We start from the raw sequence: 56931 nt of genomic DNA, 5'->3' as shown, positions 1-56931 counted from the left end.
TCAGACCCAGCTGTGCGGCCTTGATGGCAGCCACATAGCCACCAGGGCCAGCACCGATCACTACTACGTCAAATTTCTGCGACATTCAAAAAATCCTCTTTAGCAATAAAGCTACGAGCCGCAAGCCACAAGCTGCAAGCCCTTCAGCTCGCCTGGAGCTTGTGGCTTGAAGCCTGAAACTTGCAGCTGTTTTCTTAGATATCCAGCAACAGACGAGCCGGATCTTCCAGCAGGTTCTTGATGGTCACCAGGAAGGTTACAGCTTCTTTGCCATCGATCAGACGGTGATCGTAGGACAGTGCCAGGTACATCATCGGGCGGATCACGACCTGACCGTTGATGGCCATAGGACGCTGGATGATGTTGTGCATGCCCAGAATCGCTGCCTGCGGCGGGTTGACGATGGGTGTCGACATCATCGAACCGAAGGTACCACCGTTGGTGATGGTGAAGGTACCACCGGTCATCTCGTCCATCGACAGTTTGCCGTCACGGGCTTTCTTGCCAAATGTTGCGATGCCGCCTTCGATTTCAGCCAGGCTCATCAGCTCGGCGTTACGCAGAACCGGAACCACCAGGCCGCGGTCGCTGGAAACGGCAACGCCGATGTCCGCGTAGCCGTGGTAAACGATGTCGCCGCCGTCGATCGACGCGTTGACCGCCGGGAAGCGCTTCAGCGCTTCGGTGGCCGCCTTGACGAAGAACGACATGAAGCCAAGGCGTACGCCGTTGTGGGACTTCTCGAACAGGTCCTTATACTTCGAACGCAAGGCCATGACTTCGGTCATGTCGACTTCGTTGAACGTGGTCAGCATGGCCATGTTCGACTGCGCTTCAACCAGACGCTTGGCCACGGTGGCACGAACGCGGGTCATCGGTACGCGCTTCTCGATGCGGTCGCCAGCAGCGAACACTGGAGCGGCAGCCGAAGGAGCAGCAGCCTTGGCAGGCGCGGCAGCCGGAGCGGCTTTCTTGGCAGCAACCGCTGCAACCACGTCTTCCTTGGTCACACGACCGCCTTTGCCGGTGCCGGCAACGGAGGCGATGTTGATGCCGTTTTCTTCAGCCAGCTTGCGCGCAGCCGGAGCTGCGATCGGGTCATCTTCGCCTTCGGCAGCAGCCGGTGCGGCAGCGGCAGTAGCCGCCGGAGCAGCAGCGGCGGCTGGAGCGGCAGCAGCGCTGCCCTCTTCGATCGAGCCCAGGACCTGGTTCGACAGAACGGTAGCGCCCTCTTCGGCAACGATTGCGCCCAGCACGCCGTCCGCTTCGGCCAATACTTCCAGCACGACCTTGTCGGTTTCGATGTCGACGATCAGGTCGTCACGCTTGACGGCCTCACCTGGTTTCTTGTGCCAGGTGGCAACGGTGCCATCGGCAACCGATTCCGGGAATGACGGGGCTTTGATTTCGATAGCCATTATCTGTGGGTCCTTAAAATTCGGTTTCAGTCAGCGCGAAGGCGTTAAACAGTGAAAGCATCTTGCAGCAGTTTTTCCTGCTGCTCGGCGTGCATCGATGCGTAACCACAAGCTGGCGCAGCCGAAGCCTCACGGCCCGCGTACTCAAGTACGAGAGTCTTGTCGAGGTTGGCGATGCTGCGACGCAAGTGATGCTGGCTGCAGTACCAGGCACCCTGGTTCATCGGCTCTTCCTGACACCACACGGCATGCTTGACGTTGGTGTACGGAGCCAGGACTTCTTTCAAGTCATCCTCAGGGAACGGATACAGCTGCTCGATACGCACGATGGCGATATCTTCGCGGCCTTCGGCACGGCGTTTTTCCAGCAGGTCGTAGTAGACCTTGCCGCTGCACAGAACCACGCGCTCGACCTTTTTCGGGTCCAGGGCGTCGATTTCCGGGATCACGGTCTGGAACGAACCTTCGGCCAGATCTTCCAGCGTCGAGATGGCCAGTTTGTGGCGCAGCAGCGACTTCGGCGTCAGCACGACCAGCGGCTTGCGCAGCGGACGAATCACCTGACGACGCAACAAGTGGTAGATCTGTGCCGGGGTGGTCGGCATGCACACCTGAATGTTGTGCTCGGCGCACAGCTGCAGGTAACGCTCAAGACGTGCCGAGCTGTGCTCAGGGCCCTGGCCTTCGTAACCGTGTGGCAGCAGCATGGTCAGACCGCAGAGACGGCCCCACTTGTGCTCGCCGCTGGTGATGAACTGGTCGATCACGACCTGTGCACCGTTGGCGAAGTCGCCGAACTGGGCTTCCCAGATCACCAGCGCGTTTGGCGTGGTGGTCGAGTAACCGTATTCGAACGCCAGGACCGCTTCTTCCGAGAGGAACGAGTCGTACAGGTCGAAACGAGGCTGACCGTCGTACAGGTTCTGCAGCGGAATGTAGGTGCCCGCGTCTTTCTGGTTGTGCAGCACAGCGTGACGGTGCGAGAACGTACCGCGGCCGATGTCCTGACCGGTCATGCGGATCGGGTGACCTTCGAACGCCAGGGTCGCGTACGCCATGGTTTCAGCGTAACCCCAGTTGATCGGCAGGCCGCCGGCTTGCATCTTCTGACGGTCTTCGTAGATCTTCGCGACCTGACGCTGGACCACGAAGCCTTCCGGAATTTCCAGCAGCTTGGCGGACAGCTCTTGCAGGGTCTTGAGATCGAAGCGCGTGTCGTGACGCGCGGTCCAGGCGTGGCCCAGATACGGACGCCAGTCCACGAACAGCTCTTTGTTCGGCTCTTTGACCAGCGATTTCACGACGTGCAGACCGTTGTCCAGCGCGTTGCGGTATTCGTCGACCTTGGCCTGAACACGCTCAGCGTCGAGCACACCGGCCTGGGTCAGGCGATCAGCGTACAGCTCACGGGTGGTGCGCTGTTTGGTGATCTGCTGATACATCAGAGGCTGGGTGCCGCTTGGCTCGTCGGCCTCGTTGTGGCCGCGACGACGGTAGCAGACCAGGTCGATCACCACGTCACGCTTGAACTGCATGCGGTAGTCGATGGCCAACTGGGTCACGAACAACACGGCTTCCGGATCATCGCCATTCACATGGAGGATCGGCGCCTGGATCATCTTGGCAACGTCGGTGGCGTACTCGGTGGAACGCGAGTCCAGCGGGTTGCTGATGGTGAAACCGACCTGGTTGTTGATCACGATGTGCACGGTACCGCCGGTCTTGAAACCGCGGGTCTGCGACATCTGGAAGGTTTCCATGACCACGCCTTGACCGGCGAACGCCGCGTCACCGTGGATGGAGATCGGCAGCACCTTCTCACCGGTCAGGTCGTTGCGACGGTCCTGACGGGCGCGCACCGAACCTTCGACCACCGGGGAAACGATTTCCAGGTGGGACGGGTTGAACGCCATGGCCAGGTGAACTTCACCGCCGGTGGTCATCACGTTGGACGAGAAGCCCTGGTGATATTTCACGTCGCCGGAGCCCAGCTCGACCTTCTTCTTGCCTTCGAACTCGTCGAACAGCTCGCGCGGGTTCTTGCCGAAGGTGTTGACCAGTACGTTCAGACGACCACGGTGGGCCATGCCGATGACGACTTCCTTGGTGCCGTACGAGCCGGAACGCTGGATCAGTTCGTCGAGCATCGGAATCAGGCTTTCGCCGCCTTCCAGACCGAAACGCTTGGTGCCCGGGTATTTGGTGCCCAGGTATTTTTCCAGGCCTTCACCGGCGGTCACGCGCTCAAGCAGATGGCTCTTGATGTCGGCGGAGTACGTCGGGCGACCACGCACGCTTTCCAGACGCTGCTGGAACCACTGGCGCTGCTCGGAATCGGTGATGTGCGTAAATTCAGCGCCGATGGTGCGGCAATATGTCTGCTGCAACGCTTCGTGAATTTCGCGTAGGCTCGCTTCCTCTTTGCCGATGAACAGGTCGCCGGCACGGAAGGTCGTATCAAGATCGGCATTGGTCAAGCCGTAATGATTGATCGACAGGTCTGCAGGTGCAGGACGCTGCCACAGCCCCAGCGGGTCAAGCTGGGCTGCCTGGTGGCCACGCATACGGTAGGCCTGGATCAATCGCAGCACTTCAACTTGCTTCTTCTCGTGCTCACTGCTCACGCTGCCGGCGGAAACCGGTTGGGCGCGGCGCTGGTTCTTTGCCAGCAGCACGAAATGATCGCGAATTGTCGAGTGCGAAACATCAGTGGCAGAGTTGCCGTCGGCGGGCAACTTCTGAAAGTAGGTGCGCCACTCTTCTGGCACAGCGTTAGGGTCGTGCAGGTAGAGCTCATAAAGCTCTTCCACATAGGCAGCGTTTCCACCTGAAAGGTAGGCGCTGTTCCACATGCGCTGCATCACGCTTTCTTGCATGCTTGGTCACCCTCGGTTAGGGGAACACCATCGGCGTCGACACCGAGCAAACTTGCAGAAGTCCGAATGCAGCGACTAAAACAAGCCACTTAGGATCACACTGATAGTCCGGGTACCAGCCCGGATGCCCCTGCTTGTCTCATTTCTTCAAAATAAGAGCTGCAGCTTATGGCTACGGCTCTGGTTATAGCCATGACGCGGGTTGAAGCCCGCGCCACAGCCTCTACGGTGCAACGATTACAGCAGCTGAATCACACGCCGCTCGAAAGCAGCATGTTACGGATGTGACCGATGGCCTTAGTCGGGTTCAGGCCTTTCGGACATACGTTGACGCAGTTCATGATGCCCCGGCAGCGGAAAACGCTGAACGGGTCATCGAGTGAAGCCAGACGCTCGCTGGTCTTGGTGTCACGGCTGTCAGCCAGGAAACGGTAGGCTTGCAGCAGCGCAGCAGGACCGAGGAACTTGTCAGGGTTCCACCAGAACGATGGGCAGGAAGTCGAGCAGCAGGCGCACAGGATGCACTCGTACAGACCGTCGAGCTTTTCACGTTCTTCCGGCGATTGCAGACGCTCGATGGCCGGAGCCGGCGTGTCGTTCTGCAGGTAAGGCTTCACCTTCTCGTATTGCTTGTAGAAGATGCTCATATCGACAACCAGGTCACGGATAACCGGCAACCCTGGCAGTGGACGAACGATCAGCTTGTTACCTTTTACAACGGCAGACAGCGGCGTGATGCATGCCAGACCGTTTTTGCCGTTGATGTTCATGCCGTCGGAGCCGCAGACGCCTTCACGGCAGGAGCGACGATAGGAGAAACCCTCGTCCTGCTCTTTGATCAGGGCCAGCACGTCCAGCACCATCAGGTCTTTACCACCGGTATCGACCTGGAAATCCTGCATGAACGGCGCAGCGTCCTGATCAGGGTTGTAGCGATAAACACTGACTTGCAACATGGCGGTCACCCTTAATAAGTCCGGACTTTAGGTTCGAAAGTCGGAACAGTCTTCGGCGAGAAGTTCACGGCACGCTTGGTGACGCGCTTGTCACCCGGGAAGTACAGGGTGTGGCACAGCCAGTTTTCGTCATCACGGTCTTCGAAATCTTCACGGGCGTGAGCGCCGCGGGACTCTTTACGGACTTCGGCCGCAATGGCGGTAGCTTCAGCCACCTCCAGCAGGTTTTGCAGTTCCAGCGCTTCGATACGTGCAGTGTTGAACGCCTGCGACTTATCGTTGATCTTCACGTTGGCGATACGCTTGCGCAGATCGGCCAGCTGAGCGATGCCCTTCTGCATGTATTCGCCGGTACGGAATACACCGAAGTAGTTCTGCATGCAGCTTTGCAGCTCGCGACGCAGGGTGGCAACGTCTTCACCGTCGGTACGGTTGTTCAGCGCGTTCAGACGCGACAGTGCAGCTTCGATGTCGGACTCGGTGGCGTCGTCGTATTCGATACCGTCGGTCAGCGCCTTTTCCAGGTGCAGGCCGGCAGCGCGACCGAAGACCACCAGGTCGAGCAGCGAGTTGCCGCCCAGACGGTTGGCACCGTGCACCGATACGCAAGCCACTTCACCTACGGCGAACAGACCTGGAATGATCTGATCCACGCCTTCGGCGTTCTGGGTGATCGCCTGGCCATGAATGTTGGTGGCAACGCCGCCCATCATATAGTGGCAGGTCGGAACAACCGGAACCGGCGCAACCACCGGGTCAACGTGAGCGAAAGTCTTCGACAATTCGCAGATGCCTGGCAGACGGCTGTGCAGCACTTCCTCGCCCAGGTGGTCGAGTTTGAGCATCACGTGGTCGCCATTCGGACCGCAACCGTTGCCGGCGATGATTTCTTTAACCATCGAACGAGCAACCACGTCACGACCGGCCAGGTCTTTCGCGTTCGGAGCATAACGCTCCATGAAACGCTCGCCGTGCTTGTTGATCAGGTAACCACCTTCACCACGGCAACCTTCTGTAACCAGTACACCGGCGCCGGCGATACCGGTCGGGTGGAACTGCCACATTTCAATGTCTTGTACCGGTACGCCAGCACGCAGGGCCATGCCGACGCCGTCACCGGTGTTGATCAGAGCGTTGGTGGTGGACGCGTAGATACGGCCTGCACCGCCAGTTGCCAGAACGGTGGCCTTGGCACGGATGTACGATGTTTCACCGGTTTCGATGCAGATCGCGATCACACCGACAAACTCGCCTTCCTGGTTTTTCACCAGATCGACAGCGTAGTACTCGTTGAGGAACGTGGTACCGGCTTTCAGGTTGCCCTGATAAAGGGTGTGCAGCAGCGCGTGACCGGTACGGTCGGACGCAGCGCAGGTACGTGCAGCCTGACCGCCCTTGCCGTAGTCCTTGGACTGGCCACCGAACGGACGCTGGTAGATGCGGCCTTGTTCGGTACGCGAGAACGGCAGACCCATGTGGTCCAGCTCGAACACGGCGGCCGGGCCTTCCTGACACATGTATTCGATAGCGTCCTGGTCACCGATATAGTCGGAACCCTTGACGGTATCGTACATGTGCCAGCGCCAGTCATCGTTCGGGTCGGCGGAAGCGATTGCGCAAGTGATGCCACCCTGTGCGGACACAGTGTGCGAACGGGTAGGGAAAACCTTGGTGATCACCGCAGTCTTGTGGCCGCCCTGCGCCAGCTGCAGCGCCGCGCGCATGCCGGCACCGCCACCACCAATAATGATGGCGTCGAAAGAAATCGTTGGAATGTTAGCCATGAATCAGATACCCCAGAGAATCTGCACACCCCAGACGAAGTAAGCGAACATCGCAACGCCGCATACTGCCTGGAAAAGGAAACGTACTGCAGTCGCGGACTTGCCCAGCGCCATTGGCGTCAGGTAGTCGGTCGCGATGGTCCACATGCCGACCCAGGCGTGAGCGCCCAGGGCAACAAGGGCCAGCAGACTGAAGATACGCATCCCGTTGTGAGCGAACAGAGCATGCCACTGGTCGTAGCCGATGCCCGGATTCGCTGCGAGGTATCCGATCAGGAAGATGAAATAAGCCGCGAGAACAACCGCAGACACACGTTGCGCCATCCAGTCATAGAGGCCCGAACGCGAAAGGTTCGTAACGCTGGTTACCATATCCAAACTCCTGCCAGAACGATCAACACCACGGAAACGGCGATGATAATTTTCGAGCCCAGGCGGCCGCCTTCCAGCGTCTCACCGATGCCCATATCCATGATCAAGTGGCGCACACCGGCTACCAGGTGATACAGAAGAGCGGACAGGAGGCCCCATGCTACGAACTTGGCCAGAGGACTGGTCAAGCCTGCCTTCACGTCGGCAAAACCTTCCTCGGAACCCAGCGATTTGCCCAATGCGTAAAGCATGAAGCCAATGCCAAGGAAGAGGATGATGCCGGAAACACGGTGAAGAAACGACGTAACGCCGGTGATGGGGAGTTTGATGGTCCTTAGGTCTAGGTTTACAGGTCGTTGGCTTTTCACGGCTTTTTTTTCACACTGAAGAGCCCCTAACAATCAGGGCAAAGTTGTTGGGGAGTGCACTGGTCAGGTAACCACCACCCAGGGATGCGACCCCCAATGAAAGCAAGCCCAAAAGCCCTTGGCGGTCGGTGGCCGAGTATAGACAGTTAGGCTACTAATGACAACGCGTTCACCTACCCCCAATAGCGGATTGCACAAGTTGCATAAAAGGCGTAAATGGCAGGCAATTTCGAGGAAAAAGTCGGCTTAAAGCCTTCTGGAGCAAGACTTTAGGCAAATTGACATTCGAATTTATCTCACTATAGTGGTGCGGGCCCTGCGTGGGGGGTCTGTCTGATGGTTCAAGCATAAATAGGAGGCCACATGGCTGACAAAAAAGCGCAGTTGATCATCGAGGGCGCAGCCCCCGTCGAGCTGCCCATTTTAACCGGCACCGTTGGTCCCGATGTAATCGATGTTCGGGGCCTGACGGCCACGGGCCGCTTCACTTTCGACCCGGGTTTCATGTCGACCGCCTCGTGCGAATCGAAGATCACCTATATCGACGGCGACAACGGCATTCTGTTGCACCGCGGCTACCCGATCGAACAGCTGGCTGAAAAGTCGGACTACCTGGAAACCTGCTATCTGCTGCTCAACGGCGAATTGCCGACCGCAGAACAGAAGGCCCAGTTCGTCAGCACCGTGAAAAACCACACCATGGTTCACGAGCAGCTGAAAACCTTCTTCAACGGTTTCCGTCGCGACGCCCACCCGATGGCCGTCATGTGCGGTGTAGTCGGCGCCCTCTCGGCCTTCTACCACGACTCCCTGGACATCAATAACCCGCAGCATCGCGAAATTTCCGCGATCCGCCTGGTTGCGAAGATGCCGACCCTGGCAGCGATGGTTTACAAGTACTCCATGGGCCAACCCATGATGTACCCGCGCAACGACCTGACGTACGCGGAAAACTTCCTGCACATGATGTTCAACACCCCGTGCGAGATCAAACCGATCAGCCCGGTGCTCGCCAAGGCCATGGACCGGATCTTCATCCTCCACGCCGACCACGAGCAGAACGCTTCGACCTCCACCGTGCGTCTGGCCGGCTCTTCGGGTGCCAACCCGTTTGCCTGTATCGCCGCCGGTATCGCCGCACTGTGGGGCCCTGCCCACGGCGGTGCGAACGAAGCCGTGTTGACCATGCTGGATGAGATTGGCGATGTGTCGAACATTGACAAGTTCATCGCCAAGGCCAAGGACAAGAACGATCCGTTCAAGTTGATGGGCTTCGGTCACCGCGTCTACAAGAACCGCGACCCGCGCGCGACTGTGATGAAGCAGACTTGCGACGAAGTGCTGAAGGAACTGGGCATCAACAACGATCCGCAGCTCGAACTGGCCATGCGCCTGGAAGAGATCGCGCTGACCGACCCGTACTTCATCGAACGCTCGCTGTACCCGAACGTCGACTTCTACTCGGGGATCATCCTCAAGGCGATCGGCATTCCGACGAGCATGTTCACCGTGATTTTCGCCCTGGCACGTACTGTGGGCTGGATTTCGCACTGGAAGGAAATGTTGTCGAGCCCGTACAAGATTGGCCGTCCGCGCCAGCTCTATACTGGCTACGAGTCGCGTGACATTACTTCGCTGGAAGATCGCAAATAAGGTTTTTTCTTTTTTGTGATGGTTTAGTGGGTGTGTCAGGAACGGCCTCTTATAATAGAGGCCGTTTTTGTTTGTTGGATTGGGGGTATATCCGTTGCTGCGGTAACGGCTTCTTATGGTTTCGCTCTTACAGCGAGTCACCTTTTCCAAACGCCGAAAAGGTAACCCAAAAGGCTTTGCCCCGGCGTACGGCCCGCTCGCTGGGGCTCGGGGTTCCTTCGTTACGGGACCGATCCGGGCGCAGCGTCTCCGGTTGGCTTCGCTGCACCTCCTCCCGCTGTGTACGACTGCGTCGTACGGTCGCTGCGCTCCCACGCCCGGGTCGGTCCCGTAACGAAGCCTGCCGATGGGGCTAAAGGTCAAAAGCCAGAGCAGAAGCAGAAGCAGAAGCCAGATCAAAAGATCGCAGCCTTCGGCAGCTCCTACAGTTGGATCGCGGATACTTGATAGAAATTGGTCAGCCACCAGGCCGTCATCGCGAGCAGGCTCACTCCTACATTTGGAATGCATACACCAGTGAGAAACAGGTCGGCTGTCAGGCCGCCTTCGCGAGCAGGCTCGCTCCCACAGAAAAGCAAAGCAGCGCAACTGCCCGCGGCAAAGCCGCCCCACTCAACAATGAGCGTTAGCTCGAGTGCTTTTGATCCACGGGCGACTTCGGAAGGCTGAGTGGAGGGATTGATTCGGGCGTGGGAGCGCAGCGACCGTCTGGCGCAGCCAGACACAGCGGAAGGAGGTGCAGCGAAGCAAACCGGAGCCGCTGCGCCCGGATTGATCCCGCAGCGAAGGAACCCGAGCCTGCGAGGGCCGAACGCAGGAGCAAGCCTTTTTGGTTACTTTTTCGGCGTCTGGAAAAAGTGACCCGCCGTAAGGGCGGAACCGTAATCAGCAACGCCCGCAGCAACGGATATACCCACCAAACCAACCAATAACCTCCCACAAAAAAAACGCCCCGATCTCTCAACCAGGGCGTTTTCTTGAAACTTGTAGCTTGTAGCTTGTAGCTTGCAGCTTGTAGCTTGTAGCTGACCCCTTAGTGCGAAACCGCCCCACTCGCCCCCAACCCGGTCTGCGAACGCACAAACTGCGGGAAGAACAGCGCCCGCTCATTGTCCGCAGCCGCCGACTTGTCAGTGATCGAGAAGAACCAGATCCCCACAAATGCAATGATCATGGAAAACAGCGCTGGATATTCGTAAGGGAAAATCGCCTTCTCGTGGTGCAGAATCTGCACCCAAATGGTCGGGCCAAGCACCATCAACCCCACCGCACTGACCAGCCCCAACCAGCCGCCGATCATCGCGCCACGGGTGGTCAGCTTCTTCCAGTACATCGAAAGCAACAGCACCGGGAAGTTACAGCTCGCCGCAATCGAGAACGCCAGGCCCACCATGAACGCGATGTTCTGGCTTTCGAACAGAATGCCCAGACCAATCGCCAACACCGCGAGGGCAATGGTGGTGATCTTCGAAACGCGGATCTCGTCCTTCTCGTTGGCCTTGCCCTTCTTGATCACACTGGCATACAGGTCATGCGACACCGCCGAAGCGCCGGCCAGAGTCAGACCCGCAACCACCGCGAGAATGGTCGCGAATGCCACTGCCGAGATGAAACCAAGGAAGATACTGCCACCGACCGCGTTGGCCAGGTGCACCGCCGCCATGTTGTTGCCGCCGAGCAAGGCGCCCGCTGCATCTTTGAACGCCGGATTGGTGCTGACCAGCAGGATCGCGCCGAAGCCGATGATGAAGGTCAGAATGTAGAAGTAGCCGATGAAGCCAGTCGCGTACAGCACGCTTTTACGCGCTTCTTTGGCGTCACTCACGGTGAAGAAGCGCATCAGAATGTGCGGCAGGCCCGCCGTACCGAACATCAACGCCAGACCCAGCGAGAACGCGGAAATCGGATCTTTCACCAGACCGCCCGGGCTCATGATCGCTTCGCCCTTGGCGTGAACCTTGATCGCTTCGGAGAACAGCGTGTTGAAGTCGAAGCCGACGTGCTTCATCACCATCAGCGCCATGAACGAGGCGCCGGACAGCAACAGCACAGCCTTGATGATTTGCACCCAAGTGGTCGCCAGCATGCCGCCGAACAGCACGTACAGGCACATCAGCACGCCGACCAGAATCACCGCAACGTGGTAATCGAGGCCGAACAGCAGCTGGATCAGCTTGCCGGCGCCGACCATCTGCGCGATCAGGTAGAACGCCACCACCACCAGCGAACCGCAGGCGGACAGGGTGCGAATCTGGGTTTGCCCGAGGCGGTAGGACGCCACGTCGGCAAAGGTGTATTTACCCAGGTTACGCAGACGCTCGGCAATCAGGAACAGAATGATCGGCCAGCCCACCAGGAAGCCGATCGAGTAGATCAGGCCATCGTAGCCAGAAGTGAACACCAGCGCGGAAATCCCCAGGAAGGACGCCGCCGACATGTAGTCACCGGCAATCGCCAGACCGTTCTGGAAACCGGTGATCTTGCCGCCTGCCGCATAGTAATCGGCGGCCGAGTTGTTCTTCTTCGAAGCCCAGTAGGTGATGTACAAGGTCGCGCCAACGAAGGCCACGAACATCAGGATCGCCGCAACGTTCAGCGGCTGCTTGGCCACCGCACCGGTCAGGGCATCAGCCGCCCAGGCGCCGGGTGCAAACGCTGCAATGCTCAAAAGAGCCAGTAGACGCCGGATCATTGCTGAGCCTCCTTGAGAATCGCATTGTTCAGGTCGTCGAACTCGCCATTGGCGCGGCGGACATAAATGCCGGTCAGGATGAAGGCCGAAACAATCAGGCCGACACCGATCGGGATGCCCCAGGTAATCGAAGATTCAGGACTGAGTTTCGCCCCCAGTACATGCGGGCCGTATGCGATCAGAAGAATGAATCCAGAGTAGAGCCCGAGCATGATCGCCGAGAGTATCCAGGCGAACTTTTCCCTTTTTCGCACCAGCTCCTTGAATCGGGGACTGTTTTGAATCGAGAGGTAAATGCTGTCGTTCATTGTTTTTATCCTCGCAGCACAGATTATTGTTGGAACGTAGCTAATGTATGCGGCTGCGAGAGAGGTTCCAGACGACCTTAGTAGTAGAAGGCCATGACCCTTCTGCCATTTTCCGGTACACACAAAACAACTGTAGGAGTGAGCCTGCTCGCGATGGCGTCGTATCAGTCGACATTTCTATCAACCGACGGGACGCTATCGATAGCGTCCCGTCGGTTGATAGAAATGTCGACTGATACGACGCCATCGCGAGCAGGCTCACTCCTACAGGGGTGTGACGGTATTGAAATTATTTAGTCCAGTCAGCTACGCGATCAGGGTGCTTTGCCACCCAGTCCTTGGCCGCTGCATCAGGCTTGGCACCGTCCTGAATCGCCAGCATGACCTCGCCGATTTCGTCTTTCGAGGCCCACTGGAAGTTTTTCAGGAACTTCGCCACTTCCGGCGCCTTGGCTTCCAGGCCTTTGCTGCCGATGCTGTTCACGGTTTCAGCAGCGCCATACACGCCTTTCGGGTCGTCAAGGAAGCGCAGTTTCCACTTGGCGAACATCCAGTGCGGCACCCAACCGGTGACGGCGATGGATTCGTTTTTCTTCTCGGCACGGGTCAGCTCGGCAATCATGCCGGCACCGGAACTGGCCTTGAGGCTGTACTTGTCGAGGCCGTAATCCTTAATCGCCTGATCAGTCTTGAGCATCACGCCTGAACCGGCGTCGATACCGACGATGCGGTTTTTGAAGGTGTCGTCAGTTTTAAGGTCTTCGATCGACTTGGCTTTGACGTACTCCGGCACGATCAGGCCGATTTTCGCATCCTTGAAGTTCGGGCCGTAATCGACGACCTGATCCTTGTTCTTGGTCCAGTAATCGCCATGGGTGATCGGGAGCCAGGCCGAGAGCATGGCGTCGAGTTTGCCGGTGGCAACGCCCTGCCACATGATCCCGGTGGCGACGGCTTGCAGCTTCACGTCATAACCGAGTTTCTGCTTGATCACTTCGGCCGCCACGTGGGTGGTCGCGACGCTGTCGGACCAGCCGTCAACGTAACCGATGTTCAGGGTCTGTTTTTCAGCGTTGGCGAAAGTGGAACTCATCGCAAGCGCCAGAACGGCACCTGCGCCTAACAGTCGTCGCATCTTCATCGTTACTTCCCCGAAATGCTGCGCCCGACGGATGCCGGACATCGTCAACGTATTGTTATGGTGCACAGCGCCCTCACCACCGCCGAGTGCAAACCCGTTCGAGCCACGGCGCGATTTATCCAAGGGTACTGACGCTTCGATCATCAACCTGACGCCGCTGGCGACCTGCTCTGTCAGCGACCTCAAGGCAACGAGAAACGACATCAGAACGCCATTAACCGCCCTTGAATATTTGACGCCAGACAATCCGCCCGAACTTTGCATGGGCAAGGCCTGCGAGCCACCTGCCCGTCCGTAAATGCAGGTAACATGCGCCGCTTTGCAGCCACTCGGCCCGACCATGTCCGCGACGTCCCGCTTCCCCCTTTTTGCTTATCTGTTCGCCTGCCTGCTCGGGCTGTTCGCCATCGGCGGTTTCTGGTACGGCCTCGGCCAACCGGTGGTGCTGCCGGACGCCGCGACACCGACGCACAAGCTGCAATGCGCCTCGTACACGCCCTTCGATAAAGACCAATCGCCGTTCGACGTCCCGTTCAAATTGCGTCCGGAGCGCATGGACGCTGACCTCGCGCTGCTGGCGACACGCTTTGAATGCATCCGCACCTACTCGATGACCGGGCTGGAGGCGATACCGGACCTGGCGCGTAAACATGGCCTGAAAGTAATGATCGGCGCCTGGGTCAACAGCAACCCGGTGGAGACTGAAAAAGAAGTCGATTTGCTGATCGCTTCGGCCAATGCCAATGCGGATGTGGTCAGCGCCGTGATCGTTGGCAACGAGGCCTTGCTGCGCAAGGAAGTCAGCGCCGCGCAACTGGTCCGACTGATCGACAAAGTCAAAAGCCAGGTCAAGCAGCCAGTGACTTACGCCGATGTCTGGGAATTCTGGCTCAAACACCCGGAAGTCGCGCCGGCCGTGGATTTCCTGACTATCCACCTGCTCCCCTATTGGGAAGATGCCCCGTCGAATATCGACGTCGCGCTGCAACACGTGGCGGACGTACGCCAGGTGTTCGGCCACAAGTTCGCGCCCAAAGACGTGATGATCGGCGAAACCGGCTGGCCGAGCGAAGGCCGCCAGCGCGAGACTGCGGTGCCGAGCCGGGTCAACGAAGCGAAATTCATTCGCGGCTTTGTTGCCATGGCCGAAAGAGAAGGCTGGCGTTACAACCTGATCGAAGCCTTCGATCAGCCCTGGAAGCGTGGCAGCGAAGGCGCGGTCGGCGGCTATTGGGGTCTGTTCGATGCCGATCGGCAGGACAAGGGCGTACTCGCCGGGCCGGTGAGCAATGTGCCGTACTGGCAACAGTGGCTGGCGGTCGGTGGTTTGATATTCCTTGGCACGCTGTTCCTTGGCGGTTGTGTCCGCACAACGCGCGCGGCGTTGCTGCTGCCGCTGCTGGGCGCCCTCGCCGCCTGCTCGCTGGGCGCCTGGGGGGATCTGGCGCGGCTGACCACGCGATTTGCCAGTGAATGGCTGTGGGTCGGCTTGCTGACCGCGTTGAATTTGTTGGTGCTCGCGCACGCCGCGCTGACGTTGAGTGCACGCAGCGGTTGGCGCTCACGCGCATTCGATTTCCTTGAGCGTCGCGCCGGCTGGCTGGTCGCGACGGCAGGCTTTGCGGCGGCGGTGATGATGCTGGAAATGGTCTTCGACCCGCGTTATCGCAGTTTCGCCAGCATGGCGTTCGTGCTGCCGGCGCTGGTTTATCTGTGCCGGCCGGTGAACGTGCCGCGGCGGGAGATCGCCTTGCTGACCTTTATGATCGGTGCAGGGATTGCACCGCAGTTGTATCAGGAAGGCTTGTTGAATCAGCAGGCGTGGGGTTGGGCGCTGGTCAGCGGGTTGATGGTGGCGGCGTTGTGGCGTTGCCTGCGGGTGCGCAGAACTTAAAGCTTCATGGGCTTCACTGGCCCTATCGCGAGCAGGCTCACTCCTACATTTTGGAATGCGTTCCCCTTGTAGGAGTGAGCCTGCTCGCGAAGACTGACTGTCAGGCGCCGCGAGAGGATCTGACCAAGCGCAACCCGGCAATCACCACCGCAAACACCGCCAACGTCGTGTTGTACAACGCCAGCGCCGGCAACCCGAACACCAGCGCCAGCACCGCCAGCCACCACCCTGCCCGTCCGGGCACAACGAAACCCGACACCGCTGTCCCCAGCGCCGCCCAGCCCAGCAGCTTGAAATGGATCATCAGCCCCAGGTTCGAACGCACCACGCATTCCCAACGGCTGGCCTCATCCACGCAGATGCCCACCCACTGTCCGTCTTCCATAAAGCCATATCGCGCGCCATAGCTGGCGGCCAGCCACAACGGCAACAGAACGAGCAGCACAATCACGGGCAAACGGCGGGACATGAAGCACTCCAATCTACGGAAATCGGCGGCCAGCTTAATCTGCCGTGGTCCATACGCAAGCGCTAACAACACTTAACTGTTCATCCAGGCCGTGCAAAGTGTATCGTCCAGCTACTATTACTCCGAATTCCGCCTGTTTGGTGCCGAGGCATGGCACTTTGGTGCAAACCCGGTGGTCATAGCCTGCGAACTTCATCCGGCACCTTCCTCTAAGGGATCTAGTCATGCTCCGTTCCTTGCGCTTCGCCGCGCTGTTCAGCGGCCTTATTTCGAGTGCGTCCGCACTGGCGGTGGATATCGACGCCGCCAGTTATGGCTACCCGCTGACCAACCCGTTCGAGGCGACCATCGCCACGACCCCGCCGGACCTGCGTCCGGAATTGCCGCTGGACGACGACATCAACCAGTCCGATCGCAGCCTTACGCTGCGCCCGGAGCGCGAGTTCCAGTTGCCGGACAATTTCTGGGCGGTAAAAAAGCTCACTTATCGCATCGCCACCCAGGACAAGCCGGCACCGCTGATCTTCCTGATTGCCGGTACCGGCGCGCGCTATGACAGCACCCTCAACGAATACCTGAAAAAACTCTATTACAAGGCCGGCTACCACGTCGTGCAGCTGTCGTCGCCCACCAGCTTCGACTTCATCAGCGCCGCCTCGCGTTTCGCCACCCCGGGCGTCACCAAGGAAGACGCCGAGGACATGTACCGGGTGATGCAAGCGGTGCGGGCGCAGAACCCGAAACTGCCGGTCACCGAGTATTACCTGACCGGCTACAGCCTCGGCGCGCTGGATGCCGCGTTCGTCGCGCACCTGGACGAGACGCGCCGCAGCTTCAACTTCAAGAAAGTCCTGCTGCTCAACCCGCCAGTCAACCTTTACACCTCGGTGACCAACCTCGACAAACTGGTGCAAACCGAGGTTAAAGGCATCAACAGCAGTACCACGTTCTATGAACTGGTACTGGGCAAGTTGACCCGCTACTTCCAGCAGAAGGGCTACATCGACCTCAACGATGCCTTGCTCTACGACTTCCAGCAGTCCAAGCAGCACCTGACCAATGAACAGATGGCCATGCTGATCGGTACGTCGTTCCGCTTCTCGGCAGCCGACATTGCCTACACCTCGGACCTGGTCAACCGTCGCGGGCTGATCACCCCGCCAAAGTACCCGATTACCGAAAGCACCAGCCTCACGCCTTTCCTCAAGCGTGCATTGCAGTGCGATTTCGACTGCTACCTGACCGAACAGGTGATTCCGATGTGGCGTGCGCGCACCGATGGCGGCAGCCTGCTGCAACTGATCGATCAGGTCAGCCTGTATGCGCTCAAGGATTACCTGCACGACAGCCCGAAAATCGCCGTGATGCACAACGCCGACGACGTCATCCTCGGCCCGGGCGACCTCGGTTTCCTGCGCAAGACCTTCGGTGACCGTCTGACCGTATATCCACTGGGCGGCCACTGCGGCAACCTTAACTACCGCGTCAACAGCGACGCCATGCTGGAGTTCTTCCGTGGCTAAATATCTCCTGCTGATTGCAGCGTTCCTCTGTGCAGGCGTGGCCCAGGCCGACAACAGCAAAGCCAATGCACCGGTGGTGGTCGACAGCGACGGTTTCAAGGAGCCGCTGACCAAACTCAAGTTCAACCCGGGCCTGGACCAGCGCGAGTTCGAGCGCTCGACGCTCAACGCGCTGAACGTCTACGACCCGCTGGAGTCGTGGAACCGTCGGGTCTATCACTTTAACTACCGCTTCGACCAGTGGGTGTTCCTGCCGGTGGTTGACGGGTATCGCTACATCACGCCGAGCTTCGTGCGCACCGGGGTGAGCAACTTCTTCAACAACATTGGCGACGTGCCGAACCTGGTCAACAGCCTGTTGCAGTTCAAGGGCCAGCGCTCGATGGAAACCACTGCGCGTCTGCTGCTCAACACCACCATCGGCATCGCTGGCCTGTGGGACCCGGCGACCGCCATGGGCCTGCCGCGCCAGAGCGAAGACTTCGGCCAGACCCTGGGCTTCTATGGCGTGCCGGGCGGCGCCTACTTCGTGCTGCCGATCTTCGGCCCCTCGAACATCCGCGACACTGCAGGCCTTGCCGTGGATTACACCGCCGACTCTGCGATCAACTTCCTCAATGTGGCGGAAGTCAGCTCCAACCATCCTGAAGTCTGGGCATTGCGTGCGATCGACAAGCGCTATCAGACCAGCTTCCGCTATGGCCAGATGAACTCGCCGTTCGAGTACGAGAAAGTGCGTTACGTGTACACCGAGGCGCGTAAATTGCAGATTGCCGAGTAATTTCGGCGGGTACAAAAAAGGGCCATTCGATGCAAGTCGAATGGCCCTTTTTCATGGCAACACCCACCAACTGTAGGAGTGAGCCTGCTCGCGATAGCGGCGTGTCAGACGATTAATTTGTGTCTGATACACTGCTATCGCGAGCAGGCTCACTCCTACAAGGGTTCGTGTTCAGCCTTTTATTGCGCGCCAGATCTTGCCGACGACGGCAACCACCGCCAACACCACCGCCCCGGCAATAATCCCCGCCACGCCATTGAGCAGCATCGGCACCGCGAAGCCGGCACTGCCCGCCGCCGCGCCAACGCCTTCAATCCAGTGATGCACCACCGGCACGCCGTGGGTGAGGATGCCGCCGCCGACCAGAAACATCGCCGCCGTACCGACCACCGACAGGGTTTTCATCATGTATGGCGCCGCGCTGAGGATGCCGCTGCCGATTTTTTTCGCCATTTGCCCAGGCTTCTGGGTCAGCCACAGGCCCAGGTCGTCGAGTTTGACGATGCCGGCGACCAGGCCGTAAACGCCCACAGTCATGACGAGGGCGATGCCGGACATCACCACCACTTGCTGGGTCAGTGAGGCATCCGCCACTGTGCCAAGGGTGATGGCAATAATTTCTGCCGAGAGGATGAAGTCTGTGCGAACTGCGCCCTTGATCTTGTCTTTCTCAAAAGCGACCAGATCGGTGGCCGGGTCGGCGACGGCTTCGGTCAGCTGCGCATGCCCGGCTTCGTCTTCCGCTTTGCTGTGCAGAAATTTGTGCGCGAGCTTTTCGAAACCCTCGAAGCACAAGTACGCACCACCGACCATCAGCAGTGGCGTCACCAGCCATGGCACGAACGCACTGATCGCCAGCGCCGACGGCACCAGGATCAGTTTGTTGACGAACGAGCCCTTGGCCACCGCCCAGACCACGGGAATTTCCCGCTCGGCACGCACGCCGGAGACCTGCTGGGCATTGAGCGCCAGATCGTCACCGAGCACGCCGGCGGTCTTCTTCGCAGCCATTTTAGTCATCAATGCAACGTCATCCAGAACGGTGGCGATGTCATCGATCAGCACCAGCAAACTGCTTCCTGCCATGAATCCTGTTTCCTTCTGTGTATGAATGTTGCCAAGCATAACGCGACCGCCGGCCACAGGCTGCATTGTTGAGCGTCGCTCAAGGCCGGTGCTACCATGCGCCACCGCCAGAACAGGCAAGGAATCACCGGGTTTATGAGCACAATCCGCGAGCGTAACAAAGAACTGATCCTGCGCGCCGCCAGCGAAGAGTTTGCCGACAAGGGCTTCGCGGCGACCAAAACCAGCGACATCGCCGCCAAGGCGGGATTGCCCAAGCCCAACGTCTATTACTACTTCAAGTCCAAGGAAAACCTCTACCGCGAGGTGCTGGAAAGCATCATCGAGCCGATTTTGCAGGCCTCGACGCCGTTCAACCCGGACGGCGTGCCGAGCGAGGTGCTGAGCGGCTACATCCGCTCGAAAATCCGCATCTCCCGCGACCTGCCCTTCGCCTCCAAGGTGTTTGCCAGCGAAATCATGCACGGTGCCCCACACCTGAGCGCCGATCTGGTCGAACAACTCAACGCCCAGGCCAAGCACAACATCGATTGCATCCAGAGCTGGATCGACCGCGGCCAGATCGCCCCGATCGACCCCAACCACCTGATGTTCAGCATCTGGGCCGCGACCCAGACCTACGCCGACTTCGACTGGCAGATTTCTGCGGTGACCGGCAAAGACAAGCTGGACGAGGCGGATTACGAGGCCGCGGCGCAGACGATTATCCGTTTGGTGTTGAAAGGGTGTGAGCCGGACTGAAAGACCGTAGCGATGCTATCGCGAGCAGGCTCACTCCTACAGGGGAATGCATTCCAACTTGTAGGAGTGAGCCTGCTCGCGATCGAGGCGACGCGGTCCCGGCTCAAACCCAGATCGCCCCCCAAAGCGGATATTCGCTAATCCTGTCAACCAGCCCCGCGCGCAATGGATTGGCTACTACATACCGCGCCATTTTCACTAAATCATCGTCCTTTCGCAGCGCCCGATCATGAAAACCTCTCTGCCAGAGCACGCTGATTTCACCAGTCGCTTGCCTCACAGACCTGGTGCTCAGCGACTTGGTTTTTTGCATCAGCGCACTCAATGAACCGCTTCGTAATTCAATCAGCCAATGGAAATGGTCTGGCATGACAACCCAGGCCAGTGAATTTACCAATCCCGATTCTTGCGCATTCTGGAACTGGTCAGCGACCAGCCTACCCAAGGCAAAATCCGTAAAGATCGGCCTTCGTTGATGGGTGTTACTGGTCAGCAGATAGATTCGGCTGACTTCGGCATAGCGTCCGACTCGCAATTTATGTGCAGCAGGTAGATCCGGCATTCCTTTGCCTCCTGTGACCAAGTCATAAAAGGCTAGTACGGGGAATGCGGATGGAGCGGGCTAACTGTTGGCAGGATGTGTCTGGGAGATAGCTATCGCGAGCAGGCTCACTCCTACACGGGATTTGTGGGATTCAGACATTTTGTGTCCAGCACAAATCCCCTGTAGGAGTGAGCCTGCTCGCGATAGCGTTTATTCAATCAACGCAGATTCACGCCCCCGCATCCGCCCTCAAATCCAGCGCCTCAACCGCCCTGATCGCCACCTGCTCATCCACATCCGACAGATCCCCGCTGATCCCGATCGCGCCCAGCACTTCCCCTGTCTGATTGCGAATCAACACCCCACCCGGAGCTGGTACGACGCTGCCCTCGCCCATGCTGTTGAGGGCGGCAAAAAAAGCTGGGCGTTGTTGCGCGTCCTGCGCCAGTAGCCGTGAGCCTTTGCCCAAGGCGATGGCGCCCCAGGCTTTGCCGATGGCGATATTGGGGCGCAGCAGGCTGGCGCCGTCTTCGCGTTGCAGGGCGATCAGGTGGCCGCCGGTGTCGAGTACCGCGATGGTCAGCGGCGCGGCGTTGATGCCGCGCCCTGCGCTGATGGCTTCGCTGACCAGGTTGACTGCGACTTTCAAGGTTAAAGCGCTCATGGTGCCGTCCTCATTTTGTTATAGGGAAAGTCGTGGGACTGCGCGTTTGTGCCGCAGTCCGATGACATAAATAGAACACAATGATCTATTTTTTTGTATACAATAATTCTCGAAAAGCGCCGCATGCGACGAAAAGCCACAGCAAAGTGGGCTTCCGACGAATGAAACAGACGCTTGAGAAAATGGATTGACCTGCGCCGTCCGCCGTGAATACACTCTGCGCAAAGCCACTTGTATACAATTACAAAACGTAAAGAGGCACAAAACCATGAGCAAAATGAGAGCAATCGAAGCCGCCGTTCTGGTGATGCGCCGTGAAGGGGTTGATACCGCTTTTGGCATCCCGGGCGCAGCGATCAACCCGCTGTACTCCGCCTTGCAGAAGGTCGGTGGCATCGATCACGTCCTTGCTCGCCACGTTGAAGGCGCCTCGCACATGGCCGAGGGCTACACCCGCACCAAGGCCGGCAACATCGGCGTGTGCATCGGTACATCCGGCCCGGCCGGTACCGACATGGTCACCGGGCTCTACAGCGCCTCGGCCGACTCGATTCCAATCCTCTGCATTACAGGGCAAGCACCCCGCGCCCGTATGCACAAGGAAGACTTCCAGGCGGTCGACATCACCAGCATCGTCAAGCCAGTCACCAAGTGGGCAACCACCGTTCTCGAACCGGGCCAGGTGCCTTACGCGTTCCAGAAAGCTTTTTATGAAATGCGCTCCGGCCGCCCAGGCCCGGTGCTGATCGATCTGCCGTTCGACGTGCAGATGGCCGAAATCGAATTCGACATCGACGCCTATCAGCCGCTGCCACTGGCCAAACCGACTGCGACCCGCGTGCAGGTCGAGAAAGCCCTGGCGTTACTGGATCAGGCCGAGCGTCCACTGCTGGTTGCCGGTGGCGGCATCATCAACGCCGATGCCAGCGATCTGCTGGTCGAGTTCGCCGAGCTGACCGGCATCCCGGTCATCCCGACCCTGATGGGCTGGGGCACCATTCCTGACGATCACCCGTTGATGGTCGGCATGGTCGGTTTGCAGACGTCGCACCGTTACGGCAACGCGACGATGCTCAAATCCGACGTGGTGCTGGGCATCGGTAACCGTTGGGCCAACCGTCACACCGGTTCGGTGGATGTCTACACCGAAGGTCGCAAGTTCATTCACGTCGACATCGAAGGCACGCAAATCGGCCGTGTGTTCACCCCGGACCTGGGCATTGTTTCCGACGCAGCCGCCGCGCTGACGGTGTTCATCGAAGTCGCCCGTGAATGGCAAGCCGCCGGCAAGCTGAAAAACCGCAGCGCGTGGCTGCAGGATTGCCAGCAGCGCAAGGCCAGCCTGCATCGCAAAACCCACTTCGACAACGTGCCGGTCAAGCCGCAGCGCGTTTACGAAGAAATGAACCAGGTGTTCGGTAAAGACACCTGCTACGTCAGCACCATTGGTCTGTCGCAGATTGCCGGCGCGCAGTTCCTGCATGTCTACAAGCCGCGTCACTGGATCAACTGTGGCCAGGCTGGCCCGTTGGGCTGGACCATTCCGGCGGCGCTGGGCGTGGTCAAGGCCGATCCGAACCGCAAAGTCGTGGCCCTGTCGGGGGACTATGACTTCCAGTTCATGATCGAAGAACTGGCGGTCGGCGCTCAGTTCAAACTGCCGTACATCCACGTCGTGGTGAACAACTCGTACCTGGGCCTGATCCGTCAGGCACAGCGCGGGTTCGAAATGGACTACTGCGTGCAGCTGTCCTTCGATAACCTGAACGCGCCGGAACTCAACGGTTACGGTGTCGACCACGTCGCGGTTGCCGAAGGCCTCGGCTGCAAGGCGCTGCGGGTGTTCGAACCGTCGGAGATCGCCCCTGCCCTGCGCAAGGCTGAACAGATGATCGAAGAGTTCAAGGTGCCGGTGATCGTCGAGATCATTCTGGAGCGTGTGACCAACATCTCCATGGGTACCGAGATCAACGCGGTCAACGAGTTTGAAGACCTGGCACTGGTCGGCAACGACGCGCCGACGGCGATTTCGTTGCTTGACTGATTGCTGACTGCTCTCCCTGTGGGAGCGAGCCATGTGGCGAGGGAGCTTGCTCCCGCCGGGGCGCGAAGCGGCCCAGATCGTGGGTCTGCTACGCAGCCCAGCGGGAGCAAGCTCCCTCGCCACACCGGCTCGCTCCCTCAGGAGTTCCTCACAAGATTACGGGAGACCACCATGCCGCGTTTCGCAGCCAACCTGTCCATGCTGTTCACCGAACAGGATTTCCTTGCCCGTTTCGACGCCGCCGCCAAGGCCGGTTTCAGTGGCGTGGAATACCTGTTTCCGTACGATTTCAGCTCCGCCGAGATCAAGTCCAAACTCGACGCCAACGGTCTGACCCAAGTGCTGTTCAACCTGCCGGCCGGTGACTGGGCCAAGGGCGAGCGTGGTATCGCCTGCCTGCCGGACCGGGTCGAAGAGTTCCGCGCCGGGGTCGATCTGGCGATTGCCTACGCGCAAGTGCTGGGCAACACTCAGGTCAACTGCCTGGCCGGTATCCGCCCGCAAGGCGTCGACGATGCCACGATTGAAAAGACCTTCGTCGCCAACCTCAAATACGCCGCCGACAAGCTGCAAGCAGTGGGCATCAAGCTGGTGATGGAAGCGATCAACACCCGCGACATCCCCGGCTTCTACCTGAACAACACCGCGCAGGCCCTGTCGATTCGCGAGCAGGTCGGCAGCGCCAATCTGTTCCTGCAATACGACATCTATCACATGCAAATCATGGAAGGCGATCTGGCCCGCACCCTGCAATCGCACCTGGGCGAGATCAACCATGTGCAGCTCGCGGACAACCCGGGGCGCAACGAACCGGGCACCGGTGAGATCAACTACCGCTTCCTGTTCGAACACCTCGACCGCATCGGTTATCAGGGTTGGGTGGGTTGCGAGTACAAGCCGCTGACCACCACTGAAGCAGGCCTGGGCTGGCTGAAGTCGCACAACGCAATCTAAGAACACCGCAAATCCCCTGTAGGAGTGAGCCTGCTCGCGATGAGGCCGGCACATTCAATATCGATGCTGCCTGACAGAACGCTATCGCGAGCAGGCTCACTCCTACAGAAAAGCAGCTCCCCTATTTGCTTGAGCACGACAAAAACAAGAGGATTTTCTCATGGCTAAAATCGGATTTATCGGCACCGGCATCATGGGCCACCCAATGGCGGCGAACCTGCAGAAAGCCGGTCACAGCCTGTTCCTGTCGCAGCACCACGACGCTGCCCCGGCCGATCTGGTCGCCGCTGGCGCCGTCGCCTTGGCCAACCCGCGCGAAGTGGCGCAGGAAGCCGAATTCATCATCGTCATGGTCCCGGACACCCCGCAGGTTGACGATGTGCTGTTCCGCGCCGACGGTGTTGCGGCTGGCATCGGCAAGGGCAAAGTGGTCATCGACATGAGCTCGATCTCGCCGACCGCCACCAAGGCCTTCGCGGCGAAGATCAACGAGAAAGGTGCGCAGTATCTCGACGCGCCGGTGTCCGGCGGTGAAGTCGGCGCCAAGGCCGCGACCCTGAGCATCATGGTCGGTGGCGATGCCGATGCCTTCGAACGTGCCCTGCCGCTATTCCAGGCCATGGGCAAGAACATCACCCTGGTCGGTGGCAACGGTGACGGTCAGACCGCCAAGGTCGCCAACCAGATCATCGTCGCACTGAACATTCAGGCGGTCGCTGAAGCCCTGCTGTTCGCCTCGAAAAACGGCGCCGATCCAGCCAAGGTGCGCGAAGCGCTGATGGGCGGTTTCGCCTCTTCGAAGATTCTTGAAGTGCACGGCGAGCGCATGATCAAGGGCACCTTCGATCCAGGCTTCCGCATCAGCCTGCACCAGAAGGACCTGAACCTGGCCCTGCAAGGCGCCAAAGAGTTGAACATCAACCTGCCGAACACCGCCAACGCCCAGCAAGTGTTCAGCACCTGCGCGGCCATCGGTGGCAGCAACTGGGACCACTCGGCGCTGATCAAGGGCTTGGAACACATGGCCAACTTCTCGATTCGCGACAACAAATAAGCCTTCATCAATCCTGTAAGAGTGAGCCTGCTCGCGATGAATTCACCGCGGTGAACCAGAGTCACCGCGCCGCCTGGATCGCGAGCAGGCTCACTCCTACAGGGACCTGAGTTGCCCTTTCGAATAACAAGAATTCCGGGAGCCCGCCATGTCGGCCGATCCGCAACAACTGCTGCGCGAGCTGTTTGCCACAGCCATCGACGCGGCCCATCCGAACCAAGTCCTCGAAGCCCATTTGCCCGCCGACCGCAGCGGCCGGGTGATCGTCATCGGTGCCGGCAAAGCCGCGGCCGCCATGGCCCAGGTCGTCGAGCGTTGCTGGGAAGGTGAAGTCACCGGCCTGGTGGTGACCCGTTACGGTCACGGCGCCCCGTGCGAAAAAATCGAAGTGGTCGAAGCCGCCCATCCGGTGCCGGACGCCGCCGGTCTGGCCGTGGCCAAACGCGTGCTGGAACTGGTCAGCAACCTCAGCGAAGACGACCGCGTGATCTTCCTGCTCTCCGGCGGCGGCTCTGCCCTGCTCGCCTTGCCGGCCGAAGGCATTACCCTCGCCGACAAGCAATCGATCAACAAAGCCTTGCTGAAATCCGGCGCGACCATCGGCGAGATGAACTGCGTGCGCAAGCACCTCTCGGCGATCAAGGGCGGGCGCCTCGGCAAAGCCTGCTGGCCTGCCACGGTTTACACCTACGCGATTTCCGATGTACCGGGCGACCTCGCCACCGTCATCGCCTCCGGCCCGACCGTGGCCGACCCAAGCACGTCGGCCGAAGCGCTGGCGATCATCAAGCGCTACGGCATCGACATTCCGGCCTCGGTGCGCAACTGGCTGCAACGCCCGGAATCGGAAACCGTCAAACCCGGCGACCCGAGTCTGGCGCGCAGCCATTTCCAGTTGATCGCCCGTCCACAGCAATCGCTGGATGCCGCGGCGGTGAAATGCCGTCAGGCCGGTTTCAGCACCTTGATTCTCGGCGACCTCGAAGGCGAATCCCGCGAAGTGGCGAAAGTCCACGCTGGCATCGCCCGACAGATCATCAACCACGGCCAGCCACTCGCCGCGCCGTGCGTGATTCTTTCCGGCGGTGAAACCACAGTGACCGTGCGCGGCAACGGCCGTGGCGGACGCAACGCTGAATTCCTTCTCAGCCTGACCGACAACCTCAAGGGCCAGGCCGGCGTCTATGCGCTGGCCGGCGACACCGATGGCATCGATGGCTCGGAAGACAATGCCGGCGCGATCATGACCCCGGACAGCTACGCCCGCGCCGCCGCCCTCGGTTTGAGCGCCAGCGACGAGCTGGATTACAACAACGGTTACGGCTACTTCCAGGCGCTCGATGCGCTGATCGTCACCGAGCCGACCCGCACCAACGTCAACGACTTCCGCGCCATCCTGATCCTTGAGAACTGCAAATCATGACGCCTGATAAAAAGGTCAAAATCCTCGCCACCCTCGGGCCTGCGGTTGATGGCATCGACGACATCCGCGAGCTGGTCGAGGCCGGGGTGAATATCTTCCGCCTGAACTTCAGCCACGGCGATCACGCCGACCATGCCAAGCGCTATCAGTGGATCCGCGAAGTCGAGCGCCAGCTCAATTATCCGCTGGGCATCCTCATGGACTTGCAAGGGCCGAAACTGCGTGTCGGCAAGTTCGCCGACGGCAAGGTGCAACTGCATCGCGGTCAGGCGTTCCGTCTCGATCTCGATGCGACGCCGGGCGATGAACGCCGAGTGAACCTGCCGCATGCGGAAATCATCGCAGCGCTGGAAGCCGGTATGGATCTGCTGCTCGACGACGGCAAACTGCGCCTGCGCGTGGTGACCAAATACGCCGATGCGATCGACACCACGGTGCTCAACGGCGGCGAACTGTCAGACCGCAAAGGCGTGAACGTGCCGCAAGCGCTGCTCGACCTCAGCCCGCTGACCACCAAGGATCGCCGCGATCTGAGCTTCGGTCTGGAGCTGGGTGTCGACTGGGTCGCGCTGTCGTTCGTGCAGCGCCCGCAGGACATCATCGAAGCTCGCGCGCTGATCGGCGACAAGGCCTTTCTGATGGCGAAAATCGAAAAACCGTCGGCGGTCGAACAACTGCGTGAAATCGCTGAACTGAGCGACGCGATCATGGTGGCGCGCGGCGACCTTGGCGTCGAAGTGCCGGCCGAAAGCGTGCCGCAGATTCAGAAAAACATCATCACCACCTGCCGCGAACTCGGTAAACCGGTGGTGGTGGCGACGCAGATGCTCGAATCGATGCGCTTCTCCCCGGCACCGACCCGCGCCGAGGTCACCGACGTCGCCAACGCCGTGGCCGAAGGCGCCGATGCGGTGATGCTGTCGGCGGAAACCGCGTCCGGCGAGTATCCGCTGGAAGCCGTGCAAATGATGAGCAAGATCATCCGCCAGGTGGAAAACGGCCCGGATTATCAGACCCAGCTCGACGTCAGCCGACCGAAAGCCGAAGCCACCGTTTCCGATGCAATCAGCTGCGCAATCCGCCGTATCAGCAACGTGCTGCCAGTGGCGGTGCTGGTCAATTACAGCGAGTCGGGCGCCTCGACGCTGCGCGCCTCGCGCGAGCGACCGAAAGCGCCGATTCTCAACCTGACGCCGAACCTGCAAACCGCGCGGCGCTTGAGCGTGGCGTGGGGGATTCATTCGGTGGTCAACGATCGCCTGCGTCAGGTTGATGAGGTCTGCTCGACGGCGCTGGAGATCGCCCAGGCGCAGGGCATGGCCGAGCGTGGCGACACCCTGCTGATCACCGCCGGCGTGCCGTTCGGACAGCCGGGGTCGACCAATTCGCTGCGCATCGAGACCTTGATCTAAAGATAGTTACACAACCCTGTGGCGAGGGGATTTATCCCCGATTGACTGTGCAGCAGTCATAGCTTTTCGGACATGACGGTTTTCACAGAAAAACCGCATTTACCGACTTTGGGGCCGCTTCGCAGCCCATCGGGGCGGTGCGACGTTTCGCTAAATCCCCTCGCCACAGTTATTTGCAAGACCTATTGACGTTCCAACTGCCCAGATTTTCTCAACATGCCTGCCAATCACTTCAACACCCACTGCCCCGACTGGGCCGAGGCTTTGCTCAACGGCTTCAGTCAAATCTTCTTCCAGCGCCATCCGCTGTGCGGCCTGCTGTGTCTGTTGGCGATTCTGCTGACCGTGCCGGTGCTGTTCGCCGGGGCGTTGCTCGGTGGCGTCGCCGGGTTGCTGACCGCGCAACGGCGCAACTACGCCAAGGCCGATCGCCAGGCCGGATTGTTCAGCTATAACGGCGTGCTGCTGGGCCTGTTGCTGAGCCTGTACTTCCCGTGGTCGCCGCTGCTACCGCCGCTGATTCTGGCGGCCGGCGGCTTGAGCGCGATGCTCACGCAGCAATGGCTCCAACACGTGTACCGCAGCCGCGCCATACCGGCCTACACCTCGCCGTTCGTAGCGATCAGTTGGCTGCTGCTGGTGTTCGCCGAACCGTCCGCGCCGGCGGCCACCATCGAATTGCACACCGTCAATGTGCTGGCCGCTGAACTGCGGGGCTTCGGCCAGGTGATGTTCCTCGACCATCCGTTGGCCGGGGCGTTGATCGCCAGCGGTTTGCTGATGGCCGACCGCCGGGCTTTCTGCTGGGCGCTGTTCGCGTCGGCAATCGGCCTCGGTTCGAGTCTGCTGCACCACGAAACCTCTGCCGCACTGGCCGGACTCGGCAGCTACAACGCCATACTCGCCGCCCTCGCCTTCAGCGCTCAGCGCCAACATCCGTGGCTGCCGCTGCTCGGAATCGTCCTGGCACTGTTGGTGACGCCGTTGTTCGCCGCGCTCGGACTGGCGACGCTGACCGCGCCGTTCATCCTCTCCTGCTGGCTGACCCGCGTCGGCCTGCAGATGCTTGGCAAAGCGTCGCTGGCGCATGAGCCTTGCGCTCACGGGGACAATCACCCTAGGCTGCGCTGATCTTCGATTCAGGCGTTATCCATGGACAGCAGCAACAATTGGCGCGAACGGCTTTTCGTCATGATTTTCCAGAGCGACACCCCGGCCGGGCGTCGCTTCGACGGCATTCTGCTGTTGATCATCCTCGCCAGTCTGGTGATCGTGATGCTCGACAGTATCGACAGCGTCCACCGCAATTACGCCGACCTACTGGCCTACATCGAGTGGGGTTTCACGGCGATCTTCCTCGGCGAGTACATCCTGCGCCTGTATTGTTCACCCAAACCGCTGCGCTATGCCTTCAGCTTTTACGGACTGGTGGACCTGCTGGCGATCGTGCCCGGCATCCTCGCGTTGTATTACAGCGATGCGCAGTACCTGCTGATCATCCGCATCATCCGCATGCTGCGGATCTTCCGCGTACTCAAGCTCAGTCCGTACCTCAAGCAAGCCAACTATCTGATGTCGGCGCTGCGCGGCAGCAAGCAGAAAATCGTCGTGTTTCTGGTCAGCGTCTGCACGCTGGTGACGGTGTTCGGCACGCTGATGTACGTGATCGAAGGCCCGGAACATGGCTTCACCAGCATTCCCAAAGGCATCTATTGGGCGATCGTGACCTTGACCACGGTGGGCTTCGGCGACATCGTGCCGAAGACGCCCCTGGGTCAGGTGGTCTCGTCGCTGGTGATGATTACCGGTTACTCGATCATCGCCGTGCCCACTGGGATTTTTACCGCAGAACTGGCCAATGCGATGCGTGGCGAGCAGCTGCAACATGACTGCCCGGGGTGTCAGAAAAAGAACCATGAGCAAAGTGCGGCGTTCTGTTCGCGCTGCGGCAGTCAGCTGTTCAAAAAAGTGGAATAAGCACAGAGCTTTTTAATCTTTAAGCGACTATGCCGGCACCGTTATAGTCAGTGGCAATTAAACATCACCCCCGTTTGACGATAATCAACAAGGAATGCGCAGTGAAAAAACTCTTTGGCGCCTCACTTCTCGCCGCTGGCCTGGCCTTGGCCAACATCGCTCAGGCAGCCCCGACCCTGCTTAACGTTTCCTACGACGTGATGCGCGATTTCTACAAGGACTACAACACTGCGTTCCAGAAACACTGGCAAGCCGAGCGCAACGAAAACATCACCGTACAGATGTCCTTCGGCGGGTCGAGCAAGCAGGCGCGCTCGGTAATCGACGGCTTGCCGGCCGACGTCATCACTATGAACATGGCCACCGACATCAACGCCCTCGCCGACAACGGTAAACTGGTGCCGGACAATTGGGTCACGCGCCTGCCGAACAACAGCGCGCCGTTCACCTCGGCCACGGTGTTCATTGTCCGTAAGGGCAACCCGAAAGCCCTGAAGGATTGGCCCGATCTGCTCAAGGACGGCGTGCAGGTGATCGTGCCCAACCCGAAAACCTCCGGTAATGGCCGTTACACCTACCTGTCGGCCTGGGGTTACGTGCTGAAAAACGGTGGCGACGAGAACAAGGCCAAGGACTTCGTCGGCAAACTGTTCAAGCAAGCGCCTGTGCTGGACACCGGTGGCCGCGCCGCCACCACCACGTTCATGACCAACCAGATCGGCGACGTGCTGGTGACCTTCGAGAACGAAGCGGAAATGATCGCCCGCGAATTTGGTCGCGATCAGTTTGAAGTGGTTTATCCGAGCGTTTCCGCCGAGGCCGAGCCACCGGTGTCCGTGGTCGATAAAGTTGTCGACAAGAAAGGCTCGCGCGCCGCGGCTGACGAATACCTGAAGTACCTGTGGTCGCCACAAGGTCAGGAAATTGCTGCAGCCAATTACCTGCGCCCGCGTGATCCCGCGGTGCTGGCGAAATACACCGACCGTTTCCCGAAAGTCGATTTCCTCTCGGTGGAGAAGACCTTTGGTGACTGGCGCACGGTGCAAAAAACCCACTTTAACGATGGCGGCGTGTTTGACCAGATTTATACCGGACAGTAAGGCTTGATCGATCAAAACAAGGCGACCCACTGAGGTCGCCTTTTTCATGCGTCTGCATCACCCTCACTCATTCAAAATTAAGTAACCAATCATTACCACGAGTAATAAGAGTTATTATCCGAAAGCGCCTTCTGCCGACCCGCGCTGTCCATTAGCCTCACCGCTTTCCCTGTGCCCGACCTGAGTAATCCTATGACCGCCACCCCTCACGCAATGACCCGAGGCATGGTCCTGCTGTTCGCTTTCTGCTGCGGCGCCATCGTTGCCAACATCTACTACGCGCAACCGATCATCGGCCTGATTGCGCCAGACATCGGCCTGTCCGACACGATGGCCAGTTTCATCGTCTCGTTGACCCAGATCGGTTATGCGCTGGGCCTGTTTTTTCTGGTGCCGCTGGGCGATCTGCTGGAAAACCGACGCCTGATGATCATCACTACGGTGGTTGCGATTGCCAGTCTGCTGGGCGCCGCGTTTACCGAGCAGCCCAATGTGTTCCTGCTGATCTCATTGCTGGTCGGCTTCAGTTCGGTGTCGGTGCAAATCCTGATTCCGCTGGCGGCGCATCTGGCGCCGGAAGAATCTCGCGGTCGCGTGGTCGGCGGGATCATGGGCGGTTTGCTGCTGGGCATTCTGTTGGCGCGACCGGTGTCGAGCGTGGTCGCCGATCACCTTGGCTGGCGGGCCATGTTCGTGATCGCCGCCGCGTTGATGGCGGCGATCAGCGTGGTCTTGGCGTTGACCGTGCCCAAGCGCCAGCCCGATCACAGCGCAACCTACGGGCAATTGATCGGCTCGCTGTGGACGCTGCTGCGCCAGCAACCGGTGCTGCGTCAGCGGGCGTTTTATCAGGGCTGCATGTTTGCCACGTTCAGCCTGTTCTGGACCGCCGTGCCGCTGGAACTGGCACGCAACCATGGCCTGTCGCAAAGCGAAATTGCGATCTTCGCCCTGGTCGGCGCCATCGGTGCCATCGCCGCGCCCATCAGCGGCCGTCTCGCCGACGCCGGCCACACGCGCATTGCTTCGCTGATGGCCATGCTGTTCGCCAGCCTGAGCTTCCTGCCCGCCTTCATTCACCCGGCCTACAGCGTCATTGGCCTGGCCGTGACCGGCGTGGTCCTGGATTTTTGCGTGCAGATGAACATGGTCCTCGGCCAACGCGCGGTGTACTCGCTGGACGCGAAAAGCCGTGGTCGCCTCAACGCGCTGTACATGACCAGCATCTTCATCGGCGGCGCGTTCGGCTCGTCGGTGGCCAGCGCTGTGTACGAACATGGCGGCTGGTTGTGGATCGTGATTGTGGGCAGCGTGTTTCCGCTGTTGGCGTTGTTGCGGTTTTTGAGTGCATCGCGACGGGCTTCATTCGCGACGGCATGAGGCGTCAAAAGCTTCGCGAGCAAGCTCGCTCCCACAGGTCGCTTCCTGAGGTGATGTCATTGTGGGAGCGAGCCTGCTCGCGAAGGCGTCAGTTCAGGCCATATTTTCGCTGACTGGCACACCTCTTTCGCGAGCAGGCTCGCTCCCACATTGGCCATGCGCTCAATAACGAATCAGTTTCTCCATCGCCGCATCCGCCAGAAACGAAGAGCGGCTTTTGACGTTATGCTCACGAACATAGCGGTCGATGCGCTGAATCACATAGCCGGGCAGCGTAACGTTGACCTTCTCGGTCTTGCCCAGGTACGGCGAGATATCCAGCTCCAGCATGCCCCAGCCCATCCCGGCAAAATCCGGATGGTTGCGATGCGCCGCTGCCGAGGTCGGCATCGGAATCGCCCGCCCGGCCGCCGCGATTTCTTGCAGCATGAGGTGCGCGACTTCCACGGCAGCGTTGTACGCTTCTTCAAAACTGTCCCCGGCCGTGACTGCGCCGGGAATATCGGGGATCTGAATACCGATGGCAGTGTTCTCGTCACCCCATTCGATACAGATGGGATATTGCATTACGGATCTCCTTCATGACGGGTTGGAGGGCTGAACAACCCTGCACGCCGCCGGATGCTTTTGACTGTCCCCAGCGGTTCCTTCTTCGGGATGCGGGACAGCAATCGTGTTCGGGTTGTAGCGATGAGTGAAGATGTGATGACTGCCCGCAACCCGATCCAGCGTCCAGCCCGCCTCCTCCAGCTCCTTCATCAATAGCCAACCGCCTCCTTGGCTTGGTCTACTAAAAGCAACCCTAGAGTTATCTTTACTCAAGCACAGAATGGTATGGCGCGATGGCTCGTTGTTTTGCGAGATATTCCTGAGACAATTTTCGTTTATTGCGATTTTCGTTTAATTCGAATAACGTTTCGCGCATCGCCCATAGAATGCTGGAACAGTCTTATGTCCACCGCTATTCCCTCCGCTATCAATCTGCCAGTTGAACGAGAAGTCAAAGCTGCGATTGAAGGCCAGCGCACCTTGACCGCTTTCCTCGCAACGGGTTTTGAAACTCAGCGCATCCAGATCTTTGATGAACAGAACGAAGCCCACAGCGTCGAGCTGCCTACGTCCGCATTGCGCTTACTGAGCGATATCCTCGCCGCGCTGGCGGAGGGCAACGCCGTAAAGGTGGTGCCGATCCACGCCGAGCTGACCACTCAAGAAGCGGCCGACCTGCTCAACGTCTCACGTCCGCACATGATCAAACTGCTGGAGAGCGGTGAGATTTCCTACCACAAAACAGGCAAGCACCGACGTGTGCGTTTTGCTGATCTGATGGAATATAAAACCCGGCGAGACACCGCCAGCGAGCAGGCAATGACGCTTCTCGCGGAGCAGGCACAGGCGCTAAGGACAGGATACGAGTGAGGCATTCCTCTTTCACTGCTGTATACGATGCATGCGTCTTATATCCGGCCCCCTTGAGAGACTTCCTGATGTGGCTCGCGTTATCAGGGCTATATCGGGCTCGCTGGACACCGGAGATACATCACGAATGGAAGCGCAATTTGTTGAAGAACCGGTCAGACCTGACCGTCGAACAACTCGACCGCACATCGCAATTGATGGACCTCGCCATTCCAGACGCTTGTATTGATGGCTACGAAGACTTGGTGTTCGGACTGACACTGCCTGATGAGAACGACCGCCATGTTCTGGCAGCTGCTATCCGATGTGGCGCCGATGTAATCGTGACCTTCAACCTGAAAGATTTTCCAGCCCGATACCTCGCGCCATACGGCATCGAAGCTCAACATCCGGATGAGTTTGTGGAAAACCTTTTCCATCTTGATTCCGCTGCCGTCGTCGCTGCTGCTCAAAGCCAGCGCCGACAACTGAAAACGCCCACGGTGGAAGTGGACAAATATCTTGGCCTTCTACAACGGCAAGGCTTGGTCGAATCGGTAAAGGCGTTAAGCATTTATCGTGCGATTCTCTGAAAATCAGACGCACAAAAGAACGGCGATCCCAGGATCGCCGTTTCTCTTACTGCCCGAACTTCTTCCCCAACCCCGGCGGTACGCCGTGGATGTTGGTGTCTTCCCACGGGCCGTTGGGGCTGACCGCGCGGCTCCAGCCGTTGTTCCAGCGGTAGTAGGTGCGCTGGCGGTAGAAGGTGTTGGTCTGGTCGTCGAGGACGTAGACGCCGAGCTTCTGGTCCCAGTGGCTGTTGCCGCCTGGAGGCGGAGCGAAGCTGGCCGAGGTGCGCGGGACTGGCTTGGCGGGTTTGGCCGGGATGCTTTTGCCCGGTGTCGGCGAGGTCGAGGGGGTCGGGCCTGGCTGGGACGGCGGGATCGGCGGCAGGCTGGTTGTCGGTTCCGGTCGTTGTACCGCACATGCACTCAAGCCCAGGGCCAGTGTGAGGACTGTGATACGGGCGATGGTGTGCATGGCGGTGCTTTCCTGTGGTTCCGGTTATTGGTCCGGGCTGTCGATCGTGAGTGTTTGTAGCGCGGTGGTACTGCTGGCCAGAGGGCCGCTGCGACCAACCCATTCACCGGCGGTCGGTTGACCGGCCCGGGAGATGCGCGCAACGAGTTGGACTTCCGGAAAGTTGGACAGTTTCAACTGCGGCATCATTGCGTCGGCATCACCCAGTTCAACGGTCACCGGCAGATCGGCGACGGTCAGGCGCTTGGCCGCCAACGGTGCCGGTGGACCGGAGGTGGCGCGGGCGAAGATGAACACGCTGTCGCCCGGTTTCACCTTGCCCTTGAGTTCACTGGCGAGATCGACGCTTACTTTCAGCAACGCGGTTTTCGGCGCTGGCGCCTGGGCCACCTTGCCGCCGCTGGCTTGCAGGCGTTCGGCGGCGCGCTGGATGCCACCTTGCAGCGCCGCACGGGAATTGTCATCCGCTGGCAGTTGCGCGAGCAGGCGATTCCAATAGTCGATGGCCTCCTGATAGCGCTGGCCCTCGAATGCGGCGATACCGAGCAGGCCAAGGCTGGTGACTTCTTTCGGATCGGCCTTCAAGGCTTCGTCGGTCAGCGCCTGAATCTTCTCCGACCATTTTTTGCCGTCAGCAAAATACTGCGCCTGCGCCCATTGGCCGAGCAGTTCGGGCTGGCGGCCAGAGAGGTTGGCGGCGCGCTCGAACAACTTCGCCGCCTCTGCCGGGCGCTCCTGAGCCATGTAGGTGCGACCGAGGAAATACAGGCCTTCAGCCGAATCCGGCTGCGCGGCAACGGCACGCTCCAGACGCTGGGTCATCTCTTCCATCGACTGCGGCGCCTGGGCGAATTCGCGGGTCAGTTCGACCTTGTCGGCGGCACCGAAATGCAGGTAAAGACCAAAGCCCAACACCGGCACCAGCACGGCGGCCAGCAGCGGCAATGGCTTGCCCAGGCGCGAGACACGCGGCGCGGCAACGCCTTCGGTATCGGCGAGCAACTCTCGCGCCGCTTCCGCGCGGCCGCTGTCCAGTTGCGCGGCATCCAGCACGCCCTCGGCCTGCTGCGCTTGCAACTCGGCGACACGTTCTTGATACAGCGCGACGTTCAGCGCGGTGCGATCCTCTTCACGCTGAGCGCGACGTTCACGCAGCACCGGGATCAGCAAAAAACTCAGGGCGACCAGAAGCAACAGCCCTGCGGCAAGCCAGAAATCAATCATTCTTGGTTTTTATCCAACAGTTGGTCGAGGCGCTGACGTTCTTCGGCGGACAGCGATGACGGTGTTTCGGCACGTTGCCCGCGACGTCGACGGACAATTAGCGCGATCACCACGAAACCACCGAGCAGCAAACCGGCCGGGCCGAACCACAGCAGCGCGGTCTTGGCGTTGAGCGCCGGATTGTAGCGGACGAAATCACCGTAGCGATCAACCATGAAGTCGATAATCTGCTGGTTGTCCTTGCCCTCGCCGAGCATGCGGAAAATCTCTTTGCGCAGGTCAGCTGCAATCGGTGCGTTGGAGTCGGCGATGTCCTGGTTCTGGCACTTGGGGCAGCGCAGTTCCTTGGTCAGTTCGCGAAAACGCTCGCGGTCGCCTTCTTTGGCAAACTCGTAGGTATCGATGGCCGCGTGGGCGACACCGGTCAGGCTCAAGCCCAACACCAATGCTGCGAGAAAGCGCTTCATGGCTGAGCCTCATCAACCAGCGCCTGATACTTGGCCGCGAGTTTCTCGCGCCAGACCTGCTCATCGATCACCCCGACGAACTTGTCGCGGATGATGCCTTTGGCATCGATGAAGAAGGTTTCCGGCGCGCCGTAGACACCGAGATTGAGGCCCAGCGAGCCTTCGTCGTCGCGGATATCCAGCGCATAGGGATTGTGGAACTCGGCCAGCCACTTCAAGGCGTCGGCGTTGGTGTCCTTGTAATTGATGCCGTAGATCACCACGCCGCGCTCGGCGAGTTTGTTCAGCACCGGATGCTCGACCCGGCAGGAAATGCACCAGGTGCCCCAGACATTGACCAGCGCCGGTTTGCCGAGAATGTCAGCCTTGGTCAGCGTCTTGTCACCTTGCACGCTCGGCAGGGAAAACTCCGGGAACGGCTTGTTGATCATCGCCGACGGCAGCTCTGCCGGATCCAGGTACAAGCCACGATAAAGAAACACCGCCACCAACAGGAAAATCGCCAGCGGCAGCAACATCAACCAACGTCTCATGCCGCCGCTCCCGTCATGCCCAATGCTTCACGCACTTTGCTTTTAACCTTGACCCGATAACGCCGATCCAGCGCCGCGAGCAAGCCACCGAACCCGGTGAGCAAGCCACCAAACCAGATCCAGCGCACAAATGGTTTGACGTGTACGCGCACCGCCCAGGCGCCGTTGCCCAGCGGTTCGCCAAGGGCAACGTAGAGGTCGCGGGTGAAACCAGCGTCGATCCCGGCTTCGGTCATCACTGAGTTCTGCACGGTGTACAACCGTTTTTCCGGGTGCAGCACGCTGATTTCCTTGCCGTCGCGAATCACCCGAACGGTGCCTTTGTCCGAGGTGAAGTTTGGCCCTTCGAAATGCTTGGCGCCTTCGAAGACGAACTGATAACCGCCCAGATCCATCGATTCCCCCGGCGCCAGACGCAGATCGCGCTCGGCACTGTTCTGGCTCGACAACACCACCCCGAGCGCGCACACGGCGATGCCCAGGTGGGCAATCTGCATGCCCCAATAGCTGCGGGTCAGCGTCGGCAGGCCTTTGATCAAGCCTTTGTGCCGCGTTTTGTCGAACAGGTCGCGCATACCGGCAAGCAACACCCACGCGGCGAGCAGGAAAGTCGCGATCACCGCCCAATTGAAATCGCCGTACGCCACGCCTGCGACCACCGCCAGCGCGACGCTGCCGAGCAACACCGGGGTGAGCATGCTTGCCAGCCATTTCACCGGGGTGTCTTTCCAGCGCACGATCACACCGACCGCCATCACCAGCATCAACAGGGCCATCAACGGAATGAACAGCGCGTTGAAATACGGCGGGCCGACCGACAGCTTGGCGCCACTGATGGCATCGAGAATCAGCGGGTACAAGGTGCCGAGCAGGATCATCGACGCAGCCACGACCAGTACCAGGTTGTTGCCCAGCAATAGAGTCTCACGCGACCACAGGTTGAAGCCGACCTGACTCTTCACCACCGGCGCGCGCAGGGCAAACAGGGTCAGCGAGCCACCGACGACGAACAGCAGGAAAATCAGAATGAACACGCCGCGCTCAGGGTCCGAGGCAAACGCGTGCACCGACGTCAGCACCCCCGAGCGCACGAGGAAGGTGCCGAGCAGGCTCAGGGAGAATGCGGCGATCGCCAACAAAACCGTCCAGCTCTTGAACACGCCACGTTTTTCGGTGACGGCCAGCGAGTGAATCAGCGCGGTGCCGACCAGCCATGGCATGAACGAGGCGTTTTCCACCGGGTCCCAGAACCACCAGCCGCCCCAGCCGAGTTCGTAATACGCCCACCACGAACCGAGGGTGATGCCGATGCCGAGGAAGGCCCAGGCGACGATGGTCCAGGGCCGCGACCAGCGCGCCCACGCCGCATCGAGGCGACCACCGAGCAGCGCGGCGATGGCAAAAGCGAAGGCCACGGAGAAGCCGACGTAACCCATGTAGAGCATTGGCGGATGCACGATCAGGCCGATGTCTTGCAGCAGAGGGTTGAGGTCGCGGCCGTCGGCCGGAATCTGCGGCAGGATGCGCGAGAACGGGTTCGAGGTGAGAATCAGGAACAGCAGGAAACCGGTGCTGATCATGCCCATCACCGCCAATACGCGGGCGAGCATGACTTGCGGCAACTGTCGTGAGAACACCGACACGGCGAAAGTCCAGCCGCCGAGGATCAGCGCCCACAGCAGCAGCGAGCCTTCATGAGCGCCCCATACCGCGCTGAATTTGTAGTACCACGGCAGCGCGCTGTTGGAGTTCATCGCCACATACGCCACGGAGAAATCATCGACCATGAACGCGTAAGTCAGGCAGCCAAAGGCAAACAGCAGAAAGGCGAACTGGCCCCACGCCGCCGGTTGCGCCAGGCTCATCCACAAACGGTCGCCGCGCCAGGCGCCGAGCATCGGCACCACCGCTTGCACCAGCGCGAAACACAGGGCCAGGATCATTGCCAGGTGGCCCAGTTCAGGAATAAAGATCCCGGACGTCATTTGATCAACCCTCCTTCACAGGCGTCGGCGCGGATTGACCGCTGTCTTTCAGCGCTTTGGTCACTTCCGGCGGCATGTACTTCTCGTCGTGCTTGGCGAGCACTTCATCGGCCACCACCACGCCGTCGGCGTTAAGCTTGCCGAGGGCGACGATGCCCTGCCCTTCGCGGAACAGGTCCGGGAGGATGCCGCGGTAGGTGATGGTTACGGATTTGCTGAAATCGGTGACGACGAATCTGACGTCCAGCGAGTCCGGCGAGCGTTGCAGCGAACCGGCCTCGACCATGCCGCCGGCACGAATGCGCGTGCCCTGCGGCGCTTCGCCGTTGGCGATCTGGGTCGGCGTGTAAAACAGATTGATGTTTTCCTGCAACGCGCTCAGGGCCAGGCCGACGGCAGCGCCCACCCCGACCAGAATGGCCAGAATGATGATCAGACGTTTCTTGCGCAGCGCATTCACTTGCCATTCTCCCGGCGCAGACGACGCGCCTCTTGTTGCAAATAACGCTTGCGCGCCGCAATCGGCGCCACCACGTTGAGGGCCAGCACCGCCAGGCAGATGCCGTAGGCCGACCAGACATACAGGCCATGATGGCCCATGGCGATGAAGTCGCCGAATGAAGCAAAACTCATCGCGCGACCTCCAGGCTGTTCTGCACGGTGTCTTTCACCCAACTGGCGCGGGCCTCGCGCTTGAGCACCTCAAGACGCATGCGCAGCAACAGCACGGTGCCGAAGAAGCAGTAGAAGCCCAGCACCGTCAGCAACAACGGCAGCCACATTTCCACTGGCATTGCCGGTTTTTCGGTGAGGGTGAACGTCGCGCCCTGGTGCAGGGTGTTCCACCACTCCACCGAGTATTTGATGATCGGAATATTGATCACGCCAACGATGGCCAATACCGCGCAGGCCTTGGCGGCGCTGTCGCGATTGCTGATGGCATTGCCCAGGGCGATCACGCCGAAGTACAGAAACAGCAGAATCAGCATCGAGGTCAGGCGCGCGTCCCAGACCCACCACGAACCCCAGGTCGGCTTGCCCCAGATCGCCCCGGTGACCAGCGCCACGGCGGTCATCCACGCACCGATCGGCGCGGCGCATTGCAGGGCGACGTCGGCCAGCTTCATCTTCCACACCAGCCCGACCACGCCGCACACCGCGAGCATCACGTAGATCGACTGGGCGAGCAGCGCGGCAGGCACGTGGATATAAATGATGCGAAAGCTGTTGCCCTGCTGATAGTCCGGTGGCGCAAACGCCAGGCCCCAGACCACGCCGACGCCGATCAGCAGCAGCGCTGCAATGCTCAACCACGGCAAGAACTTGCCGCTGATGCCGTAGAACCACTTGGGCGAGCCGAGCTTGTGAAACCAGGTCCAGTTCATACTGTTTCCATCACGGTTGCCGCTCATCATCGCGAGCTGGCAGAGGGTCATGCCTTTCTTCAAAAAGAAGTGGTCAATTTTTGACCAGGCCTCATTATTATTCGCCGACGCTGATCTTCAGGCCAGCGGCTATTGCAAAGGGTGTCAGGGTGATCGCCAGCGCTGTAAGGCTGGCCATCCACAACAGGTATCCGGTCGCCGGCATGCCCTGCAACGCTGCTTGCAACGCGCCGCTGCCAAGGATCAACACCGGGATGTACAACGGCAGAATCAGCAGCGCCAGCAGCAGACCACCGCGTTTCAGGCCGACCGTCAGCGCCGCGCCGACTGCGCCGAGCAGGCTCAATACCGGCGTGCCCAGCAGCAACGACAGCAGCAGCACCGGCAGACACGCCGCTGGCAAACCAAGCATCAGCGCCAGCAACGGTGACAGCAGCACCAGTGCCAGACCGGAGAAAAGCCAGTGTGCCAGCACCTTGGCCAACACCAGAAGTGGCAGCGGGTGCGACGAAAGGACCCACTGTTCCAGCGAGCCGTCTTCGAAATCACTGCGAAACAGTCCGTCCAGTGAAAGCAGGACCGACAGCAACGCCGCCACCCAGACTAACCCCGGGGACAGGTTTTGCAAGACTTGAGTTTCCGGGCCGACGGCCAGCGGGAACAGTGCGATGACGATGGCGAAGAAAATCAGCGGATTGGCCAGCTCCGCCGGGCGGCGGAACAGCAGTCGCGATTCGCGGGCAAGCAGCAGGCCGAACACGCTCATACGGCCCAATTCCCCAGATCGATGTCACGATAACCGACCGGCATCCGGCTCAGCGTGTGGTGCGTGGTCAGCACCACCAGACCGCCGCGCTCACAGTGCCCGGCCAGGTGTTCTTCAAGTTGCGCCACGCCCTGCTTGTCCAGCGCCGTGAACGGCTCATCGAGGATCCACAGCGGCGGACTGTCCAGATACAAACGCGCCAGCGCCACGCGCCGTTGCTGGCCGGCTGAAAGCGTGTGGCAGGGAACGTCTTCGAAGCCGCGCAATCCTGCCGCTGCCAGCGCTTGCCAGATTGCCTCGCGTTCGGCGGGATGATGCAGGGCGCAGAGCCACGACAGATTTTCTTCCGGGGTCAGTAAATCCTTGATCCCGGCGGCATGACCGATCCACAACAGATTGCGCGCCAGTTCGCTGCGCTGCCCGGTCAGTGGCTGACCATTGAGTAACACCTGGCCATCAGTGGGTTGCATCAAACCGGCGAGCAGACGTAAAAGACTGGTCTTGCCGCTGCCGTTGGGGCCGCTGATCTGCACCATGTCGCCGCCGGCCAGACGCAATTCGAAGTGTTCGAAGAGCAGTCTGAGGTCACGTTCACACGCGAGGGCGACGGTTTGCAGGACAGGACTGGTCAAGGGATCACGGGCCTTATACGGTTCAAGTCGGCTCTGGCACGGCCGTTAAAGAGATGCAGCATAGATGCTTTGATTGCCCGTTTTGGCGAGCTGGATCAAACAATTGCTATGTTTTTTGAACGAAGCGCACGACGCGCGGCATTATACATGCCGTGCCTTACTCTCAAGAGCGCAATTTCCTCAGGTTGTGTCCGCGTATGACAGGCGAAATGAACATCCTCCCGCTGCCGCCCAGCCCCGCGGCGACCGTTCGCCCCCAGGTTGGCGAGTTGCTCAAGCTGCTGACGCCGGTCGAGGGTTTGATCGGTGCCGGACAAAGCGCCAAGGCCGAGGTGTTGTCGCTCAAGCAGGCGGATCAGACCTTCCAGCTGTTGCTCAAAGTGACGCTCGACAATGGCCGCCAGACCACCGTACAAGCGACCAGCAATTTGCCACTGGCCCAAGGCACCAACCTGGCGATCACCCAGCCGTCGGCGAGCAATCTGGCGATCACCGTACAGCAAGCGATTGCCAGCAGCGTCGCCACGCTGACCCGCATCGATACCGCGCAGTTGCCGGTCGGCACGCTGCTGCAAGGCAAGGTGCTGACCTCGCAAGTGCTGCCGCAGACGCCGGGACAAGCGACGGTATTCCGCTCGATGGTCAGCCTGCTCAACACCGCGTTGAGCGGCAGCACCTTGACTGTCGACAGCCCGCAGCCGCTGCGTATCGGTACTTTGCTGTCGGCGCTGGTGGAAGATTCGCAGACCCTCAAATTCCTGCCCATGAGCAGCCGCCAGGAACAATTGGCGGTGAGTCAGCAACTGGTCGGCCAGCAAAGTCGTCAGGCGTCGCTGACCGGTTTGCTCAACGCCCTGCAAAACCTGCCGCCAGCGGACGACCCTGCCGCTGCGGATCTGCGTGCCGTGGTCGACAAACTGCTCGCCAGTCTTCCGGATGTTCAGCAAATGAGTACCGCCAAAGGCGTGGCGCTGGCCTTGGCCAACAGCGGCGCCTTTCTTGAGGCCAAACTGTTGACCGGATACAACCCGACCCTTGCCCCGGACATGAAAGCCGATCTGCTCAAACTGATCGCGCAACTGACCCCGGGTCTGCCGAGCAGCACCAGTTTCAATGCGATCATCGCTGCCAATACTTTGGCGCAGGCGCTGCCGAGCTTCGTCCGTAATGCCCTCGGCACCCTCGGCCAGGTCAGCGCGAAACCAGTGCCGAGCAGCTTCCCCCTGCCTGAGCGTCTATTGGCAAATCTGGAGGGCGAAGGCGATCTGGAACAACTGCTGCGCCTCGCCGCTGCGGCAGTGTCGCGCCTGCAAAGCCATCAGCTATCGAGCCTGGAACAGACCGGCGTCACCGACGATGGCCGCCTGCTCAGCACCTGGCAGCTGGAAATCCCCATGCGCAACCTGCAGGACATCGTGCCGTTGCAGGTCAAATTCCAGCGTGAAGAAGCACCGGAGCGCGAGCCGCAACCGAACGAACGCCGCGACGAGCGCGAAGCGAAACAGCAACTGTGGCGCGTCGATCTGGCGTTCGACATGGAACCGCTCGGGCCTTTGCAGATTCAGGCGCAGTTGATTGCCGGCAGTCTGTCGGGTCAGCTGTGGGCCGAACGGCCGTACACCGCCGATCTGATCGAAACCAACCTGTTCGCCCTGCGTCAGCGCCTGCTGGATCGCGGGCTGAACGTCGGCGACATCGACTGCCACCTCGGCACCCCGCCGCAAGGCAACCACACCCGCCTCGAACACCGCTGGGTCGACGAAACCGCATGAACGATTCCACTGCCCCACGCCAGGCCATCGCCCTCAAATACGACGGCAACCACGCCCCCACCCTCACCGCCAAGGGCGACGAGGAACTGGCCGAAGAAATCCTGCGCATCGCCCGCGACTGTGACGTGCCGATCTATGAAAACGCCGAGCTGGTGCGCCTTTTGGCGCGGATGGAATTGGGCGACAGCATCCCCGAAGAGCTCTATCGCACGATTGCCGAGATCATCGCGTTTGCGTGGAATCTGAAAGGGAAATTCCCCGAGGGGCACGACCCGGACGCGCCGATGGTCGAGAAGGACATCACCGCCCGTGGGGATGATTATTGAGGTTTCAAAGACGCCTTCGCGAGCAAGCCCGCTCCCACATTCGATTGCGATCCTGTTGAAGGAATGCGATCGAATGTGGGAGCGGGCTTGCTCGCGAATGGCGCTGTCAGCTTTACAGCAACAATCAGTTTCTGTGCAGTTTGCGCATCAACTCCGCCTCAGCCTGGGTCAAGCCGCACGACTGAGTCAGTTCATCAACGCTTGCACCCATGCCCACCAGTTTCGCCGCTTGGGCGAATGACAGGCTCGACGGGTCGCGCTGTTCCAGCGCAACGATTTTGTCCGGCAACGGGCTGACCACCGCACGCAGCTCGTGCAGCGCCTCGCCCATGCGCACATTACCGTTCTGGTAATCGTCGACACGCTTGGCCAGGTCCTTGATGCGCTGATCACGCAGCGCATCGCCTTGGGCCTGCTGCGCAGCGATTACCCGCTGCGCCTTGATGTACGAGACGAACATCGCCAGCGTGCCTGCCCAGAACAGGAACAGAACAATGACTGCAACCTCGAGGATCAAATCAGATGCTCTCCAGTTCCGACCATTCTTCTTCGCTCATCATCTTGTCCAGTTCGACCAGAATCAGCAGCTCGTTGTTCTTGTTGCACACGCCCTGGATGAACTTGGCCGATTCTTCGTTACCGACGTTCGGCGCGGTTTCGATTTCTGACTGACGCAGGTAAACCACTTCGGCCACGCTGTCGACCATGATACCGACGACTTGCTTGTCGGCTTCGATGATGACGATACGGGTGTTGTCGCTGATCTCGCCGCTGTTCAGGCCGAAGCGCTGACGGGTGTCGATCACGGTGACCACGTTACCGCGCAGGTTGATGATGCCCAGCACGTAGCTCGGCGCACCCGGCACCGGCGCGATCTCGGTGTAGCGCAGCACTTCCTGCACGCGCATCACGTTGATGCCGTAGGTTTCGTTATCCAGTTTGAAGGTCACCCATTGCAGGATCGGATCTTCAGAACCTTTTGCATTCGACGCCTGACTACTCATACCCTGACCCCTCGAAAAAACCGCTCTGAGCGGTGTGTGTTCTGTGTGGTGGCACTGAAAAATGCCATCGCCTGATTGTTATGTCGGCTGCTATGTCGGTTTATGTAGCGGCTTGTTGCCGCCCAGGTGCTTTGCCCCGCCGCTGGCGATCAACTCGGCCAGTGCGGCGACATCAAGCAATGCACACATGTGCTCAATCACGGTGCCGGCGAGCCATGGCCGCTGCCCCCGATGACTTCTCCATTTGATTTCATTCGGATCCAGACGCAACGAGCGGCTGACCTGATGCACCGCCAGCCCCCACTCGTAACCTTGTACCGAAATCACGTATTGCAGGCCCTGACGGAAGTCATCGCGGTAACGATCGGGCATGACCCAGCGCGCCGTGTCCAGGACCTTCAGATTGCCGGCCTGGCTCGGCAGAATCCCGAGGAACCACTCCGGCTGACCGAACAACGGCGTCAGCTCGTGGCCGGCCAGCGAATAGATCGAACCCAGGCACACCAGCGGCACGGCCAGGGTCAGCCCGGCGACGTCGAACAGCAGGCATTCGAAGGCTTCGGCAGCCCAGGCCGGACGGCCATCGGTTTCCACCGGTGGCGGCGGGTTGTTCGGTGGCAAGTGCACTTCGACCAGCGGCGGGACCAGAACCTGGGGTTCCGCTACTTGCGGCTCTGGTTCTGGCTCTGGTTCCGGCACGTTCAACAATTGCGTTTGCAGCAGCGGTGCCAGAGTCGACAGCGGCGCGCGCGGCTCATCGATCAGTGCAACCGGGGCTTTGGTCACGGGTGCCGGGACGGGCGCGGCAGCCGGACTGACAGTTTTCTGCGCGTCACGGGCCTGCTCTTCCAGCACGGCGGCCTGGAACTCGTCCATGGCCTCGGTGCTTTCGGCGATTGCGGGCTGCGCCTGCTGCACGACTTGCGGCGACTCGACCGGCAACGGCAGCGCTTCAGGCACGTCCTGCAGCAGGTCTTCCAGATAAGACTGCAAGGCCTGTTGCGGACGTGAAGTGAGCTTGACTGGGCGGTTCATCGGTCAATGGCGCCAGACAGGGGAACCGCGTTGTCCGCTTCGCGAGCAGGCTCGCTCCCAAAGGGTTTGTGCAACGGGCAGATAGGCGATCGGATCGACATCATCTCAAGCCACCTGCGGGACAAGCTGCTGCGCGAGCAGGTGCTTGAGCAGCGCGCGATAGGCCAGCACGCCGCGGCTCTTGCCGTCGAATTGCGAAGGCGTGACACCGGCACGGCTGGCGTCGCGCAGACGGGTATCGACCGGGATGTAGCCGTGCCAGATGTCGTCAGGGAATTTGTCACGCAACACCCGCAAGGTGCCCATCGAGGCCTGGGTGCGGCGATCGAACAGGGTCGGCACGATGCTGAATGGCAAGGCCTGTTTGCGCGAGCGGTTGATCATCGCCAGGGTGTTGACCATGCGTTCCAGGCCTTTGACGGCCAGGTGTTCGGTCTGCACCGGGATCACCAGTTGCTGGCTCGCGGCCAGGGCGTTGACCATCAGCACGCCGAGCAACGGCGGGCTGTCGATGATCGCGTAATCGAAGTCCTGCCATAGCTGCGCCAGACTCTTGGCGATCACCAGGCCCAGGCCGCTCTGCCCCGGCGACTGCCGCTCAAGGGTCGCCAGTGCGGTGCTCGATGGCAGCAGGGAAATGCGTTCGTCGCTGGTCGACAACAGCAACTGGCCCGGCAGGCCTTGCGGCACGCTGCCCTTGTGCAGAAACAGGTCGTAGTTGCTGTGTTCCAGGCTGTCGGGGTCGTAGCCGAAATAGCTGGTCATCGAGCCGTGCGGGTCGAGATCGACCACAACCACGCGCTTGCCCGCCTCCGCCAGCAACCCGGCTAAAGCGATGGAAGAGGTGGTTTTACCGACCCCACCCTTTTGATTGGCGACTGCCCAGACTCTCATTCGGTTCTTTCCTCCCGGCCGATATGCTCGACCGAGACATGGCTCAGCGTGTTAATGCGGGTGACGGAGAATTGACGGCACTCTCGCGTCCCGGCGTCTTGACCGGGGTCGGTGCAGTTTGTGTGCCAGCACGCTTCAACGCGGCGTCCGGTTGCGCATTGGCGGTTCCGGTGCCGGTGAGGCTGCGGCGCACGTCGAGATTACGCGACACCACCAGCACCACGCGACGGTTCTTCGCCCGGCCTTCAACCGTGGCGTTATTCGCCACTGGCTGGAATTCGCCGTAGCCCACCGACGCCAGTCGACCAGGATTGACGCCCTGCATCGCCAGCATGCGCACGATGCTTGCCGAACGCGCCGAGGATAGCTCCCAGTTGGTCGGGTACTGCGCCGTGCGGATCGGCTGATCGTCGGTGAAGCCTTCGACGTGGATCGGGTTGTCGAACGGTTTCAAAATCGCCGCGACCTTGTCGATGATGCTGAAGGCGATGTCGCTCGGCATGGCATCGCCGCTGCCGAACAACAGGCTGGAGTTGAGTTCGATCTCGACCCACAACTCGTTGCCACGCACGGTCATCTGGTTGGAGCTGATCAAGTCGCCGAATGCAGCACTGATGTCGTCAGCGATGCTTTTCAGCGGATCGCTGGCGCCGGCGATACCGGCGTCGACTTGCTCGGCATCCTTGACCAACGGCTTGGCCGGGGTCACGGTTTTCGGCCGCTCCTCGCCAATCGGAATCGGCTTGAGCGCGCGATCGGAGTCGGTAAACACGCCGATCAGCGCTTCGGAAATGACTTTGTACTTGCCTTCGTTGATCGACGAAATCGAGTACATCACCACGAAGAACGCGAACAGCAAGGTGATGAAATCCGCGTAGGACACGAGCCAGCGCTCGTGATTGACGTGTTCTTCCTGGTGGCGACGACGAGCCATGAGGTTATTCCCTTAGTCCATGAAGCCTTGCAGCTTCAACTCAATGGAACGAGGGTTTTCACCTTCGGCGATCGACAGAATTCCTTCCAGCAACATTTCGCGATAACGCGACTGCCGCAACGCGATGGACTTGAGCTTGGCCGCCACCGGCAACAGGATCAGGTTGGCACTGGCCACGCCATAGATGGTCGCGACGAAGGCCACGGCAATGCCGCTGCCCAGCTGCGACGGATCGGCGAGGTTGCCCATCACGTGAATCAGGCCCATCACCGCACCGATGATGCCGATGGTCGGCGCGTAGCCGCCCATGCTTTCGAAGACTTTGGCGGCCTCGATGTCGCGGGCTTCCTGAGTATAAAAATCCACTTCAAGAATGCTGCGGATCGCTTCCGGCTCGGCGCCATCAACCAGCAACTGCAGGCCCTTGCGCGAGTAGCTGTCGGGCTCGGCATCGGCCACCCCTTCCAGACCGAGCAAACCTTCCTTGCGCGCCGTCAGACTCCAATTGACCACGCGGTCGATGCCGCCGGCCAGGTCCACACGCGGCGGGAAGAAGATCCAGGCGAGAATCTGCATGGCGCGCTTGAACGCGCTCATTGGCGATTGCAGCAGCGCGGCGCCGACGGTGCCGCCGATCACGATCAGCGCCGCCGGGCCGTTGGCCAGCGCGCCGAGGTGACCGCCTTCCAGGTAGTTGCCGCCGATGATGGCGACGAACGCCATGATGATGCCGATGAGGCTTAGAACATCCATCAGAGACACGCCTCGACAATGTGTTTGCCGATATCGTCGAGGCTGTACACCGCGTCGGCGAGATCGGCTTTAACGATGGCCATCGGCATGCCGTAGATCACGCAGCTGGCTTCATCCTGCGCCCACACCGCGCTGCCGCCCTGCTTGAGCAGACGCGCGCCTTCGCGGCCGTCGGCGCCCATACCGGTCAGCACCACCGCCAGAACCTTGTCGCCGTAAGATTTTGCCGCCGAACCAAAAGTGATGTCCACGCACGGCTTGTAATTCAGACGTTCGTCACCCGGCAGGATTTTCACCGCGCCACGGCCGTCGATCATCATCTGCTTGCCACCCGGCGCCAGCAGCGCCAGGCCCGGACGCAGAATGTCGCCGTCCTCGGCTTCCTTGACGCTGATGCGGCAGAGCTTGTCGAGGCGCTCGGCGAAAGCCTTGGTGAACGCCGCCGGCATGTGCTGGATCAGCACGATCGGCGCCGGGAAGTTGGCCGGCAATTGCGTCAGTACGCGTTGCAGCGCGACCGGGCCGCCGGTTGATGTACCGATGGCAACCAGTTTGTAGGCTTTGCGTTTTGGTGCTGACGACGAAGCGCTGGCAGCCGAGGCACGCGCCGGAGCTGGCGCCGGTGCCGAACGTGCCGGAACAGGGTTGCTGTGGCTGCTGTAGCTCGGTGCTGTCGGCGCGGACGTCGGTGCTGGCGCGGCGGCAGGTGCCGGGGCGCTGTAGGCACTGAAACGACGGTTGCTGCGCGAGATACTGTGGACTTTCTCGCACAGCAATTGCTTGACCTTCTCGGGGTTGCGCGAGATGTCTTCGAAATTCTTTGGCAGGAAATCCACCGCGCCGGCGTCCAGCGCATCGAGGGTGACTCGGGCGCCTTCGTGGGTCAGCGAGGAGAACATCAACACCGGGGTCGGGCAGCGCTGCATGATGTGCCGCACCGCCGTGATGCCGTCCATCATCGGCATCTCGTAGTCCATGGTGATCACGTCCGGCTTGAGCGCCAGGGCCTGATCGATCGCCTCTTTACCGTTGGTTGCGGTGCCGACCACCTGGATGCTCGGATCCGCTGAAAGAATTTCCGAGACGCGGCGGCGGAAAAAACCCGAATCGTCCACCACCAGGACTTTGACTGCCATAAACACTCCATTAGGTGCGGCGCGGCGTTATCGCCGCACGGCCCCGGATTCAAATACGCTTTGTGGCGTAACGCTTGAGCATGCTTGGAACATCGAGAATCAACGCAATGCGGCCGTCACCGGTAATGGTGGCGCCGGACATGCCCGGAGTCCCCTGGAGCATCTTGCCCAATGGCTTGATGACCACTTCCTCCTGGCCGACCAGTTGATCGACGACGAAGCCGATCCGCTGAGTGCCCACCGAAAGGATCACCACATGGCCTTCACGCTGCTCTTCGTGAGCGGCGGAGCTGACCAGCCAGCGCTTGAGGTAGAACAATGGCAGCGCCTTGTCGCGCACGATCACCACTTCCTGACCGTCGACGACGTTGGTGGTCGACAGGTCGAGGTGGAAGATTTCGTTGACGTTGACCAGCGGGAACGCGAACGCCTGATTGCCGAGCATGACCATCAGCGTCGGCATGATCGCCAGGGTCAGCGGCACCTTGATGACGATCTTCGAGCCCTGGCCCTTGGTCGAGTAGATGTTGATCGAACCGTTGAGCTGGGAAATCTTGGTCTTCACCACGTCCATGCCGACACCACGACCGGACACGTCGGAAATCTCGGTCTTGGTCGAGAAACCCGGGGCGAAAATCAGGTTGTAGCACTCGGTATCGCTCAGGCGATCGGCCGCGTCCTTATCCATCACACCGCGTTTTACCGCGATCGAACGCAGGACGTTCGGGTCCATGCCTTTGCCGTCATCGGAGATCGACAGCAGGATGTGATCGCCTTCCTGCTCGGCCGCCAGCACCACACGACCGCCACGGGCCTTGCCAGACGCTTCGCGCTCTTCCGGCGACTCGATGCCGTGGTCGACGGCGTTGCGCACCAAGTGGACCAGCGGGTCGGCCAGGGCCTCGACAAGGTTTTTGTCGAGGTCGGTTTCTTCACCCACCAGTTCCAGGTTGATCTCTTTCTTGAGCTGACGCGCGAGGTCGCGAACCAGACGCGGGAAGCGCCCGAAGACCTTCTTGATCGGCTGCATCCGCGTCTTCATCACGGCGGTCTGCAAGTCAGCCGTGACTACGTCGAGGTTCGACACGGCCTTGGACATGGCTTCGTCGCCGCTGTTGAGGCCCAGGCGCACCAGACGGTTACGCACCAGTACCAGCTCGCCGACCATGTTCATGATTTCGTCGAGACGCGCGGTATCGACGCGCACGGTGGTTTCGGCTTCGCTGGCCGGTTTTTCTGCCGGGGCAGCGGCTGACGCGCGGGCCGGCGCCGGGGCAGCAGCGGCCGGCTTCGGCGCTTCGGCCTTCGGCTCAGGCTTGGCGGCAGGTTTCGGCACAGCAGCGGCAGCAGCCGGAGCCTTGGCGGCCGGCGTGGCAACGCTTGATGCGGAGCCGGCAGTCGCCGCGCCGGCGTCAAACTTGCCTTTGCCGTGTAATTCGTCGAGCAGCGATTCGAATTCGTGATCGCTGATCAGATCGCTGCCGGCAGCCGCGGCTTTCGGTGCGGCAGGCGCAGGGGCCGAGGCAATCGCCGATTCCAGCGCGTCGACGGCGAAGTTGCCCTTGCCGTGCAACTGATCGAGCAGTGCTTCGAATTCGTCGTCGGTGATGTCCGAGCTGTCGCCCTTGGCAGGTGCTGTCGGAGCCGCTGCCGCCGGGGCCACCGCATCGACGGCGAACTGGCCTTTGCCGTGCAGTTGATCAAGCAGCGATTCAAACTCGGCATCGGTGATTTCATCGCTGGCCGCTTGCGCAGCAACCGGCGCAACAACAGCCGCCGGAGCCTCGGCCTGGGCCTTGACGGCATTCAGCGAGTCCAGCAGTTGTTCGAATTCGTTGTCGGTGATGTCGCCCGAGTCGCCTTCGACGACCAGTTCTTCGATCATCTCGGCCACCGGCGAAGCCGGGGCTTCATCGGCCGTTTGCGGCTCGGCCAGACGTGCCAGCGCGGCCAACAATTCTGGCGTTGCGGCAGTAATCGGTGCGCGCTCACGGACTTCGCTGAACATGCTGTTCACCGCGTCCAGTGCTTCGAGTACAACGTCCATCAGTTCTGCATCAACGCGACGCTCACCCTTGCGCAGGATGTCGAACACGTTTTCGGCGATGTGACAGCACTCCACCAGCTCATTGAGCTGAAGGAAGCCGGCGCCCCCTTTTACAGTGTGGAAACCGCGAAAAATTGCATTGAGCAGATCTGCATCATCCGGACGGCTTTCCAGCTCGACCAGTTGTTCGGACAGTTGCTCAAGAATCTCGCCGGCCTCAACCAGGAAATCCTGAAGGATCTCTTCATCGGCGCCGAAGCTCATTAATGGGGTGCTCCTAACAGGTCTAAAAACCTAAAACATCAAAATCCAAGACTGGATAGCAAATCGTCCACATCGTCCTGACCGGACACAACGTCTTCTCGTTTATCGGCATGAATCTGCGGACCTTCACCCTGCGAGAGATGTTTTTGTGGATCTTTTTCGGCGAGCATTGCGGCGCGGTCATGTTCGATGCCCGCAAAGCGGTCGACCTGACTGGCCATGAGCACGAGTTTGAGCAGATTGCTTTCGACTTCGGTGACCAGTTGGGTCACGCGCTTGATCACCTGACCGGTGAGGTCCTGGTAATCCTGGGCCAGCAGGATGTCGTTGAGATTGCTCGACACCGCACGGTTGTCCGTGCTGCTGCGTGACAGAAAACCGTCGACCCGGCGCGCCAGTTCGCGGAACTCTTCAGCCCCGACCTCGCGACGCATGAAGCGACCCCAATCGGCACTCAACGTCTGCGCTTCATCCGCCAGACTGTTGACCACCGGCGTGGCGCTTTCCACCAGATCCATGGTGCGGTTGGCCGCGGCCTCCGTCAGCTTGACCACATAGCCCAGGCGTTCGGTGGCGTCGGTGATTTGCGACACTTCCTCGGCCTGCGGCATGTGCGGATCGATCTGGAAATTGACGATCGCACTGTGCAGTTCACGTGTGAGCTTGCCCACTTCCTGATACAGGCCGCGGTCACGGGTCTGATTGAGCTCATGGATCAGTTGCACCGCGTCGCCGAACCTGCCTTTTTCAAGGCTTTCGACCAGTTCGACCGCGTGTTTTTTCAGGGTCGATTCAAAATCGCCCTGTGAAGATTCGTTATGCTCCATAGCTCCCCCGCGCATTCATCAGCCGATGCGTTCGAAAATCTTCTCGATTTTGTCTTTCAGCGCCTGAGCCGTGAAAGGTTTGACCACGTAACCGTTCACGCCGGCCTGAGCGGCCTCGATGATCTGCTCGCGCTTGGCTTCAGCAGTCACCATCAACACGGGGAGATGCTTGAGTTTTTCATCGGCACGCACGTGACGCAGCAGGTCGATACCGGTCATGCCCGGCATGTTCCAGTCCGTTACCAGAAAGTCGATGCTGCCGCTGTTGAGCACCGGAATGGCGGTGGTGCCATCGTCGGCCTCGACGGTGTTGGTGAACCCAAGATCGCGCAGCAGGTTCTTGATGATCCGCCGCATCGTTGAGAAGTCATCAACGATGAGGATTTTCATGTCTTTGTTCAATTCGACCTCCAAGCAGTCTTAAACGCGCCCAGCACCTGGACGCGCCACTTCAATCAATCGGCATAGCACTCGAAGTTTGTCTGGAACACAACGGATCGAGACCGGCGCCGTTCATCACCGCACCAGCCTCGTTTCGCAGTGTCCCCACACTGCCTTCAGCGCGCTCGCCACTCCCCTAAACGCCCCCGCAAACGGGCCGCGCACTGGCTGTGTAACTGGCTGACCCGCGATTCACTGACGCCAAGGACTTCACCGATCTCCTTGAGGTTCAGCTCTTCGTCGTAGTACAGCGCCAACACCAGTCGCTCACGCTCCGGCAAATTGGCAATCGCGTCCGCCAGCGCCGCCTGGAAGCGTTCATCTTCCAGATCGCGTGACGGCTCCATATGAGCACTGGCGCCATCCTCATGCAGCCCTTCGTGTTCGCCGTCCTGCAAGAGGTCGTCGAAACTGAACAGGCGGCTGCCCAAGGTGTCATTCAGAATCCCGTAATAATCGTCGAGACTCAATTGGAGTTCGGCCGCAACCTCGTGATCTTTAGCATCACGGCCGGTTTTAGCTTCAATTGAGCGAATCGCGTCGCTGACCATACGGGTATTGCGGTGAACCGAGCGTGGCGCCCAGTCCCCTTTGCGCACTTCGTCGAGCATCGCGCCGCGGATTCGAATGCCCGCGTACGTTTCGAAACTGGCGCCCTTGCTGGCGTCGTATTTGGTCGAGACTTCAAGCAGGCCGATCATTCCGGCCTGGATCAGGTCTTCCACCTGAACACTGGCCGGCAATCGCGCCAGCAAGTGGTAGGCAATGCGTTTGACCAGTGGCGCGTAACGCTCGATCAACTCGTACTGCGCGTCACGCGCCGACTTCTTGTACAGATTCATGCCACTGGCGGTCATAACACGGGCCCTGCGGTTTGCTGCACGAGGCGCTCGACGAAAAATTCGAGGTGGCCTCGCGGGTTGGCCGGCAACGGCCAGGTGTCGACTTTCTGCGCAATCGCCTTGAAGGCCAGGGCGCACTTGGAACGCGGAAACGCTTCATAGACCGCACGCTGCTTCTGCACGGCCTTGCGCACGCTTTCGTCATAAGGCACGGCGCCGACGTATTGTAGGGCGACGTCAAGGAAGCGGTCCGTGACCTTGGTCAACTTGGCGAACAGGTTGCGCCCTTCCTGCGGGCTCTGCGCCATGTTGGCCAGGACGCGGAAGCGGTTCATGCCGTAATCGCGGTTGAGTAATTTGATCAGTGCGTAGGCGTCGGTTATCGAGGTCGGCTCGTCGCAGACCACCAGCAGCACTTCCTGGGCGGCGCGGACGAAACTGACGACTGAGTCACCGATACCGGCAGCGGTGTCGATCACCAGCACGTCGAGATTGTCGCCGATGTCGCTGAACGCCTGAATCAGGCCGGCATGTTGCGCCGGGCTCAGGTGCACCATGCTCTGGGTGCCGGAGGCGGCCGGCACGATGCGGATCCCGCCTGGCCCCTGCAACAGCACGTCGCGCAGTTCGCAACGGCCTTCGATCACATCGGCCAGCGTGCGCTTGGGTGTCAGCCCCAGCAGGACGTCGACGTTCGCCAGGCCCAGGTCGGCGTCCAGCAGCATGACCCGACGGCCAAGCTCTGCCAGCGCCAGCGACAAGTTCACTGACACGTTAGTCTTGCCGACGCCACCTTTGCCGCCGGTCACCGCGATCACCTGTACGGGATGCATGCTGCCCATGTTATTTCTTTACCTTGTCTTGCATAGACGGAGGCCACATTACTGGCTGCGCGTTCCGGATCGGAACAATGCGTGGCAGACCATCGATGTAGGTACAAAAACTGTTCATGAATACCTCAGCCAACCTGCTTGGTCGGGCTGTGATAGATATCAGCGAACATGTCAGCCATGGCTTCTTCGCTGGGTTCTTCCTGCATTTGCACGCTGACGGCGCGGCTGACAAGTTGATGACGGCGCGGCAGATGCAGATCATCCGGAATCCGTGGGCCATCGGTCAGGTACGCGACCGGCAATTCATGACTGATCGCCAGGCTCAACACTTCACCAAGACTGGCCGTTTCATCCAGTTTAGTCAGAATGCAGCCGGCCAGCCCGCAACGCTTGTAGCTGTGATAAGCGGCCGTTAGAACCTGTTTCTGGCTGGTGGTTGCCAATACCAGATAATTTTTTGAGCGAATGCCACGCCCGGCCAGGCTCTCAAGCTGCATGCGCAACGCCGGATCACTGGCTTGCAGACCTGCAGTATCGATCAAAACCACGCGTTTGCGCAGCAATGGATCCAAAGCCTGAACCAGCGACTGACCCGGATCGACGTGGGTCACTGGCACGTTGAGGATGCGGCCGAGAGTTTTCAACTGTTCCTGCGCGCCGATGCGGAAGCTGTCCATGCTCACCAGCGCGACGTTCTGCGCGCCGTACTTGAGCACGTAGCGTGCGGCGAGTTTGGCCAGCGTGGTGGTCTTGCCCATGCCGGCAGGGCCGACCATCGCAATCACGCCGCCCTCTTCCAGCGGCTCGACTTCCGGCACGGCAATCATCCGTGCCAGGTGCGCCAGCAGCATGCGCCAGGCCTGACGCGGTTCTTCGATATCGGTGATCATTGCCAGCAGGTCGCGGGACAACGGACCGGACAGACCGATGCGCTGCAAGCGGCGATACAGATTGGCCTGGGCGGGACGGCTGCCTTGCAGCTGATTCCAGGCCAGCGTGCCGAGCTGCACTTCCATCAACTCGCGCAGGCTGTTCAGTTCAAAACGCATCGAATCCAGCGCACGCGGATCAACCCCGGCGGAGGCTTGTGCAGGCGCCGGAGCAGGACGCGCCGGTGCGGCGTAGGTCGGCTCGCTCAGCGGCTCGGCAGCGGTCAGCGGCAGGCCCGCCGTCAAAGGCAGCCCGGCGAACAGCTGGCGATTGGTGTTGCCGTCGGCTTCGCCGCGCATGCTCAATTCGGCCTGAGCAGTGACGATGCGCGACTGGGTCTTGCGCAACTCGTCTTCGAGTTCCATGTTCGGCACCCGCGGCGTCAGTGCCGAGAGTTTGTAATCCAGCGCCGCCGTCAGCTCGACGCCGCCGGCGATGCGGCGGTTGCCAATGATGGCGGCATCAGCGCCCAGCTCATCACGAACCAGCTTCATGGCCTGACGCATATCGGCGGCGAAAAAACGCTTAACTTGCATAAACCACTACCTCAGCCGTTGGGCCCTACTGTCGCAACGATGGTCACTTGCTTGTTGTCCGGTATTTCCTGGTAGGCCAGCACATGCAGTCCGGGGACGGCGAGGCGGCCAAAACGCGAGAGCATCGCGCGTATCGGGCCGGCGACCAACAGGATCACCGGCTGCCCTTGCATTTCCTGACGCTGCGCCGCCTCAATGAGCGAACGTTGCAGCTTCTCGGCCATGCTTGGCTCCAGCAGAACGCCCTCTTCCGAGCCTTGTCCTGCCTTCTGCAGACTATTGAGCAATATCTGTTCCAACCTTGGTTCC

General features: G+C 60.2%; 57 protein-coding genes and 1 pseudogene (2 of these 58 running past the window's edge). 18 read left to right on the top strand and 40 right to left on the bottom strand.

Translation table 11 applies throughout. The features are described 5' to 3' along the window. The 7 genes from lpdA to sdhC form a co-directional block, all read right to left on the bottom strand. On the bottom strand, positions 1-85 hold the 5' portion of the coding sequence (lpdA, locus tag HU765_RS10720) for a dihydrolipoyl dehydrogenase (protein ID WP_186551047.1). It extends 1352 nt beyond the left edge of the window; 85 of the gene's 1437 nt are visible here — the first part of the coding sequence; the start codon lies at positions 83-85; its stop codon lies off the left edge, out of view. A gap of 109 nt (positions 86-194) precedes the next feature. Then, positions 195-1418 (bottom strand): 2-oxoglutarate dehydrogenase complex dihydrolipoyllysine-residue succinyltransferase, encoded by a 1224-nt coding sequence (gene odhB, locus HU765_RS10715; RefSeq protein WP_186551048.1) that lies wholly within the window; start codon positions 1416-1418, stop codon positions 195-197. A 44-nt stretch (positions 1419-1462) separates the two neighbouring features. Next, complete coding sequence (locus tag HU765_RS10710; protein ID WP_041479560.1) at positions 1463-4294, bottom strand: 2-oxoglutarate dehydrogenase E1 component; 2832 nt, start codon at positions 4292-4294, stop codon at positions 1463-1465. Positions 4295-4545: 251 nt separating this feature from the next. Continuing rightward, positions 4546-5250, bottom strand: coding sequence for a succinate dehydrogenase iron-sulfur subunit (locus HU765_RS10705; protein ID WP_016773675.1), 705 nt, complete (start codon positions 5248-5250; stop codon positions 4546-4548). Positions 5251-5261: 11 nt separating this feature from the next. Then, complete coding sequence (sdhA, locus tag HU765_RS10700; RefSeq protein ID WP_186534249.1) at positions 5262-7034, bottom strand: succinate dehydrogenase flavoprotein subunit; 1773 nt, start codon at positions 7032-7034, stop codon at positions 5262-5264. 3 nt (positions 7035-7037) lie between these two features. Further along, complete coding sequence (sdhD, locus tag HU765_RS10695; protein WP_007898993.1) at positions 7038-7406, bottom strand: succinate dehydrogenase, hydrophobic membrane anchor protein; 369 nt, start codon at positions 7404-7406, stop codon at positions 7038-7040. Continuing rightward, positions 7400-7774, bottom strand: coding sequence for a succinate dehydrogenase, cytochrome b556 subunit (gene sdhC, locus HU765_RS10690; protein ID WP_126361370.1), 375 nt, complete (start codon positions 7772-7774; stop codon positions 7400-7402). Before sdhC ends, sdhD begins: the two co-directional genes overlap by 7 nt. Positions 7775-8137: 363 nt before the next feature. On the opposite strand from sdhC, the gene gltA reads away from it, so the two are divergent. Continuing rightward, positions 8138-9427 (top strand): citrate synthase, encoded by a 1290-nt coding sequence (gene gltA / locus HU765_RS10685; protein WP_101158686.1) that lies wholly within the window; start codon positions 8138-8140, stop codon positions 9425-9427. A 1033-nt stretch (positions 9428-10460) separates the two neighbouring features. On the opposite strand, the gene HU765_RS10680 is transcribed toward gltA, so the two are convergent. The 3 genes from HU765_RS10680 to HU765_RS10670 all read right to left on the bottom strand — a co-directional run bounded on the left by HU765_RS10680 (position 10461) and on the right by HU765_RS10670 (position 13568). Beyond that, a complete protein-coding gene (locus HU765_RS10680; protein ID WP_186620319.1) occupies positions 10461-12119 on the bottom strand; it encodes a cation acetate symporter in 1659 nt (552 codons plus the stop codon). Then, positions 12116-12427, bottom strand: coding sequence for a DUF485 domain-containing protein (locus HU765_RS10675; RefSeq protein WP_186551050.1), 312 nt, complete (start codon positions 12425-12427; stop codon positions 12116-12118). Before HU765_RS10675 ends, HU765_RS10680 begins: the two co-directional genes overlap by 4 nt. Positions 12428-12716: 289 nt before the next feature. Continuing rightward, positions 12717-13568, bottom strand: coding sequence for a glycine betaine ABC transporter substrate-binding protein (locus HU765_RS10670; protein WP_186620317.1), 852 nt, complete (start codon positions 13566-13568; stop codon positions 12717-12719). Positions 13569-13866: 298 nt separating this feature from the next. On the opposite strand from HU765_RS10670, the gene HU765_RS10665 reads away from it, so the two are divergent. Further along, positions 13867-15462 carry a glycosyl hydrolase family 17 protein gene (locus tag HU765_RS10665; protein ID WP_186620315.1) on the top strand — a complete coding sequence of 532 codons (1596 nt, stop codon included), beginning with the start codon at positions 13867-13869 and terminating at the stop codon, positions 15460-15462. A 100-nt stretch (positions 15463-15562) separates the two neighbouring features. Here the strand turns inward: HU765_RS10665 and HU765_RS10660 are convergent, their stop codons facing one another. Then, complete coding sequence (locus HU765_RS10660) at positions 15563-15931, bottom strand: hypothetical protein (RefSeq protein ID WP_186620314.1); 369 nt, start codon at positions 15929-15931, stop codon at positions 15563-15565. 224 nt (positions 15932-16155) lie between these two features. Here HU765_RS10660 and HU765_RS10655 point away from each other — a divergent pair, with 224 nt between their 5' ends. Further along, positions 16156-17454 (top strand): serine/threonine protein kinase, encoded by a 1299-nt coding sequence (locus HU765_RS10655; RefSeq protein WP_186551054.1) that lies wholly within the window; start codon positions 16156-16158, stop codon positions 17452-17454. Then, complete coding sequence (locus HU765_RS10650) at positions 17447-18235, top strand: VacJ family lipoprotein (RefSeq protein WP_186551055.1); 789 nt, start codon at positions 17447-17449, stop codon at positions 18233-18235. Before HU765_RS10655 ends, HU765_RS10650 begins: the two co-directional genes overlap by 8 nt. A 171-nt stretch (positions 18236-18406) precedes the next feature. Here the strand turns inward: HU765_RS10650 and HU765_RS10645 are convergent, their stop codons facing one another. Further along, the gene (locus tag HU765_RS10645) at positions 18407-19321 is read right to left on the bottom strand and encodes a DUF808 domain-containing protein (RefSeq protein WP_186620312.1); all 915 of its coding nucleotides are present in this window, start codon (positions 19319-19321) and stop codon (positions 18407-18409) included. A 135-nt stretch (positions 19322-19456) separates the two neighbouring features. Here HU765_RS10645 and HU765_RS10640 point away from each other — a divergent pair, with 135 nt between their 5' ends. Continuing rightward, entirely contained in the window at positions 19457-20062 is a 606-nt protein-coding gene (locus tag HU765_RS10640; protein WP_186551057.1) for a TetR/AcrR family transcriptional regulator, read from the top strand. A gap of 103 nt (positions 20063-20165) precedes the next feature. Here the strand turns inward: HU765_RS10640 and HU765_RS10635 are convergent, their stop codons facing one another. Next, positions 20166-20624 carry a transposase gene (locus HU765_RS10635; RefSeq protein ID WP_186620310.1) on the bottom strand — a complete coding sequence of 153 codons (459 nt, stop codon included), beginning with the start codon at positions 20622-20624 and terminating at the stop codon, positions 20166-20168. 211 nt (positions 20625-20835) lie between these two features. Further along, on the bottom strand, positions 20836-21270 hold the full coding sequence (locus HU765_RS10630; RefSeq protein ID WP_186620308.1) for a heme-binding protein: 435 nt from the start codon (positions 21268-21270) through the stop codon (positions 20836-20838). 268 nt (positions 21271-21538) lie between these two features. Between HU765_RS10630 and gcl the strand changes: the two genes are divergently transcribed. From gcl to HU765_RS10585, 9 genes are all read left to right on the top strand, one after another. Next, positions 21539-23314: a glyoxylate carboligase gene (gene gcl / locus HU765_RS10625; RefSeq protein WP_186551060.1), complete on the top strand. Its 1776-nt coding sequence runs from the start codon at positions 21539-21541 to the stop codon at positions 23312-23314. Positions 23315-23485: 171 nt separating this feature from the next. Continuing rightward, on the top strand, positions 23486-24268 hold the full coding sequence (gene hyi / locus HU765_RS10620; protein WP_186620306.1) for a hydroxypyruvate isomerase: 783 nt from the start codon (positions 23486-23488) through the stop codon (positions 24266-24268). A 160-nt stretch (positions 24269-24428) separates the two neighbouring features. Further along, a complete protein-coding gene (locus HU765_RS10615; RefSeq protein ID WP_016771028.1) occupies positions 24429-25322 on the top strand; it encodes a 2-hydroxy-3-oxopropionate reductase in 894 nt (297 codons plus the stop codon). A gap of 148 nt (positions 25323-25470) precedes the next feature. Next, entirely contained in the window at positions 25471-26745 is a 1275-nt protein-coding gene (locus HU765_RS10610) for a glycerate kinase (RefSeq protein WP_186620300.1), read from the top strand. Then, positions 26742-28157 (top strand): pyruvate kinase, encoded by a 1416-nt coding sequence (gene pyk / locus HU765_RS10605; protein ID WP_186620298.1) that lies wholly within the window; start codon positions 26742-26744, stop codon positions 28155-28157. Before HU765_RS10610 ends, pyk begins: the two co-directional genes overlap by 4 nt. Positions 28158-28373: 216 nt before the next feature. Further along, the gene (locus tag HU765_RS10600; RefSeq protein WP_186620296.1) at positions 28374-29288 is read left to right on the top strand and encodes an urea transporter; all 915 of its coding nucleotides are present in this window, start codon (positions 28374-28376) and stop codon (positions 29286-29288) included. 21 nt (positions 29289-29309) lie between these two features. Beyond that, the gene (locus tag HU765_RS10595; RefSeq protein ID WP_186620294.1) at positions 29310-30134 is read left to right on the top strand and encodes an ion transporter; all 825 of its coding nucleotides are present in this window, start codon (positions 29310-29312) and stop codon (positions 30132-30134) included. A 101-nt stretch (positions 30135-30235) separates the two neighbouring features. Continuing rightward, the gene (locus HU765_RS10590) at positions 30236-31234 is read left to right on the top strand and encodes a sulfate ABC transporter substrate-binding protein (RefSeq protein ID WP_186620292.1); all 999 of its coding nucleotides are present in this window, start codon (positions 30236-30238) and stop codon (positions 31232-31234) included. Between the two features lie 192 nt (positions 31235-31426). Next, a complete protein-coding gene (locus tag HU765_RS10585; protein WP_186620290.1) occupies positions 31427-32614 on the top strand; it encodes an MFS transporter in 1188 nt (395 codons plus the stop codon). A 162-nt stretch (positions 32615-32776) separates the two neighbouring features. On the opposite strand, the gene HU765_RS10580 is transcribed toward HU765_RS10585, so the two are convergent. Both HU765_RS10580 and HU765_RS10575 read right to left on the bottom strand, forming a co-directional pair. Then, positions 32777-33181 (bottom strand): type II toxin-antitoxin system HicB family antitoxin, encoded by a 405-nt coding sequence (locus HU765_RS10580; protein ID WP_186620288.1) that lies wholly within the window; start codon positions 33179-33181, stop codon positions 32777-32779. Continuing rightward, positions 33181-33373 (bottom strand): annotated as a pseudogene (locus HU765_RS10575) (type II toxin-antitoxin system HicA family toxin). The gene HU765_RS10580 and the pseudogene HU765_RS10575 overlap by 1 nt, the downstream one beginning before the upstream one ends. A gap of 192 nt (positions 33374-33565) precedes the next feature. Between HU765_RS10575 and HU765_RS10570 the strand changes: the two are divergent. Continuing rightward, a complete protein-coding gene (locus HU765_RS10570; RefSeq protein WP_186552062.1) occupies positions 33566-34033 on the top strand; it encodes a helix-turn-helix domain-containing protein in 468 nt (155 codons plus the stop codon). Then, on the top strand, positions 34030-34605 hold the full coding sequence (locus HU765_RS10565; protein ID WP_186620286.1) for a PIN domain-containing protein: 576 nt from the start codon (positions 34030-34032) through the stop codon (positions 34603-34605). Before HU765_RS10570 ends, HU765_RS10565 begins: the two co-directional genes overlap by 4 nt. A gap of 46 nt (positions 34606-34651) precedes the next feature. Here HU765_RS10565 and HU765_RS10560 read toward each other — a convergent pair whose 3' ends face one another. From HU765_RS10560 to ccmA, 10 genes are all read right to left on the bottom strand, one after another. Beyond that, positions 34652-35056, bottom strand: coding sequence for a hypothetical protein (locus HU765_RS10560; protein WP_186552061.1), 405 nt, complete (start codon positions 35054-35056; stop codon positions 34652-34654). Between the two features lie 24 nt (positions 35057-35080). Continuing rightward, positions 35081-36280, bottom strand: a complete 1200-nt coding sequence (gene ccmI, locus HU765_RS10555; RefSeq protein ID WP_186620284.1) for a c-type cytochrome biogenesis protein CcmI — start codon at positions 36278-36280, stop codon at positions 35081-35083. Next, complete coding sequence (locus HU765_RS10550; RefSeq protein WP_186620277.1) at positions 36277-36747, bottom strand: cytochrome c-type biogenesis protein; 471 nt, start codon at positions 36745-36747, stop codon at positions 36277-36279. Before HU765_RS10550 ends, ccmI begins: the two co-directional genes overlap by 4 nt. Then, positions 36744-37280, bottom strand: coding sequence for a DsbE family thiol:disulfide interchange protein (locus HU765_RS10545; protein ID WP_186620275.1), 537 nt, complete (start codon positions 37278-37280; stop codon positions 36744-36746). Before HU765_RS10545 ends, HU765_RS10550 begins: the two co-directional genes overlap by 4 nt. Then, positions 37277-39265 (bottom strand): heme lyase CcmF/NrfE family subunit, encoded by a 1989-nt coding sequence (locus tag HU765_RS10540; protein ID WP_186620273.1) that lies wholly within the window; start codon positions 39263-39265, stop codon positions 37277-37279. Before HU765_RS10540 ends, HU765_RS10545 begins: the two co-directional genes overlap by 4 nt. Positions 39266-39269: 4 nt before the next feature. Next, positions 39270-39725 (bottom strand): cytochrome c maturation protein CcmE, encoded by a 456-nt coding sequence (ccmE, locus tag HU765_RS10535; RefSeq protein WP_186620271.1) that lies wholly within the window; start codon positions 39723-39725, stop codon positions 39270-39272. Continuing rightward, the gene (gene ccmD / locus HU765_RS10530) at positions 39722-39898 is read right to left on the bottom strand and encodes a heme exporter protein CcmD (protein WP_186620270.1); all 177 of its coding nucleotides are present in this window, start codon (positions 39896-39898) and stop codon (positions 39722-39724) included. The genes ccmE and ccmD overlap by 4 nt, the downstream gene beginning before the upstream one ends. Beyond that, positions 39895-40650 (bottom strand): heme ABC transporter permease, encoded by a 756-nt coding sequence (locus HU765_RS10525; RefSeq protein ID WP_186620268.1) that lies wholly within the window; start codon positions 40648-40650, stop codon positions 39895-39897. The genes ccmD and HU765_RS10525 overlap by 4 nt, the downstream gene beginning before the upstream one ends. Before the next feature lie 97 nt (positions 40651-40747). Beyond that, positions 40748-41416, bottom strand: coding sequence for a heme exporter protein CcmB (gene ccmB / locus HU765_RS10520; RefSeq protein WP_039763615.1), 669 nt, complete (start codon positions 41414-41416; stop codon positions 40748-40750). After that, a complete protein-coding gene (gene ccmA / locus HU765_RS10515; protein WP_186620266.1) occupies positions 41413-42048 on the bottom strand; it encodes a cytochrome c biogenesis heme-transporting ATPase CcmA in 636 nt (211 codons plus the stop codon). The genes ccmB and ccmA overlap by 4 nt, the downstream gene beginning before the upstream one ends. Before the next feature lie 197 nt (positions 42049-42245). Between ccmA and HU765_RS10510 the strand changes: the two genes are divergently transcribed. Further along, complete coding sequence (locus HU765_RS10510) at positions 42246-43820, top strand: flagellar hook-length control protein FliK (RefSeq protein ID WP_186620264.1); 1575 nt, start codon at positions 42246-42248, stop codon at positions 43818-43820. Then, positions 43817-44146 (top strand): EscU/YscU/HrcU family type III secretion system export apparatus switch protein, encoded by a 330-nt coding sequence (locus tag HU765_RS10505; RefSeq protein WP_186620262.1) that lies wholly within the window; start codon positions 43817-43819, stop codon positions 44144-44146. The genes HU765_RS10510 and HU765_RS10505 overlap by 4 nt, the downstream gene beginning before the upstream one ends. A gap of 124 nt (positions 44147-44270) precedes the next feature. On the opposite strand, the gene HU765_RS10500 is transcribed toward HU765_RS10505, so the two are convergent. From HU765_RS10500 to flhA, 14 genes are all read right to left on the bottom strand, one after another. Next, entirely contained in the window at positions 44271-44663 is a 393-nt protein-coding gene (locus tag HU765_RS10500) for a DUF2802 domain-containing protein (protein WP_186620260.1), read from the bottom strand. Between the two features lies 1 nt (position 44664). Further along, positions 44665-45150 (bottom strand): chemotaxis protein CheW, encoded by a 486-nt coding sequence (locus HU765_RS10495; RefSeq protein WP_186552045.1) that lies wholly within the window; start codon positions 45148-45150, stop codon positions 44665-44667. 90 nt (positions 45151-45240) lie between these two features. Further along, positions 45241-46185: a CheW domain-containing protein gene (locus HU765_RS10490; RefSeq protein ID WP_186620259.1), complete on the bottom strand. Its 945-nt coding sequence runs from the start codon at positions 46183-46185 to the stop codon at positions 45241-45243. 105 nt (positions 46186-46290) lie between these two features. Beyond that, positions 46291-47079, bottom strand: coding sequence for a ParA family protein (locus HU765_RS10485; protein ID WP_186552043.1), 789 nt, complete (start codon positions 47077-47079; stop codon positions 46291-46293). Positions 47080-47122: 43 nt separating this feature from the next. Continuing rightward, positions 47123-48013 (bottom strand): flagellar motor protein MotD, encoded by an 891-nt coding sequence (gene motD, locus HU765_RS10480; protein WP_186552042.1) that lies wholly within the window; start codon positions 48011-48013, stop codon positions 47123-47125. Between the two features lie 12 nt (positions 48014-48025). Continuing rightward, the gene (locus HU765_RS10475) at positions 48026-48766 is read right to left on the bottom strand and encodes a flagellar motor protein (protein ID WP_186552041.1); all 741 of its coding nucleotides are present in this window, start codon (positions 48764-48766) and stop codon (positions 48026-48028) included. Continuing rightward, the gene (locus HU765_RS10470) at positions 48766-49902 is read right to left on the bottom strand and encodes a chemotaxis response regulator protein-glutamate methylesterase (RefSeq protein ID WP_186552040.1); all 1137 of its coding nucleotides are present in this window, start codon (positions 49900-49902) and stop codon (positions 48766-48768) included. The genes HU765_RS10475 and HU765_RS10470 overlap by 1 nt, the downstream gene beginning before the upstream one ends. A 49-nt stretch (positions 49903-49951) precedes the next feature. Then, positions 49952-52213, bottom strand: coding sequence for a chemotaxis protein CheA (locus HU765_RS10465; RefSeq protein ID WP_186620258.1), 2262 nt, complete (start codon positions 52211-52213; stop codon positions 49952-49954). Between the two features lie 38 nt (positions 52214-52251). After that, positions 52252-53040, bottom strand: coding sequence for a protein phosphatase CheZ (locus tag HU765_RS10460; protein WP_042607546.1), 789 nt, complete (start codon positions 53038-53040; stop codon positions 52252-52254). Between the two features lie 18 nt (positions 53041-53058). Then, positions 53059-53430: a chemotaxis response regulator CheY gene (locus HU765_RS10455; RefSeq protein WP_024012118.1), complete on the bottom strand. Its 372-nt coding sequence runs from the start codon at positions 53428-53430 to the stop codon at positions 53059-53061. A 167-nt stretch (positions 53431-53597) separates the two neighbouring features. Next, complete coding sequence (gene fliA, locus HU765_RS10450; protein ID WP_016771059.1) at positions 53598-54338, bottom strand: RNA polymerase sigma factor FliA; 741 nt, start codon at positions 54336-54338, stop codon at positions 53598-53600. Continuing rightward, positions 54335-55165 (bottom strand): flagellar synthesis regulator FleN, encoded by an 831-nt coding sequence (gene fleN, locus HU765_RS10445; RefSeq protein WP_003222917.1) that lies wholly within the window; start codon positions 55163-55165, stop codon positions 54335-54337. Before fleN ends, fliA begins: the two co-directional genes overlap by 4 nt. Before the next feature lie 116 nt (positions 55166-55281). Then, positions 55282-56622: a flagellar biosynthesis protein FlhF gene (gene flhF / locus HU765_RS10440; protein WP_186552038.1), complete on the bottom strand. Its 1341-nt coding sequence runs from the start codon at positions 56620-56622 to the stop codon at positions 55282-55284. An 11-nt stretch (positions 56623-56633) separates the two neighbouring features. Further along, positions 56634-56931: the 3' portion of a flagellar biosynthesis protein FlhA gene (gene flhA, locus HU765_RS10435; protein WP_186552037.1), read on the bottom strand. The gene runs 1832 nt beyond the window's last position; only the last 298 of its 2130 coding nucleotides appear in the window; its start codon lies off the right edge, out of view — the gene reads right to left on this strand; it ends in the stop codon at positions 56634-56636.

This window comes from Pseudomonas sp. SWRI81 (assembly GCF_014268545.1).
GTDB lineage: Bacteria > Pseudomonadota > Gammaproteobacteria > Pseudomonadales > Pseudomonadaceae > Aquipseudomonas > Aquipseudomonas hamedanensis.
The sequence above is the reverse complement of the archived record's forward strand: the minus strand, read 5'-3'. Positions and strand labels throughout refer to the sequence as shown.

Coding starts and splice junctions, on each gene's coding strand:
- HU765_RS10585 (WP_186620290.1), top strand. CDS start 31,427: ATGACCGCCACCCCTCACGCAATGACCCGAGGCATGGTCCTGCTGTTC.
- HU765_RS10705 (WP_016773675.1), bottom strand. CDS start 5,250: ATGTTGCAAGTCAGTGTTTATCGCTACAACCCTGATCAGGACGCTGCG.
- HU765_RS10460 (WP_042607546.1), bottom strand. CDS start 53,040: ATGGAGCATAACGAATCTTCACAGGGCGATTTTGAATCGACCCTGAAA.
- HU765_RS10545 (WP_186620275.1), bottom strand. CDS start 37,280: ATGAGACGTTGGTTGATGTTGCTGCCGCTGGCGATTTTCCTGTTGGTG.
- HU765_RS10510 (WP_186620264.1), top strand. CDS start 42,246: ATGACAGGCGAAATGAACATCCTCCCGCTGCCGCCCAGCCCCGCGGCG.
- HU765_RS10485 (WP_186552043.1), bottom strand. CDS start 47,079: ATGAGAGTCTGGGCAGTCGCCAATCAAAAGGGTGGGGTCGGTAAAACC.
- HU765_RS10595 (WP_186620294.1), top strand. CDS start 29,310: ATGGACAGCAGCAACAATTGGCGCGAACGGCTTTTCGTCATGATTTTC.
- HU765_RS10665 (WP_186620315.1), top strand. CDS start 13,867: ATGCAGGTAACATGCGCCGCTTTGCAGCCACTCGGCCCGACCATGTCC.
- HU765_RS10635 (WP_186620310.1), bottom strand. CDS start 20,624: ATGCCGGATCTACCTGCTGCACATAAATTGCGAGTCGGACGCTATGCC.
- HU765_RS10560 (WP_186552061.1), bottom strand. CDS start 35,056: ATGCACACCATCGCCCGTATCACAGTCCTCACACTGGCCCTGGGCTTG.
- sdhD (WP_007898993.1), bottom strand. CDS start 7,406: ATGGTAACCAGCGTTACGAACCTTTCGCGTTCGGGCCTCTATGACTGG.
- fleN (WP_003222917.1), bottom strand. CDS start 55,165: ATGGGCAGCATGCATCCCGTACAGGTGATCGCGGTGACCGGCGGCAAA.
- sdhA (WP_186534249.1), bottom strand. CDS start 7,034: ATGGCTAACATTCCAACGATTTCTTTCGACGCCATCATTATTGGTGGT.
- odhB (WP_186551048.1), bottom strand. CDS start 1,418: ATGGCTATCGAAATCAAAGCCCCGTCATTCCCGGAATCGGTTGCCGAT.
- HU765_RS10660 (WP_186620314.1), bottom strand. CDS start 15,931: ATGTCCCGCCGTTTGCCCGTGATTGTGCTGCTCGTTCTGTTGCCGTTG.
- HU765_RS10670 (WP_186620317.1), bottom strand. CDS start 13,568: ATGAAGATGCGACGACTGTTAGGCGCAGGTGCCGTTCTGGCGCTTGCG.
- HU765_RS10655 (WP_186551054.1), top strand. CDS start 16,156: ATGCTCCGTTCCTTGCGCTTCGCCGCGCTGTTCAGCGGCCTTATTTCG.
- HU765_RS10525 (WP_186620268.1), bottom strand. CDS start 40,650: ATGAACTGGACCTGGTTTCACAAGCTCGGCTCGCCCAAGTGGTTCTAC.
- HU765_RS10475 (WP_186552041.1), bottom strand. CDS start 48,766: ATGGATGTTCTAAGCCTCATCGGCATCATCATGGCGTTCGTCGCCATC.
- HU765_RS10495 (WP_186552045.1), bottom strand. CDS start 45,150: ATGAGTAGTCAGGCGTCGAATGCAAAAGGTTCTGAAGATCCGATCCTG.
- HU765_RS10540 (WP_186620273.1), bottom strand. CDS start 39,265: ATGACGTCCGGGATCTTTATTCCTGAACTGGGCCACCTGGCAATGATC.
- flhF (WP_186552038.1), bottom strand. CDS start 56,622: ATGCAAGTTAAGCGTTTTTTCGCCGCCGATATGCGTCAGGCCATGAAG.
- HU765_RS10550 (WP_186620277.1), bottom strand. CDS start 36,747: ATGAAGCGCTTTCTCGCAGCATTGGTGTTGGGCTTGAGCCTGACCGGT.
- motD (WP_186552042.1), bottom strand. CDS start 48,013: ATGGCTCGTCGTCGCCACCAGGAAGAACACGTCAATCACGAGCGCTGG.
- HU765_RS10630 (WP_186620308.1), bottom strand. CDS start 21,270: ATGAGCGCTTTAACCTTGAAAGTCGCAGTCAACCTGGTCAGCGAAGCC.
- HU765_RS10455 (WP_024012118.1), bottom strand. CDS start 53,430: ATGAAAATCCTCATCGTTGATGACTTCTCAACGATGCGGCGGATCATC.
- HU765_RS10675 (WP_186551050.1), bottom strand. CDS start 12,427: ATGAACGACAGCATTTACCTCTCGATTCAAAACAGTCCCCGATTCAAG.
- HU765_RS10505 (WP_186620262.1), top strand. CDS start 43,817: ATGAACGATTCCACTGCCCCACGCCAGGCCATCGCCCTCAAATACGAC.
- ccmD (WP_186620270.1), bottom strand. CDS start 39,898: ATGAGTTTTGCTTCATTCGGCGACTTCATCGCCATGGGCCATCATGGC.
- ccmI (WP_186620284.1), bottom strand. CDS start 36,280: ATGATTGATTTCTGGCTTGCCGCAGGGCTGTTGCTTCTGGTCGCCCTG.
- HU765_RS10645 (WP_186620312.1), bottom strand. CDS start 19,321: ATGGCAGGAAGCAGTTTGCTGGTGCTGATCGATGACATCGCCACCGTT.
- HU765_RS10580 (WP_186620288.1), bottom strand. CDS start 33,181: ATGCAATATCCCATCTGTATCGAATGGGGTGACGAGAACACTGCCATC.
- HU765_RS10570 (WP_186552062.1), top strand. CDS start 33,566: ATGTCCACCGCTATTCCCTCCGCTATCAATCTGCCAGTTGAACGAGAA.
- HU765_RS10600 (WP_186620296.1), top strand. CDS start 28,374: ATGCCTGCCAATCACTTCAACACCCACTGCCCCGACTGGGCCGAGGCT.
- hyi (WP_186620306.1), top strand. CDS start 23,486: ATGCCGCGTTTCGCAGCCAACCTGTCCATGCTGTTCACCGAACAGGAT.
- HU765_RS10615 (WP_016771028.1), top strand. CDS start 24,429: ATGGCTAAAATCGGATTTATCGGCACCGGCATCATGGGCCACCCAATG.
- HU765_RS10490 (WP_186620259.1), bottom strand. CDS start 46,185: ATGAACCGCCCAGTCAAGCTCACTTCACGTCCGCAACAGGCCTTGCAG.
- HU765_RS10465 (WP_186620258.1), bottom strand. CDS start 52,213: ATGAGCTTCGGCGCCGATGAAGAGATCCTTCAGGATTTCCTGGTTGAG.
- HU765_RS10640 (WP_186551057.1), top strand. CDS start 19,457: ATGAGCACAATCCGCGAGCGTAACAAAGAACTGATCCTGCGCGCCGCC.
- HU765_RS10680 (WP_186620319.1), bottom strand. CDS start 12,119: ATGATCCGGCGTCTACTGGCTCTTTTGAGCATTGCAGCGTTTGCACCC.
- pyk (WP_186620298.1), top strand. CDS start 26,742: ATGACGCCTGATAAAAAGGTCAAAATCCTCGCCACCCTCGGGCCTGCG.
- HU765_RS10710 (WP_041479560.1), bottom strand. CDS start 4,294: ATGCAAGAAAGCGTGATGCAGCGCATGTGGAACAGCGCCTACCTTTCA.
- HU765_RS10610 (WP_186620300.1), top strand. CDS start 25,471: ATGTCGGCCGATCCGCAACAACTGCTGCGCGAGCTGTTTGCCACAGCC.
- gcl (WP_186551060.1), top strand. CDS start 21,539: ATGAGCAAAATGAGAGCAATCGAAGCCGCCGTTCTGGTGATGCGCCGT.
- fliA (WP_016771059.1), bottom strand. CDS start 54,338: ATGACCGCCAGTGGCATGAATCTGTACAAGAAGTCGGCGCGTGACGCG.
- ccmB (WP_039763615.1), bottom strand. CDS start 41,416: ATGAGCGTGTTCGGCCTGCTGCTTGCCCGCGAATCGCGACTGCTGTTC.
- gltA (WP_101158686.1), top strand. CDS start 8,138: ATGGCTGACAAAAAAGCGCAGTTGATCATCGAGGGCGCAGCCCCCGTC.
- HU765_RS10470 (WP_186552040.1), bottom strand. CDS start 49,902: ATGGCAGTCAAAGTCCTGGTGGTGGACGATTCGGGTTTTTTCCGCCGC.